Origin of the sequence: Natrinema salaciae (assembly GCF_900110865.1) — an archaeon.
GTDB lineage: Archaea > Halobacteriota > Halobacteria > Halobacteriales > Natrialbaceae > Natrinema > Natrinema salaciae.
Genome location: NZ_FOFD01000003.1, coordinates 737,433 through 794,376 on the forward strand (window position 1 = coordinate 737,433; position 56,944 = coordinate 794,376).

Consider the following 56,944-nt stretch of genomic DNA (forward strand, 5'->3'; position numbering starts at 1 on the left):
GTGAAATCGATTTCCGGTCGCCACGGAGGTACGCTTTCAGGTCGTGTTCGACCGCTCCTTGCCGGATGTCGAAGACGCCGCCGGTGCGCTCACTGTACTCGAGGCCGCGCCGAACTAGGCGAGCAACGTGTTCGTTCTCGACGCGTCCGGTTCGGTTGAGACACGCGACTGTGCTTTCCGGATCGAACGCGTTGAGTTCGGCCTCGAGCGACAGCGCGGTCTTCCGGGCGCGCTCAGCTGCGTCGTCGGCGTGATACCCCGTCATCCGAACCACGAAGTCGGTATCACAGCATCGAAACTCCAGACTAGTGTCACCGAGTCGCATGCGGGCGGCAGTGAGGGTGTTCGCCAAGCTCATCACTAGTCGTCCTCCTCTTCGTGTTCCTCGTATTCGTCCTCGTATTCCTCGTGTTCTTCATATTCGTCGTCCTCGTATTCACCTCCGCTTTGGACTGCCGGAGTAAAATCCTCGTTTGGCGTCGGTGCATCGCTCGCGACCGCTGGGTTCTCGTCATCGGTCAGCGAATCGACGCCGAACCCGATCCCAGGGGCTGCAAGCGCAAGTGCAACGATACCGGTCAACACCGCGCCAGCGAGCGTGAGCGAAACGAGTCTGTTCGTTGGGAGTGGGGATCTCATAGGACAGGTGCAGGTAGCCTACGGCCTTATCTATCGTTTCGCGTCCATCAATCGAATGTTCGTCCAACCGTCGAATCGTCCGGATCGATCGCCGACGATTCTTCCTTCCTCTCTTGAGTATCCTGGTCCCTGCTCACAGGGCTCTCTTAGTTGGCACACGAGTCAAATCGTTCGAGCCAGCGCGGGCGTTCTACGAGGAGTCGGTGGGACTTCCCATCCGTGAGCACGGGGACGACGAACTCGTTGCTGCGGGCGACGAGACCGATCTCGTGCTCCGTCAACTGAGCGGGCTCCCCCGGGGTGGCCTGCACACTATTCGTTCTCGATCCTCAAATCCGATTCCGATGACTGGAGGGATCGATCCTCGGAGTTGTACGCCCCCGAGGAGGCCCAAGAGGGACGCCTACGTACGATAGCGAAACAGTAGCTATCGCTACGAAACCAACTGTAGAGTGATCACCAACTTCGCAAATCGCGTCGAATCTGGTACTACATTTGCGCTCTGTATGCAGTAGCGTGAGAGCAGTTCTGCACCGCCGCTGCCATCTGTCGTCGTCTCCGCTCAAAATGTCCTTCGGCAAGCTAAACGGGTAGTTCCGGAACTCTCTCCTTGCACGTCTCGAATACGCGACGCTGGCCCGTCGAGTACCTAAAAAAGCGACGTCGGTTCGGGACCCAGTTAGTAGAAGGACTGGCCACCGCCTCGTGGCGACGGCGTTTGGCCCCTCATCTGCTGTGATTGGCCCTGCTGTGCGACCTGCTGGCTCGCCTGGGTGATCGTCTGGGAAATCTGCTGAGCCTGTTGGATCACCTGCTGGACACCCGGAACCCGCGACTGCTGGAGTTGCTGGGTGCTCTGCTGGATCGCTTGTTGGGTGCACTGGCCGAACGTCTGCGCCAAGTCGGATTGCCGCAGCAGGAGGGTCTTCTGGAGGTGGATGATCTGGGAGATGTCAGCCAGCTTCCCGGCGGTGAACCGGTCGCCGGCGTTCATCGCCTGTCCATGTGCCCACTCGGCGTCCGATTCGAGCTGCTCGAGCTTGTAGATGGCCTGCGAGACCTGCTGCGGGACGGCCTGGTCGAACGACTGGGGCTGCTGTTCAGTCTGTTGCTGAGGCTGCTGTCCAGTCTGTTGCTGAGGCTGCTGCTGCCCGACTTGCTGTTGCGTTGGCTGTCCCACTTGCTGTTGCGGTGGCTGTTGGTGTGACATGGTTCTCTGAACCGTCTCCTACGAGGTCGGGAATCGGCAGTGCGTTGCCTCGTAGGGCATGCGACCAATCCAGTCGGTCCAGTAAATACATGGACTACTGTTTCTCCCACTTACACTACTGCTTCTCCCACCCGACCTCCCGATGTGGCTGTACACGTCCATTCGGGCTTCCCGCCCGTGCCTCCCGACCATCCAAGAGATCGTTACTGGACTGTTCACGCGGTATATTACTGTCACGCTGTATATCACGCTGCTAACTCGAGTCGCGTGCGTCGTCGTTCGGGGCGCCAGCGGGATTTCCCGGACAGTGGACGGAATGCGATTCCCCGACGTCGACGGCCGTACCTCCGACTCCCGCGCTCGGCCGGTCAAACCTATCGAGAACGCACGTCCAAACGCCCAGATTCGACGCGTAAACGCCCCGTGCTCGAGACGAAACCTGTAAGAAATTGAAACAAAACACCCATTACCGTCCTCACTCTTACACGGGTGATGGGTTCCGGGAAACGCGCGTTCGCGACTATCGGTCCGAGACGCTTCACCGGCGGTCTGGGGGTGCTCTACATCGCCTTCGCCGCCGTCCGAGCGGTCGTCCGGTTTACGTCCGGAACGCCGATCGGTAACGTTCTCATCGTCACACTGCTAATCGCCGCCCCCGGTTTTGTTCTCGCATCTGGGTCGCGGTGGCTGTCGAAAGCCGATATTCACCCCGAGTTCTTCCCGGACATCGCCGCGTGGTGTCTCGCCGGGTTTGCCGCCATGGTCGGTATCCTCCTCCTCTATCACGTCCAGCCCGATGGCGGGATTTCCAGCCCAGCGACGGCGCCGCCGATCCTGACCGCCCTGGGGAGTCTTGCAGGCTTTGCCGTGGGGATGTACGACGGGCGAGCAAAGACGCACGCGCGGCAACTCGAACGCCGGAACCGAGAACTGCAGCAGACCCAGGAGGAGTTAGAAGCGACCGTCGATCGGCTCGAAAACACCGAGCGACGGTACCGGATCCTCACGGAAAACCTGCCGAACGGAGCTGTCGCGCTTCTGGACGACGAGTTACGGCATACGCTGGTCGCCGGTCAGGGGTTCGAGCAATTCGACTTCACGGCCGGCGAGCTTCGGGGCGAGCGAATACAGGATACGTACTCGCAGGAACTCTTGGACGCAGTCGAGCCGCACTACCGTGCGACGCTCGATGGTGAATCGACCGTGTTCGACGTAGCGGTACAGGATCGGATATTCGAATTCCGGACGCATCCGTTGACCGGCGACGCTGACGACGTGTACGCCATGTTAGTGATGTCTCAAGACATCACGGACCGGAAGGTCCGTGAACGGGACCTCGCAAAGCAGGCTCGCCAGCAACGGACCGTGGCCGACCTCGGACAACTCGCGCTCGAAACCGACGAGCTCGACGAACTCATGTACGACGCAGCCCGGCAGGTGGCGGATGTCCTCGACACCGACTACTGCAAAGTACTCGACCTCGATGCGGAACGGGAAGAGCTGCTCCTCCGACAGGGAGTCGGGTGGAAACCGGGTATCGCCGGCGAGGCGACCGTGTCGGCGCACGAATCCGATTCACAGGCGGCATACACGCTATCGAACAATCATCCGATCGTCGTCGAAGACTTCGAGACGGAAACACGATTCAGTGGTCCGGAGTTACTGCGGAGTCACGATGTCCGTAGCGGTATCAGTACCATCATCGGTCCGTTCGACGAGCCGTGGGGTATCTTGGGGACTCACGATACTGCTCCTCGTACTTTCACCGAGGAGGACATCAGTTTCGTCCAGAGCGTCGCTAACATCGTCGCAGAGGCGATCGAACGGCATCAATACCAGCACGAACTCGAACAGTTGGTCGCCAATTTGGAGCGATCGAATGCGCAATTAGCGGAGTCCAACAAGCGGCTGGAGCAATTCGCGTACGCCGCGTCGCACGACATGCAAGAGCCGCTACGGATGGTGTCGTCGTATCTCCAACTCATCGAACGACGCTATGCGAGCGAGTTCGACGAGGATGGACGCGAGTTCCTCGGATTCGCTATCGACGGCGCGAACCGGATGCGATCGATGATCGACGGCCTGCTCGAGTACTCCCGCGTGGAAACGCAGGGGGAACCGCTGGGGCCGGTAGATCTGGAGCGCGTTCTCGAAGACGCTCAGAAGGACCTCCACGGTACGATCGAGGGCCACGACGCGACGATTACAGCCGATCCGCTCCCTCGCGTCGACGGTGACGAGAACCAATTACGGCAGGTATTCCGGAACCTCCTGGAGAACGCGATCGAGTACAGTGGGGACGAGCCACCGGCGGTTCACGTCTCCGCGACGCGGGACGGGTCGCGGTGGATCGTTTCAGTCGAGGACGAGGGTATTGGGATCGAGCCCGACTATCACGACCGCGTTTTTGAAGTGTTCGAACGAGTGCACGGCCGCGCCGATGGCGCTGGTACCGGAATCGGGCTCGCGCTCTGTGAGCGGATCGTCGAACGTCACGGCGGCGACATCTGGGTCGACTCCGAACCAGGGGAGGGTACAGCGGTTTCGTTTACGCTGTCTGCTGTCAGTGACCAAGACGAGAGTCCAGTCAGAGCCCGATCGAGTTGAGTCTCTGGTGGTCGACGATCGCTGCTACTGGCCGCTGGTTGCAGCTCGTACTGTCGACTGCTGCGACACTCATTGCTCGCCGTCCGGTATCCGGACGATCGAAAACCAGAGGTCCTCGAAGGTCCTGATCGTTTCGATGAACTCGACGGGATCGACCGGCTTCGTGAGATACGCGTTCGCGCACGGACCGTCCGATTTCAACGCGTCCTGGTGGCGCTTCGAATTCGTTACCACGATCACTGGGATCGTCCGAACGACGGGATCACCCGTGATTTCTGCGAGCACCTCGTCGCCGTTCTTCCGGGAGGAATCGAGGTCGAGCAGAACGACCGCTGGCCGGGGCGCATCGGCAAACTCCCCGCGCTGATGCAAGAACTCGAGCGCCTCGTCGCCATCCTCGACGACGTGGATCGGATTCTCTATACAGTCACCTTCGAACGGTTCCCGAGTGAGGCTGCTATCACCGCGGCTGTTCTCGACGAGGAGGATGTCGACCGACTCGTAGCCAGTCATCTCGTCTCTCTCGGAATCATGGTTGGTTCGCATCGGTCGACGAAGATGGCCCCCTGTATCGGACGCTGGTCGCCCGGTAGTCGTAGTCGATGAGTCCGTCGTCCGCGAGTTCTGGCAGGTGTATATGGTGAAGACGGAGTCGGAGCTCGTCGGCTGGTCGATCGTGGGACTCGTCCAGGCTCGTCGCCGCGTATCTGGCGAGGTCGGCGAGTGTCGCCGTCTCGGCGACTGATTCGTCGAAGTACTCTAACACGCTACGGCGGAGACCGGCGGCGAGGGACGGCTCCCGGACGGATCCTGCACGCTCGTCGCGCAACTCGGTACCGGCGGACTGGGAGGGCACGTCTGCGAGTGAGACCAGCTGCGACCCGGGGTCGTACTCAACGACGCCGGTTTCTTCCAGTTTCGGAAGGTGGATGTGGTGAAGTTCGGCTTCTACGCGGCGTCTCGTTCCGTCACTGGTGGCGTCACGATCCGTTTCTCGAGCAACGATCTCTGCTGCGACGGTCGAGCGATCGACTGGGGAGGTCCGTTCCGAGAGGACGTCGAGTACTCGCTGGTGTCGCTCGTCCGCGAGCGGTTCTCGCCGTTCGCTTGTAGTCGGTTCCGGTTCTCTCACGCGTTCCACCTCGGTTTCGTTTTCATCGAACGACATTGGGGGTATTCCAGGGCGACCGCAGCCTTTCGATACGACATGGAAAGAGCCCCGTTTTCCTAAGGGTGGTCTAGAACTGATTAGCCCCTTTGCCGACGCTAGCTGCGGTCAGTCCGTGAAACACGGGATAAATAGATCTTATTTTTCATAACGCTGATCCGCTCCGAAGCGCGGACCGAACGACACTCCATCGACGGAAAGTACATACGGCGGAAACGGATACCAGGGACAATGAGTTCGGGAGCACTCACGGACGCCCTGCGAGAAACGCTCACCCTTTTCGAAGAATCGGGAGAACCCCGGACCACGACGGAGGTTGCCGAGGAACTCGACCTCGGCAGACGGAGCACGTACGCCCGCCTGGAACGACTCGTCGAGCGGGATCGGCTCGAAACGAAGAAGGTCGGCGCGAACGCGCGCGTCTGGTGGCGGTCCCCGGCGCGGCCCCCGGCGATGGCCGAGACGGCGATTCCGGACTGGTCGGCCGCAGCGGAGTCCCTCGTAGACGACGTCCTCAACGACGTCGAGGCTGGCATCTTCGTCCTCGACGAGAACTTCGACGTGGTCTGGATCAACGAACCGATCGAACGGTACTTCGGGCTCGAGCGAGAGCACGCCGTCGGCCGTGACAAGCGCACGCTCGTCGACGAACGGATCGCAGCCGCCGTCGAGGAGTCCACGGCGTTCGCGGAGACGGTGCTAGCGACCTACGACGACAACACCTACACCGAGCAGTTCGAGTGTCGAGTGACCGCCGGGGACGGCCGCGATGGCCGGTGGCTCGAACATCGAAGCAAGCCCATCGAGACTGGGGCGTACGCAGGGGGCCGAGTCGAACTCTACTACGACGTCACCGATCGAAAGCAATCGGAGCGGAGCCACCGGAAAGAACGGCGGGAATTCGAGTCCATCGTCCAGGCCGTCGAGGGGTACGCGATCTTCACGCTCGATCCGGACGGGCGCGTCCAGACCTGGAATCCCGGCGGCGAGCGCATCGGGGGGTACGAGGCCGACGAAATTCTCGGTGAACACGTTTCGGTGTTTTACACCGAAGACGACCGCGACGCCGGCGTTCCCGAGGAGAATCTGGCAGCGGCCGCCGAACGCGGTTCGATACGAGACGACGGCTGGCGTGTCAAAGCGGACGGATCGTGGTTCTGGGCGACCGTCACTATGACGGCGATTCACGATATCGATGGCGAGCTGCAGGGCTACGTGAAAGTCGTCCGCGACATGACCGAGCGGAGGCGCGCGGAAACCGAGCGCGAACTGGTATACGAAGCGACACGGTCCATCGCGGAAGCCGAGACGTTCGAAGCCGGGCTACAGGCAGCACTCCGAGACGTCTGCGAGATGACCGACTGGGAGTACGCCGAGGCGTGGATTCCGACCGACGACGGGGTGCTCCGGCGCGCAGAGGCGGACTACTACGCGGACGACCTGACCGAGTTCGCCGCATTTTCGGAATCGTTCACGTTCGCCCGTGGCGAGGGGCTTCCCGGTCGCGTGTGGGCATCCGGGGAGTTCGAGTGGGCGGCCGATCTCTCGAACGGATCGCGCGACGAATTCCCGCGACTGGACGAGGCGTTGGACGTCGGTCTGCAATCCTCGGTTGGGGTACCAGTCGTCAGTGACGACACGGTCGTTGCCGTGCTCACGTTCATCGTACGAACGCCTCGAGAGACCGACGAACGACTCGTCAAGTTGGTATCGTCGATCGCCGGGGACCTCGGAGAACTGATCGCGCGCAGGCGCGCCGAAGAGCGACTGGAGCGCGAACGAGAGCTCATCGAACAGGTCTTCGAGACGGCCCCCGTCGGGATCGCGGTCTTCGGGCCGGACCGTCAAATAGTGCGTGCAAACGAAGGGATGGCGGACCTCATCGGTTCCGCGGGTGGCGACGAAGACGGGTACACGGCCGGTGACCTGACGCTCGTCGGTGAAGACGGCGAACCGTTGCCGTTCGAGGAGCGTCCGGTCGGCCGCGTCTTCGAAACCGGTGAATCCGTCTTCGGGCAGGAGGTCAAGCTAGTCCATCCGGACGGATCGTCCCACTGGGTATCGGTCAACGCGGCCCCGTTCACCGACGTGGACAGTCAGGTGGGCCACGTTATCGCCACCACTACGGACGTCACACGGCTCAAAGAGCAGACCAAGCGCCTCGAACGCAGACGTGAAGACCTGAAAATGGAACTGGAGGAAATCTTCGCGCGCGTCGACGACGCGTTTTACGCGCTCGACGACGAGATGCGGTTCGAGTACGTCAACGATCGTGCCGAGGAATTGCTCGGGTATCCCGAATCCGAGTTGCTCGGACGGAACGTCTGGGAAGCACTCTCCACGGCCGACGACGATCCGATCCGCGATCGATTTCAAACGGCGATGGCCACCCAGGAGCCCGTTACGTTCGAGCGGTTCTCGGAGCCACTCGACATCTGGGAGATCGTTCGGATTTACCCGTCGGAATCCGGTCTGTCGGTGTACTTCACGGACATCACTGAACGGAAAGAGCGCGAGTTACAACTCGAACTGTACGAGACGATCGTCGAGACCGTCGAGGACGGCGTCTACGCGGTCGATTCGGACGCGCGATTCGTCATGGTAAACGACGCGTTCTGCGAGATGACCGGCCGGAACCGAGCGGAACTCCTCGGGCGACACGCCACGACGATCCACGACGACCATCTCACGCCCCGCGCCGAACGATTGACTGCGGCGGTCGAACACGGGGAGCGCGAGACCGCAAGCATCGAATTCGACGTACGTACGAAAGACGGAGAACGGTTACCGGCCGAGAGTCGGGTAACCCAGTTTCAGTTCGACGACACCTCCGGCCGCTGTGGCGTCGTCCGAGACGTCTCGGAACGCAACGAGCGTGAACGGAAACTCGGAAAGCGAATCCGCCAGCAGGAAGTCGTTACCGAGCTCGGTGAGCGCGCCCTCAAAGACCGTGACCTCGACACGCTGATGGCCGAAGCGGCCGAACTGGTCGCAGAGACGCTCGGCAACGACTACGCCGGTGTGCTCGACCTGAGCGCTGCGGCCGACGAACTCCTGCTCCGGCAGGGCGCTGGCTGGGACGACGACAGCGTCGGCTCGGCGACGGTTTCGGCCGCCGAGGGCGATTCGCAAGCGGCCTACACGCTGGCCACCGAGAATCCGGTCGTCCTCGAGGACGTGAGCGTCGAATCCCGATACAGCAGTTCTTCTCTTCTCAGGGATCACGACGTACGCAGTGGCATCAGTACGATCGTTGGGTCCGCTGACGACCCGTGGGGAGTCCTCGGAACGTACGATACCGAACCGACGGAATTCTCCGAACAAGACACCGCTTTCGTCCAAGCGGTCGCCAACATTCTTGCAAACGCGGTCGACCGTCACCGGCACGAACAGGAATTGATCCGTCAGCGGGAGCAACTCGCCGCGCTCGACAACATCAACAGCGTCGTCCGCGAGATTGCCAGTGCGGTCATCGACCAGTCCACGCGCGAGGAGATCGAACGGACCGTCTGTGAACATCTCGCTAACACGGATTCGTACCGCTTCGCCTGGGTTGGAGATGTGGACGCGCCGTCTCAGACGGTGAATCTGCGGACCGAAGCAGGCGTCGACGGCTACCTCGACGGAATCACGATCTCGATCGATCCGGACGACAAACGTAGCAAAGGGCCCACGGGGAGGGCGCTCCGGACGGGGGAGATTCAGGTTTCCCAGGACGTTCTCACGGATATCAGACACGACCCGTGGCGCGAAGATATCGAACCGTACGGTTTCCGATCGTCCGCAGCCGTCCCGATCGTTCACGAGGGGATGGTCTACGGCGTACTGAACGTCTACGCGGAGCGACCGTACGCGTTCGAGAGCCAAGAACGCGAGGTGATCGCCCAGCTCGGGGAACTGGTCGGCCACGCTATCGCCGCCACCGACCGCAAGCAAGCGTTGATGAGCGACGAACTCGTGGAACTGGAGTTCCAGATCGAGAACATCCTCGAGACCCTCGACGCGTCAGTAGAGACGGACGGGAGAATTACGCTCGACGACACGGTTCCAGTCGGCGACGGCGAGTTCCTCGTCTACGGGACGGCGACGGCGGATGCCATCGATACCGTGCACCACCTCACGTCGCTACTTCCGCACTGGGAGTCCGTTACCGTCCGCTCGGAGGGCGATCCCGCTCGATTCGAACTCAGACTGACCGACCCACCAGTGCTGTCGGCCGTAGCGGCACGCGGAGGGTACGTCGATCGCGCTGTCATCGAGGACGGCGACTACCGGATGACCATCCACCTCGCGCCGAGCGTGGAGGCCCGAACGATCATCGAGACCGTCACGGGAACCTACTCGGCGGCCGAGATGGTTCGACGCCGCCAGATTAGCCGTAAACACGACGACCTCCGACACGTCCAGCGACACGTGATGGCCGAGTTGACCGATCGCCAGCGTACCGCGCTGGAGGCCGCGTACCACGTGGGCTATTTCGAGTGGCCACGCGACGCCACCGGCGAAGCAGTCGCCGAATCGATGGACGTGGCTCCGCCGACCTTCCACCACCACCTTCGGAAGGCCGAGCGAAAGGTGTTCAATGTACTGTTTTCGTCGTGAACGGAAATCGTAGTTGTCCCCTCCGAGTACGGGACGGGAGCTGGATACACGAGTGATCGGAGGCAACGTCTCGCAGCGAGGCACAGACCGTCTCGGTGGCTGCGACCGTGTCTCCGTAACCGAACACGAAACACGAAAAACGAGGTCACTCGCGTGGACCGCCGAGACGTGTGCCGTCTTCACCGCCACGGCCGACGGCCCGATGCCGTCTCGTCCGAGTCCCAGCGACTGAACTGCGGCGTGGCATGATCGCCGAAATATTAACGTATAGATAGTTCGTACACAACAATGGGGTGACGCCCGCCCCTGGCGGAATAATAGGGCAGTCCGTAGCGACCGTTCGCCGAAGGCTCCCGGCGGAAGGCGCACGACGATCCCGGCGCGGCCGATGGACCCGGCTGTGCGGGGCACCGTCCGAGCCCAAAGCCCTCGCCGACAGGTACCGGTCGCCGGCTGCCACCCGAAGAAGCCCCCCGGGGCCACGCGGGACGCCGAGACGTGGTGACAGGCACCGCGCCGAAACCGCGTCGAAGAACTCTCGCGGATCCGTCCTCAACGATCTCGAGCCGCCGGCTCGAGCTTGCTGGCGTCCAGTTCCTCGTTGAGAAACGCTCGACCGTCGTCGGTGAGCCGATAGAGCCCCTGAGCGATCCGCTCGACCAGTCCGTAGTCCGCGAGCTTCGAAAGCCGCACACTGGCGTGGCTTCGGGAACAGACACTGAAGTTTTCCACAGCCTGTGGTGTCAGATTTCCCTCATCCCGCATCGTCTCCATGATGTGCTCGTCGACCGGACGCATCCAGTCGGCCCGTTGTCGTGCCACACCTACGGTGGATCGGTTCGTACCCATAGTTTTACCGATATGTATGGAAATGGATAGAAAACGTTCGAATTCAATGGCTAAGTGTTCTATTACGATTGTAAAACGTTAGGAAGACAGTTGTAAGTGGAGGGCAACGGACTACTTGACCCGACCCTTCCGGGCCAGAACGTCCGGCGTGTCCCAGCACGCCGGGGTCGGGTCGACCTCGCCACGAGGTCTCCGACCATGCGAAACGAACGCTCGGGGGCAAATGGATATTCCCCCACTGACAGTGGTATCGCCGGCCGTCCCCGCGGCCGAGACGTCGCTGCGGACGACCGACCGTCGCGAAGACCACCGTCTCGCGACGCGATCACCGACGGCGGTCACGACCCCGGCTCGATCGAGCGCCGCCTCGCGGAAATCGACAAACAGGCCGGTATCGTCCTCAAGGACCTCGAGACCGCCGACGGACGCGATCTCGAGCCGGCCGCGCGCTGCGCTCTCGAGGACTATCTCGGAACGATCCGCTTCTACACCGAGGCCGCGACGTGGCTCCTCGAGCACGGCCCGCCTCCGGCCGACGACGGCCTATCGCGGACCGCCGACGGAGAGTAGCCGACACCCGGACACGCTCCCCGAGCTGGCCGCCGATTTCGATGACTGAGCGCCTGAGTCGGAAATTGACGGGCCGGTTGACGTCCGCGCGAGACGGCTGCAATTGCAGGCTGGCAGTTATTCCTCATGGAGGGGGTGCGTTGCGATGGTGTCTTTCGTGCCGCGCTGTACATCTTGTGACAATACGGTTTCGTACGATTTCGCACGCGCTCACGGTGAGGACGGTACCGTCGACTGGTGTCCGCGGTGTCGGAACGGCCGGTAAAACGCCGCTCGAAAACGGGTTATCGGTCGGTCAGCAGGCGTCGCAGGATGTCCCCGTAGGCGGGCCGGGTGATGAGCACCCCGATGAGCACGCCGAGGATGGTGATGATGGCGAACCCCTGGAGGTCACCCAGACTCAGCACCGCGAGCGGCGAGAGCGCGACGATGGTCGTCGCCGCGGCGGCACCGATGACCCAGAAGGCCTTGCGGAACCGCGACTGGAAGACCCGCTCCGAACTGACGTCGCCTTCGTCCATCACCTCGTCGGCGATGATCACGAGGTCGTCGACCCCGGTCCCGACCACGGCGATGAACCCGGCGACGTGCGAGAGGTCGAGCGGCATGCGTATCAGCGCCGCGAACCCGAGCAGGACCACGACCTCCGCGACCGCCGTGACGATCATCGGGAGGGCGACGCGCGTGTCCGTGTAGCGGGAGTAGACCACGACGCTGACGGCGACCACCGAGAGCAGTCCGATCAGCAGCGAGTACTGCTTGAACTGGTCGGCCTGTGCCGGTTCGATCGAGTAGACCTGCTCCTCACCGAAGTCCAGCGGCGCGCGCAGACTGCCGGCGCGGAGGTTGACCGAGAGCGACTGGGCGTCCCGCCGGTTCTGAGCGCCCATCTGGAAGACGGGGTTGTTCACCCACGACCCTTCCCGCATGTTGGTCGCGAGCCCGTTGCCACCATGATCGCCCATACTGTGAGCGTCGACGACTTCGCCGTCGACGACCGTCAGGAGACAGTACTGCTGGTCGTCGTGGTCGAAGCTGATTTCCTCGCCGTCGCCCCGGAGGTTACACATGCCGACGCCCTCGCTGGTGAACCCGAGGTCGTTCATCTGCTGCTGGAAGCCGGGTGCGGCGTCCTCGTGGACCTGCACCGGAACCACGTAGTCCGACCCGCGTTCGCTCTGTTCCGGCGGGTCGACGTCGGCGATGTCGTCGTTCGTCAACACCGTCTGATTCGTCTGATTGCCGTTTTCGGGATAGTACGCCCTGACCTCGACCTGCCCCCGTTCGGCGAGGATGTCGCGGAGTTCGCCGGCGCCCATGTTGGGCACCTCGACGACGATGTAGTGGTCCCCGCTCACCGTCGTCGACTCGTAGGCCGTCCCGCCCGAGAGCCCCGCGGCGTTGATCTTCGTCTGGATCGTCTCGATCATGCTATTGCGGGTCCCCTGCGTGACGCCGTCGCGGATGTCGTCCTCGGAGGCGTCGACGTCCGCCGACTGCAACGCCGCGGCGAACTCCGCTTCGGTCACGTTGTCGGAGAACACCTCCGCGGTGACGGTCCCGTCGTCCTGCACGTCGACGCTGGCGTCCGCCGGTGCGAGGCCGAGCTCCGACTCGAGCGTCGACTCGACCTCGGTGAGCCGGTCCTGATCGATCTGCCCGTCGTCGCTGACCGCGCCTGCGTCGATGTCTTCGGCGGTCATGCCGGCGACGGGCACCCTGAGCCGCGTGCCGCCCTCGAGTCCGAGGCCGAACTCGAGGTTGGTGGGACTCTCCTGGAGGCTGTCGTCGGCGAGGCTGTCGTCGGCGACGATGCCGCCCGGGATGAACAGCGCGACGACGGCGAAGCCGATGAACAGGACGAGCAGAAGCACTCGCCAGTTGGCCTTGACGGCGCCGATCGGGTTCATGAGCGGACCCCCTCGAACTTGTACCACCGGAGTAAGCTCAGGTTCAACATGTAGGTGTTCATGAGGTCGGCCGCGAGGCCGACGAAGAGGATGATACCGATCGAGGCGAGCAGTCCGATGCCGAAGATGTACGCCGAGACGGCCATCACGAGCATCGCGGCCATCGAGGTGACGGTCATCGTGACGCCGGTCCGCATCGCGCGGGCCGTGCTCTCGTAGAAGTCACCGCTCCGGCGCAGGACGTGGTTGTTCAGCAGGATGTCGGAGTCGACGGAGTACCCGATCAGCATCAGGAGCCCGGCGACGGTCCCCAGCGAGAGCGGGATGCCGGCGAGCCGCATGAACGCGAGCGGGATCATGAGGTCCGAAAACGCCGAGATGACGATCGCGATCGACGGGACGAAGGTCCGAAAGAGGAGGAACGCGATCGCACTCATGCCGACGAACGCGACGACGAGGCCGATCATGGCCGTCCGCTGGCTCTCCTGGCCGAAGCTCGCCGACGTCGAGGAGACCGATTGGACGATCGCGCTGTCGCCGTTTTGCTCGAGGTTGGATTCGGCCTGTTCGTTCAGGGCCTGCGAGTCGGTCGAGGAGAACTGGATGATGTACTCGTTCGAACTCCCCGTTCCCGTCACGGACTCGGGCGGTTCCTCGAACGCCGACCCGATCTCGCCTTCCGGCGTCGTCGTCTGCACGGTCAGCTCCGTCCCGCCGGCAAAGTCCATCCCGAGCGGAACCGGCGTGCCGTACACGAGAAACGATCCGCTGAGGACGATCAATGCTACCGCGAGGACCGCGAGCGGAACCGCCGCGAGTTGGCGGTTACTGTACCGGGTGTACTCGATCTCCGGTACGTCGAAATACGCCATATAACGGAACCTCGAAGGCCCCCGAAGTAAGCCTTCTCAATTCTAGCAGCGCAGATCCCGTCACACGCCCACACGCCCGCCGACGCGTTCGACGCAGTTTCGTCTCGGCCGACGCCGATCAGTCCGGCAGGTAGCGCACGCTCAACACGCCCTCGTCGGCCGATCGGCGAACCTCCACCCGCACCGCCTCGAGCCGGGCCGCTCGCGCGATCGTCTCCTCGTCGCCGAGGACGTCTTCGGCGGCGGCCTCGACTTCGCCGTCGGGGACGCGGAAGACGTGGAGTTCGCCCGTTCCGGCACGCTCCTCTTGAACGAAATCGCCGACCTCGGTCTCGGACGCCAGCGTTTTCTCGTGTTGGGTCGGCTCGAGGTCGCTGTCGACCAGTTCGATCGAGCGCCTGTCCGCGACGTCGATCACTTCCCAGGTGACCTCCAGCGGCGGCTCCGGCGCGACGGTCGCCTCGAGGACGTCGGAGACCTCGAGGTCGGGGTTGGATGCGAGCGTGTGGACCTGTGCGGTCTCGACGTCGCGAACGACCGCCGAATCGGACTCGGCGTGCGTGACGACGAACGTTCCCGTCTTTTCGGTCATGGGCGGTCGTAGGCGGGGGATCGGTTTCGGGGTTTCGGCTTCCGATCGGTATCGTGGTGTGTGTTCGGTCGGGATCGCTGGGCGGTCGCTCGCGCGGCTGGCGGTCCGTTACTCGCGATCGGACGAGACCACGGACGGAGCCGCGTAGCGATCACGTCACGGAACGCCTTTATCGCAGGCGGTTGCGTGCTGAGATATGAACGTCGATATCGGTAACGCGCTCGCGTCCGTCGCGTCGCCGGGCGTCTCGAGGGCGTCCCTCGAGCGGCTGGACGAGCAGGTCGCGGACGCTCACGAGCGTATCGAGGCGGGAATGGCGAACGCGGAACACGGCTACGAGGCGCTGAACGTGCCGGACCGGACCGATCCCGACGAGATCCGGGCGGCGGTCGAGCCGGTCGCCGACGCCGACGCGCTGATCACCGTCGGCATCGGCGGCAGTTCGCTCGGTGCGGCGACGATCACGAACGCCCTGGATTCGGACACCGAGACGGTCTTCCTCGACAACGTCGATCCCGAGTGGGTCTCGCGCCACCTCGAGCGACTTCCGCTCGCGGACACGGCGATCAACGTGGTCTCGCGGTCGGGGACGACGGCGGAGACGCTGGCGAACTTTCTGGTCGTTCGCGAGGCCGTCGAGTCGGCGGGCGTCGACTGGACCGAGCGGACGATCGTCACGACCGGCGAGGCTGGCCCGCTGCGCGACCTCGCGAACCGCCACGATCTCCCCTCGCTGCCCGTTCCCGACGGCGTCCCCGGTCGCTTCTCGGCGCTCTCGGCGGTCGGGCTCGTCGCCGCGGCCGTCTGCGGGCACGACCTCGAGGCGCTGCTCGAGGGTGCCGCCGCCGAGGCCGAGACGCTGTCGGGCTCGCTGTTCGACTGTCCCGCCTACGCCTACGGTGCGACGAGCTACGCGCTGGATCAGCGGGGCGCGGGCGTCAACGCAATGATGCCCTACGCGGAGTCCCTCGAGACCGCCGCGGAGTGGTTCGCCCAGCTGTGGGCCGAGAGCCTCGGAAAGGACGACCTCGGCCAGACGCCGGTGCGAGCGCTCGGCGTCACCGATCAGCACTCGCAACTGCAGCTCTACCGCGCCGGCCCGCGGGACAAGCTCGTCACCTTCGTTACCGCGCGCGAGGGCGAGGACCGTCCGATCCCGGGGACGGACGTCGACGACCTCGCCTATCTGGGCGACGCGACGCTCGGCGACCTGCTCGAGGCGGAGTTCGAGGCCACGGAGGCGAGCCTCGCGGCGGCCGGTCGGCCGAACGTGCGCGTCGAACTCGAGCGGGTCGACGAGTACGAACTCGGCGGCCTTCTGTACGGGATGGAGGCAGCCTGCGTGCTCGCGGGCGAACTCTACGGAGTGAACACGTTCGAACAGCCGGCCGTCGAGTGGGCCAAGAAGGCCACTCGCGGCCTGCTCGGCGGCGGCGAGTTCGAGGAAGCCGCGGCCGTCGCGGAGAAGACCGAGCTGCGGATCGAACGATAGCTCGCCCAGGGACCGCCCGTCGCCCTCGTCCGCTTGCGGTGCGCATATGAGTTCTCACACGAATACTCGTATATGACCGAAACTACCCGGGCCGACGACGTCGACCAGCTCGCGTCCGACGCAGTCCCTGGAATCGGAACCGTCCTCTCCGGAGTGACGATGGCCGCGATGGCCGTCGCCGTTCGCCGCGGCGTCGACGACCCCGTCGTCTGGGCGGGAACCGGGTTCGCACTCGTCGCGGTGCTCGCCTTTCTGGTCCGCCGTCACGGCCCCCTCGAGCGGCGGATCGGTGGTCCGATCGCCGCCGTCTCGAGCGTCGCCGTCGTGTTGCTCGCCGGCTACGCGTTGAATCAGGGGATTACCGTGCCCGCCGCCCTACCGACGGGGTCGGCATCGGTGTCGATCCCGATCGTCTTCGTCGCGTTCGTCACGGCGGGGCTCACCGCCGGTCTCGGCGTCGCGGACTACTTCGGGATCAGCAGCGGCGGGCTCAAGCGCCGGAGTCTCCAGACGGCGACGCTGTCTATCGTCGGCGTCGCGGGACTCCTCGCGACGCCCATCGTCGCGGCGATCCTCGCGGTCCCGCTCTTGCCGCTCCTCGAGCCGCTCTCGGAGATCGAAAACGCGGTCTTCGGGCAGGTCAGTATGGCCATCGGAACGATGCTCGTCGCCGGCGGCTACATCGTGTCGACGGACCGCGATCTGTCCTTTATCGACTTCGAGCGGCCGACGCTCCGGGATCTCGGCTGGATCGTCGGCGGGCTGATCGTCCTTTTCGGCGCGCTCTTCGCGATCTCCGCACTCATGCAGTCGACCGGCGTGGAGAGCGCCGACCATTCGACGACGCAGCGGGCCCAAGAGAGCCCGGAACTGATGCTGGTGCTGGTCCCGCTCGCGATCCTGGTCATCGGGCCGTTCGAGGAACTGCTCTACCGGAACGTGATCCAGAAGTCGCTGTACGACACGTTCTCGCGGTTCGGTGCCGTCGCCGTGGCCAGTGTCATCTTCGCGTCGGTGCACGTGCTCGCGTACGCCACCGCCGGGATCGGCGCGGTGATCGCCAGCCTCGGCACCATCTTCGGTCTCTCGATCGTCCTCGGAACGATCTACGAGCGGACCGACAACCTCCTGGTGCCGGCGCTGGTTCACGGGGTCTACAACGCGCTCCTCTTCGCGAACCTCTACTTCCTCTACGGCTGAGCGGTCGAGCGATCGACGGCGACCGAAAACGAGTTCGAGGACGGGCTACGACGGGTTCTTCCGGGCCAGCTCCGACCCGCAGATCGGACACCGGTCTTTCTCCTCGTCGAACTCGCGGCCACAGCCCTGACACTGGAAGTGCCAGTGGCGCTGTTCGTCGATCCCCTCTCGAGCGATCACTTCGACCGCGACGTTGAGTTTCTCGGCGACGTTCTGCATCGCGTAGTCGTCGGTCACTAACGTGGCGTCGAGTTCGAAACTCGCCGCGACGAGCCGAACGTCGGTTTCCGAGAGCACCTCGAGATCCCCCGACTCGCGGGCCGCCCGCTGGACCTTCTCGGTGGTGTCGTCGTTGGGAATGTGGATGTGCATCCCGGAGCCCTCCATCGCGTCGTAGCGATAGGCGCTCTCGTCTTCGAGTTCTTCGCGGACGAGCGGGATGGTTGCAGTCTGTTCTGTCGTGTGGAAGTCGTGGATAAAAGCGGAGGAGTCGAGAACGTACATACCGTTAGCGCTGGACGACGATGTAGTCTTTCACCGCTTGGACGCGGTTGACGGGAACGAGAAAGCGGCCGGCGTCGTCGAGGTCGAAGTCGACGGCACGCCGGGACAGTTCCTCGTCGGGCTCGATAACGAGATCGTGGAGCTTGCCGGATTTCAGATCCATCGTGATGTTGTAGAGCAGTCCGAGCTCGGTGCCGTCCGACCCCATGACGGACTTCCCCGAGAGGTTTTCAGCGAGTATATCGCTCATGCATACCCGTACTTACTAATCGGTATTAAAAACCACGGGGTCCTCGAACGACGACGCCGAAACCCGGGCGATGGAGACGAGACGGCCCCGATCCGCGACGGACCGGCCGCGGCGCGATCGCGGACCGACGGGCGCGGTGGCTCCCGCTCGAGTCGGCGATCCGTGCTCCTCGTGACCGAGGCTCTCGCCGCGGATCTGGAACACGGATGACGATGGGTTTAACTACGGCGCTACGGACGATTTAGGTAAGACCTTCTCGGGTGGTTCATCATGTCGGACACGGATACACGCGACCCCACATCTCTCAGAACGCCGATCGTCGCCGTCCTCGGACACGTCGATCACGGCAAGACAAGTCTCCTCGACAAGATCCGCGGCTCCGCGGTCATCGAGGGTGAAGCAGGCGCGATCACCCAGCACATCGGTGCGACCGCCGTCCCGCTGGATATCATCTCCTCGATCGCGGGCGAACTCGTCGATCCGGACGACTTCGACCTCCCCGGCCTTCTCTTTATCGACACGCCGGGGCACCACTCCTTTACGACGCTCCGATCCCGCGGTGGCGCGCTGGCCGACATCGCCATCCTCGTCGTCGACGTCAACGACGGGTTCCAGCCCCAGACCCTCGAGGCGCTGGACATCCTCCGTCGGTCACAGACGCCGTTTATCGTCGCGGCGAACAAGATCGACACCGTTCCCGGCTGGAACGCCACCGAGGACTCGCCGATCAACGACACCTACGAGTCCCAGTCGGACCGCGTCCGCCAGCGACTCGACGAGAGCCTCTACGAGATCATCGGCAACCTCTCCGACGAGGGGTTCTCCGCGGACCTCTACTGGCGGGTCCAGAACTTCCAGCGGAACGTCGGCGTCGTCCCCGTCTCGGCGATGACCGGCGAAGGCGTTCCGGACCTCCTGACCGTCATGATGGGCCTCTCCCAGCGCTACATGAAAGAGGAGATGGAGATCGACGTCGCCGGCCCCGGCGTCGGTACCGTCCTCGAGGTCAAAGAGGAGAAAGGGTTCGGGACGACGATCGACACCGTCCTCTACGACGGGACGATCCGATCGGACGACACGATCGTCGTCGGCGGGCAGAACGAGCCCATCGTCACCGACGTCCGCGCGCTGCTCCAGCCCCGGCCGCTCGCCGAGATTCGGACCGAGAGCCGCTTCGAGAAAGTCGACGAGGTCTCGGCCGCGGCCGGGATCAAGGTCGCCGCGCCCGAACTCGCGGACGCCATGGCCGGCGCGCCGGTTCGCGTCGTCCGCGACCGCGCCCTCGAGGACGTCATCGACGAAGTCCGGGCCGAACTCGCGGACATCGCCGTCGACACCGCCGAAGCGGGCGTCGTCGTCAAGGCGGACACCCTCGGCAGCCTCGAGGCGATGGCCGACGCCTTAGGCGACGCGGAGGTACCGATCGTCCGCGCGGAGGTCGGCGACGTCGCGCCGCGCGACGTCTCGGTCGCCTCGACGGCCGACGACGGGAAACAGAAGGCGATCCTCGGATTCAACGTCGATACCCTCGACGACGCCGAACAGCGCGCGGAGATCGAGGACGTCGAGATCTTCACCGACGAGGTCATCTACCAGCTCATCGAGGAGTACGAGGCGTACGTCGAGGGGATCGAGAAGGCCCAGCAGGACACCATCCTCGAGAACATCACGCGGCCCGCCCGGTTCCGCATCCTGCCCGATCACACGTTCCGCCAGAACGATCCCGCGGTCGTCGGCGTCGAGGTGAACGCCGGGACCATCCAGAACAACGCGAACGTCGTCAAATTCGAGGGCAACGAACCCGATCGCGTCGGACAGGTCAAGGGGATTCAAGAGCAGGGCGAGGACGTCGACGAGGCCCGCGCGGGCAATCGCGTCTCGGTCGCCATCGACGGCCCGACCGTCGGCCGCCAGATCGAGGAGGACGACGAACTCTGGATCGAGATTCCCGAGAAACACGCGAAGATCCTCGAGCAGGAACTCGCCAGCGAAATTCCGGGCGACGAACTCGAGGCGCTGAACATGTACCTCGACAAACAGCGCAGTCGGGACCCGTTCTGGGGGAAGTAGCGGTCGCCCCCGCGTTTCGGGCGTCGACGTCTCCGCGAGACCGTCGCTCCGAACTGGCATTTTAATTCCGAAAATCGTATCGGTGATGGCCGTTCACCACCCTCGTAACGGTTATCGGCCCGAACTTACTCGGTTCCGGACGCGAAGGGGACGGTATTCAACGTGATTCTATGTCGATCTATCTCTCTTCCTATCACGTTCTCGTCGCTCTGTCGGCCGCTGTATCGTGCGGAATCGCGCTCACCGCCTGGCGAAATCGGGATATTCCGGGTGCTCGCTGGCTCGCAGTGCTCATGGTTGCGGTGACGATCTGGGGCCTCGCGAAACTCCTCGAGATGTACAGTTCCGGGCTCTCGACGACGCTATTCTGGGTGAACGTCCAGTACGCCGGAATCGTCGTCGTTCCCGTGGGGTGGCTGGCGTTCGCGTTCGAGTACACGGGCCGAGACGGCCGGGTGAACGGGCGGACGCTGGCATCGTTGCTGGTCGTGCCAGTACTCGTCACCGTCTTGCTCTGGACGAACGAGACCCACGGCCTCTTCAGGACGGTAGACGGCATTCGGCGCTACGGCACGTTCTCCGTGCTTCACGCGACGGCCGGGCCGGCGTTCTGGGTTCACATCGGGTATTCCTACCTGTTGCTGGTGATCGGTTCGTGGGTGATCGTACAGCTCACCCTCCTGTCCAACCGCCAGTATTACGGACAGGCGATCGGACTGCTCGTCGCTGTGCTCGTGCCCTGGATCGGGAACGCGATCTACGTTACCGAACTCGCGCCCGCCGGCTTCGACCCGACGATCATGGCGTTTACCCTCACTGGGCTGATGCTGCTGGTGATCGTCGCCCGCCACCGGTTTCTGGCGCTCGTCCCGGCCGCGAAAGAGGTCGCGCGGGACGAACTCATCGAGACGATGAGCGATGCAGTCCTCGTCGTCGACGGTCGCGGGCAAATCGTCGATACGAATCCGGCCGCACGGGCCATTCTCGGTGCCGGAAGCTCGGCCGTGACCGGCCGACAGCTCGGCGACGTCTGCCCCTCGCTGGCCGATGTCGTCGAGACGCCGATCGCCGACGAGAACGAGACGGTCCGGACCGAACTCTCGCTCGTGGACGACGACATGCGCCGCTACTACGACGTTCGCGTCTCGGTTCTGACGCGGGGGTACGGACTGGTAACCGGGAAGCTGATCAGTCTCCGGGACATTTCCGAGCAGCGACAGCACGAACAGCGGCTGAACGTCCTCAATCGACTCCTTCGTCACGATATCCGGACCGAACTGAACGTCATCAAGGGACACACGTCGTTGCTGGCGGACGAACTGGCGGAGTCTCCCCTTCGCGAGCACACTGCCCGTGTCGATACTGCCGTCACGACCATTATCGAGCGAAGCGAGAAATTCGCTCGCGTCGTCAAGCAGTTGGACGTCGACCGGTCGGAGCCAGTGGACCTCGCAGCCGATGTTGCCACGCTCGTCGAAACCACACGTCGGACCCACCCCGACGTCCGAATCGCGTTCACCAGCGACGAGGAGGCCTGGACCACCGCCGGTCCGTTCATCACGACCGCCCTCGAGGAACTCGTCACGAACGCGATCGAACACGCCGACCGTCCCGACCTCGAGATCTCGATCGGCGTCACGGTCGAGCAGGAGGACGACCGTGACGTGGTCCGAGTTCGAGTAGCGGACAACGGACCCGGTATCCCCGAGGCCGAACTCGAACCGATCGTGCAGGGCACGGAAACACAACTGACCCACAGCACCGGGGTCGGTCTCTGGCTCGTGACGTGGATCGTCCAGGAAACCGGGGGCTCCATCGAGATCACCGGCGGCGACGACGGGTCGAGAGTGGTGATCACGCTCCCTCGCGCCAGCGACCGGGAGCGCGACGCGGCGATGGTCGACTGACGAAGCTACCGTTGGGGTGGCGGGACGGCGGTCGGGAGGCTGTTTCCGATGCCGTTCCCGCGTCGTCGCGACGGCTCGTTCAGCGCGCGACCTGCAGTCGTCAGTCGGGTCTCGCGGTCAAATCGTCCGTCTCTCGTCGTGTGCGAGTCGCTCGAGTTCCGCGAACACGTCCTCGGGGTCCTCGATTCCGGACCGGTCACAGCGGATGTCGAACCACCGGGTGCGTCGGCGCTCGAGGATCAGTTCGTCGTCGGTCAGCCGAACGGCCGCGATCGCATCCCACGGGACGAACGTTTTCCCGACCGACTTGTCGACGACGACCCCCGCTTCGTGTGCGTGCAGTTCCGGCGGATTCCACCGGTCCTCCGGCTCGAAACTGTTCCAGTCGTCGCCCCAGTCGAACCACTGTGAGGCGACCACGATAGCGGCGTATAACACCCAAAACAGGCCGGCTATGCCTCCCGACGTCCACGCAGTCACGAGTCCGACAGCACCGATCATCAGGACCAGCATCACGTTCCAGACGCGCTCGTCGGCGCGGAAGTCGGATCTGTGCCACGTCCAGCTCGCGGCCGGCTCGTCGACGGTGATCGCGTCGATGTACCGGTTTTTCGCCATCCGCTCGACGCCGAATCCGGACACGCCCGTCAGGGCGACCAGCGCGACCGTAACGACGACGAGTCGGCCGGTGGCCTCGATAGGTGCGAACCGAGGGGCGACGAGCATCGCCCCGAACGCCGCCGCTGGCGCGTAACAGGCGAGGCGTCGCCACCTGTTCCGTCCGATTCGCTCGGGGAGGCCGTGTGCGCGTTTCGTGTAAATGTGACCGACGATCGCGACGGCCGTCACCGTACTCGGGAGGACCCCGAGCAGCGTCGCGGTCGACGTGCCGGCGAGCAACCCCGCGAGTGCGATGATGCCGGTGACGACGATCCCGAGATAGAAGCCGAACCCGGCCTGAAAGCCGATGTCGGGTTCACCGACCCGAACGATCGCGCGTCGCTCGTGAGATGCCACGGTGTTCCAGACTTCGATCGCGGAGTATAAAATAAATGCGGTGCTATCGCTCCGCAAACACTCGCCGCCGGCTCGAGACGGCGGCCATCGGCAGCGTCTCCTGTAAGCATTAACACACTGCTCGTGGTCGATGCGGTATGCTCGTCCAGTTCCGCCAGTACAAACACGAGGAGGTACAGTTCGACGACAACAGGACGACCGGCGAGTCCCAGACCGAAGACGCGGTGAACCCCGAGGGGGAGGAGTACTTCGGCAAAGACGTGGCCGAACTCGACGTCGAGACCTGGGAGACCGTCGAGTACGAGGGCGACCCGATTCAGCGGCGCTCCCTCACGGTCGACGGCGTCACGGCCGTCTCCGTCCCGCAGGACGCGACCGACGGGGACGAGGACGAGTCGGGCCTCCCCGGGACGACGGTTCAGTTGCGGATGGAGGGCGGTATCGAGTCCTTCGAGCGGGCGGCGATCGTCGAAGTGCAGGACGAGAACCCGCAGGAGACGGAGCGCGAGTGAACGGCGGCCACAGCGGGCGATCCCCGCGATAGCTCTCGGACCGGCGGCAGCCGTGGGTCTCGGCCGGGGCGTCGACTCTCGTAGGCGCACGCGGGTCCGCAGTGGGAGCGACCGAGCGACCGTCACACCGCTGCGGGACGAGAGGGGTGACAACCTCTGTCGGTGGCGGTGTGGTCCCGAAATCGTTTTCAAGCGGTCGCGCGCACACTCGGTATGCCGACGGAATCGGACACTCATTATGACCCCTCGCTGGGGAACAAGTTCATCTTCGTCACCGGCGGTGTCATGTCGGGGCTTGGAAAGGGGATCACGGCCGCGAGCACCGGCCGCCTCCTGAAAAACGCCGGGTTCGACGTCACCGCAGTGAAGATCGACCCGTACCTGAACGTCGACGCGGGGACGATGAACCCCTACCAGCACGGGGAAGTCTACGTCCTCGAGGACGGCGGCGAGGTCGACCTCGATCTGGGGAACTACGAGCGGTTCCTCGACATCGACATGACCTCGGACCACAACATCACCACGGGGAAGACGTATCAGCACGTTATCGAGAAGGAGCGGGCCGGCGACTATCTGGGGAAGACGGTCCAGATCATTCCGCACATTACCGACGACATCAAGCGCCGCATTCGCGAGGCCGCGGCGGGGACAGACGTCTGTATCATCGAAGTCGGTGGCACCGTCGGTGACATCGAGGGGATGCCCTACCTCGAGGCGCTGCGCCAGTTTGCCCACGAGGAACCGGAAGAGAACGTTCTCTTTACCCACGTCACGCTGGTGCCCTACTCGAAGAACGGGGAACAGAAGACGAAGCCGACGCAGCACTCGGTCAAGGAGGTGCGTTCGATCGGCCTGCAGCCCGACATTATCGTCGGCCGCTGCGAGGATCGCCTCGATCCGGAAACCAAAGAGAAGATCGCGCTGTTCTGTGATATCCCGACCGAGGCGGTGTTCTCCAATCCCGACGTCGAGGACGTCTACCACGTCCCGCTGATGGTCGAGGACGAGGGGCTCGACCAGTACGTCCTCGAGCACTTCGGACTGGCCGACGAGGCCCTGCCAGCGGGCGAACGGGCCAACGGCTGGCGGGAGACCGCCACCACCGAGAAAGACGGCGAGATAGACATCGCGCTGGTCGGCAAGTATGACTTGGAGGACGCGTACATGTCGATCCACGAGTCGCTGAAACACGCCGGCTTCGAACTCGGCCTTGACGTGAACGTCCACTGGGTCCACGCCGACGGGATGGCCGACGGGTACGACGACCAACTCGAGGACGCCGACGGGATCATCGTCCCCGGCGGCTTCGGGATGCGCGGCACCGAGGGGAAGATCCGGGCGGTCCAGTACGCCCGCGAGAACGACGTGCCCTTCCTCGGGCTCTGTCTGGGCTTCCAGATGGCGGTCGTCGAATACGCCCGGAACGTGCTCGGCCTCGAGGACGCTCACTCCGCCGAGATGGAAGCGGACACGCCTCATCCGGTCATCGACATCCTGCCCGAACAGTACGAGGTCGAGGACATGGGCGGCACGATGCGGCTCGGCGAGCACACGACCGTGATCGAACCCGAAACGCTGGCCTACGACCTCTACGAAGATACGTCCTGTAGCGAGCGCCACCGCCACCGCTACGAGGTCAACCCCGAGTACTTCGACCAGTTCGACGACGAGCCGCTGGTCTTCTCGGGCACCGCGGGCAACCGGATGGAGATCCTCGAACTCGAGGACCACCCGTTCTTCCTCGGGACGCAGTTCCACCCCGAGTACACGTCCCGGCCCGGGCAGCCGAGCCCGCCGTTCCTCGGACTGCTCGAGGCGGTTCTGGAGAACGAATCCGAAGCCACGACCGCCGACGCCAAGGCCTGAGTCGGGCCGGTTCGTCGGACAACCCGGAACGGGCACCGCTGTCCGCAGGTAGCGACCGCACGTTTGTGACCAGCCATCGGTCGGCGCTGTACGACGATGGTCGACGAAATCCAGTCGCGATACTCCAGTCCACCCGAATCGTCGGCGGACATCGGGGTGCTGAAACCCAACCGACGGTACTGGACCGGATTCGACGCCTCGTGGACGACGGACGACACGCGACGGTCGACGGAGCGGTCGTCGAGGTCCGCCAGGGTATCATCGAACCCTACGAACAGTCCTTCCTCGGCGAGCGGACGCTCGTGTTCGAGACCGACCTCGAGGAACACCTCGACCCCGTGGTCGAGTGGTGTCGCCAGAACGGCGGCTACTGCCTCGGAGACTTTCCCCGTCACTGGTCCGGGAAGCAGTACTGGGCGGTTCCGGATACGGGCAAGCCGAACGCGAAGCTGTCCGAGGAAGTCGAGTCGTTCTGGGAAACGGTCGCACCGCGATACGCCGGCCAGTCGCGCGTCCTCTACGAGGTGTGCAACGAGCCGACAACCCGAGTATGTGGGACGACCCGCTCGAGGCCGAATTCGGAACCGAGTCCCGATTATCCGAGCGCGATAGGCACGAGATCATATTAAAAAACACATTGTTGTAAAAATTGATATGCTGGAAGCAACATCACTGCGTAGACCCAGCGCAGCGAGCTGGCTATTACCATGACGAACCACGATAAGATGCAAGGAACGGAAGGCGCGTCGAAACGGAACGATCGCGGGACGGCCACCCGTCGAGACTACCTGCGGACGGTCGGTGTCGCGGGAGCCATCGGCGTACTCTCCACCGCGGGTGCGGGCGCAGCGACCGCACAGAGCGACGACTGGGAGAGCGAGGCCGACCGGCGGATCGCCGAGCACCGGCAGGGACGCCTCGAGGTACAAGTCGTCGACGGGAACGGCCAACCGATCCCGAACGCCGACGTCGACGTCGAGATGCAAGAACACGACTTCGGGTTCGGTACCGCCGTCGGTGCGACGATCGTCACGGGCACGGACTCGGATGTGTCCCAGGAAGACGCCGAGGAGTACCGTTCGGTCGTCCCCGAGCTGTTCAACACGGCGGTCCTCGGAAACCACCACAAGTGGCGGTTCTTCGAGGAGAATCAGGACATCGCCGACGAGGCGACCGCGTGGCTCCTCGATCAGGGGCTGCGCATGCGCGGCCACGTCTGCATCTGGGGAAGCGTCGACGCGTGGTCCGTCCCGGGGGACGTCGTCGACGCGATGGGCGTCGACCACGAGAGCGGAAACACGGGGCCGGACCTGGATCCGGCGCACGTTGAACAGCGCTCGCTCGACCACATCGAACGGATCATCTCCCACTACGACGACTTCGAGTACGACGGCACGTACTACGGATCGGTGATCGATCAGTGGGACGTGGTCAACGAGGTGGTCCACCAGCAGGGACTGATCGAGGCAGTCGACGGCGAGAACGTCGACGGTGTGGAGGCACCGATCCTGGCGGAGTGGTACCGCCAGGCGACCGAGGTCGCCCCCGACGACGTCGCGCTGGACGTCAACGACTACAACACGCTCGAGGGTCCGTACCAGTACGCCCGCGACGCGTATCACCGCCAGATCGAGTTCCTCAACGATTCTTCCGGAGCCAGGCTCGATGGCGTGGGCCTCCAGTCGCACTTCAGCGAGGACGAGGCGCTCACGCCCGACGAGACCCTGTCCACGCTAGACGAGTACGCCGCCCACGGCGTCGACGTGCGGATCACGGAGTTCGACGCGGCCGACGAAAATTGGGCGGACGAGGCTCAGGGCGAGTTCCTCTACCAGTTCATGAAGACCACCTTCAGTCACGAGGCGGTGACGGACTTCGTTATCTGGGGTCCCTGGGACGGATCCCACTGGCGGGACGATGCGCCGTTGTTCTACGAGGATTGGACGCCCAAGCCCGGATACGACGCGTATACCGATCTCGTGTTCGATCAGTGGTGGACGTCGGACGCGGGCACGACCGACGACAGCGGCACCTACGCCACGGACGCGTTCCTCGGCGTCCACGAGGTGACGATCACCGCCGGCGGCGAGTCGACGACCGAGCAGGTGTCGGTAACCGACGCGAGCGGGACGACCGACCTCGTCGTCACCCTCGGGACGAGCACCAACGACTGCGAGGACCAAGGCGGCGTCCAGGTGGGCGACCACTGCGCTCGAGATCCCGACGACGATGGTCTGTACGAGGACGTCAATGGCGACGGCCAGACCACGCACGGCGACGTGAACGCGTTCTTCGAGAATCTCGACAGCGACGACATCCAGGGGAACGCCGACGCGTTCGACTTCGACGGGAACGGCCGCATCGGCTTCAGCGACGTGATTTCCCTTCTGAGGGATATCTAGCCACGGCTGAACGGAGCTGGATCGTCGACTGATCCGGACGGGAACGGTCGCGTCGATCGGCGTCGACGGGTGCTGAAAGCGATCGGCACCGGGACGATCGACTTCGACGAGCGAACCATCGAACACGACAACTATGACAACGAATGACGAAGCTAGGGGTGAGCACGACGCGCCGTCGTCACGCGACCCCCAGGACACCGACGCGGATGAGTATCGCACGACCGACCAGCACGAGGCGACTTCACCGATAGACCGTCGCGACTACCTACGGACCGTCGGGGCCGTCGGGGTGCTCGGCGTCATGGGCGGGCTCGCGGGATCGGCGACCGGGAGCGCCGCCGCCCAGGCCGACTGGGAGACCGAGGCCGACCGACGGATCGCCGAGCACCGGCAGGGAAGCCTCGAGGTAGAAGTCGTCGACGAGACCGGCCAACCGGTCCCGAACGCCGACGTCGACGTCGAGATGGCCGAACACGACTACGGGTTCGGATACGTGCTGTCCGCCAACCTCCTCCTGAACGAGACGGAGCCCGGCCACCCGTACCGCGAGACCCTGAAGGAGGACTTCAACATCGTGTGGTTCGGGAACTACCACAAGTGGCGCTTCTTCGAGGAGAACCAGGAGATCGCAGATCAGGCCACCGCGTGGGCGAAGGACAACGGCCTGGATATCCGCGGCCACGTCTGCCTGTGGGCCAACGTCGACGCCTGGGCAGTGCCCGGTGACGTCGTCGACGCGATGGGCGTCGACCACCAGAGCGGTGAGAGCGGGGCGGACCTCGACCCCCAGCACGTCAGGGACAGAAGCTTCGAGCACGTCCGGGAGATCATCGAGCACTACGCCGACTTCGAGTACGAGGGCACCGAGTACGGGTCCGTCATCGAGGAGTGGGAGGTGATGAACGAGGTCGTCCACGTACCCGGCATGATTCGCGCCGTCAACGGCGTGCCCGGCGAGCAAGAATCCGACGACCTCGACCCAGTCACGGCGCCCGTCCTCGCGGAGTGGTACGATCACGCCCGCGACGTTGCGCCCGAGGACGTGGGCCTGGCGACCAACGACTACAACACGATGGAGGGCTCGCTGGAGTACGCCCGGAGCGCCTACGAGCGCCAGATCGAGTTCCTCGCCGAGAACGGATCGCTCGATTACGCCGGAATCCAGAGTCACTTCGGCGACCGGGACTCGGCGGTCTCGCCCGAAGAGACCCTGGACGTCCTCGACAGGTACGCCCAGCACGGCGTCCGCCTGCGCGTGACGGAGTACGACGCGACCGGCGACGACTGGTCCGACGAGGAGAAGGCCGACTTCTTCCACGACTACCTCAAGACCGTCTTCAGCCACGACGCGACCGACGCCTTCCTGGTCGCGGGCGGGAGCGACGCGCACCACTGGCGGGACGACGCGCCGTTCTTCTACGAGGACTGGACGCCCAAGCCCGCCTACCACGTGTATCAGGACCTCGTCTTCGACGAGTGGTGGACGGAAGCGTCGGGCACGACCGACGACAGCGGCACCTACGCCACGGACGCGTTCCTCGGCGTCCACGAGGTGACGATCACCGTCGGCGGCGAGTCGACGACCGAGCAGGTGTCGGTGACCGACGCGAGCGGGACGACCGACCTCGTCGTCACCCCCGGGACGAGCACCAGCGACTGCGAGGAGCAGGGCGGCGTCCAGGTGGGCGAGCACTGCGCTCGAGATCCCGACGACGATAGCCTGTACGAGGACGTCAACGGCGACGGCCAGACCACGCACGGCGACGTGAACGCGTTGTTCGAGAATCTCGACAGCGACGACATCCAGGGGAACGCCGACGCGTTCGACTTCGACGGGAACGGCCGCATCGGCTTCAGCGACGTGATTTCCCTTCTGAGGGATATCTAGAGGCTGCACGGAGCTGGGCCGACGCGCTCGAGCGGTGACAGGTGCTGAAAGCGATCAGCGACGGAGCGATCGGTACGATCGGCGCGACCGCCTCGAGTGGCGGCGTTTCGGCGACGAGTTACGCCGACACGTACGACGAGAATCCACTGTCCGGTCCGACTTCGCGGACCCGACGATCTACCGCACCGACGACGGGACCCGGTGGACGTCCGCCTCGAACGTGGCCTCCGATCAGTCGGACGGCGAACGACTGGTTCCGATCCTCTCCTCGTCGGACCTCGTCGACTGGACGTTCCAGGGCGAGGCCTTCGACACCCGTCCCGGCTGGGTACCGCCACGACATCTCCTTCATAAAAATTACGGGTGAATGAAAGGGAAACTCGATACCGAACTGAGACACCACGGGACGAGCGGAACTACTGCCGACATCGTCGTCGAGACGTCACGAATCGCTCGATTCCCCAATCGGAAGGCGAATGTATGTCCTTCAAATAGAAAATTTTAACAGTTACTTTCCCGGTTTTTCTAACGGCTCCAACTGGACGGTCTCGTCACTGGTTCGGACGGAAACGATCGCGTCGACCGGCGTCGACGAGGTGACGAATCAGTGGCGATTCGGGTGCGTGGGAACGGGCATTGGGACACAGAATGACAGATCCACTTCGACGGGAACTGGAACGGCTGGGATTTTCCGACGCCGAGATAGAGGTGTACCTCGGCGTCGTCGACGTCGGAGAGGCTTACGCGTCGGAACTCGCGGAACTGACGGACGTCTCGAAGCGCCACGTCTACCGGAGCTGTGAACGCCTCGAGACGTGGGGACTGGTCGACGTGCAGGAGCAACTGCAACCGACGATGATACGAGCGAGCCCGCCGGAGGAAGTGGCGGCCATCATCGAGGACAGTTACGACACGATACTTGATCAGGTCGAAACGAGGTACGAACGTTCACCGGACGGCTTCGATCAGGTCGAGGTTCTCAAACGCGAGATAACGACCGTCGCTCGCTGTCGGGATTTGATCGCGAACGCGGAGGAGTGGGTGATCGTCGTGGCCCCAGTGGATCTGGTGGCGGAACTGGCCGAGGAGCTGGCAGCCGCCAGGCAACGCGGCGTTTTTTCGCTCGTGCTCACCGACACGACGAGCGACGTCGAGGGACGATCGATCGAGGAGATAACGGACGTGTTGCGATACCGAGAACGGCTCGACGTGTTCGCGGAGTTTGCGGTCGCCGCCGACTACACCCTGTCACTCATGATCCGAAACGGGGACGGTCCGATCGACACCGAACAGTACGGCCCCGGCCTCTTCTTCGATCAGGAGGGGCTGTCGGGCCGGATTATCGGGTCGATATTCGCCAACGAGTGGCGCCTCGGAACCGAAGAGTGGGCCCCCGATCCGGTCGAGCTCCCGCACACCTTCGAGCTGTATCCGAGAACCGTCGCCCACGCTGCGCTGCATCGTCGGGAGGGAACGTCCCTCCGTGCGACCGTGCAATGCCGGCGCGTCCAGGACGGAGAGCGCACGGAACTCACGGGTGAGGTCGTCGGCGTCCACCAGGGGATCGTGGATCCGTACGAGAAATCGTTCATGTCCGAACAGGCACTCATTCTCCGAACGGACGACGGTCGCGTGACCGTCGGTGGGCCACCTGCCACCATCGAGGACTACGCTGCACAGCGTGTCACGCTCGAACGAGGTGGCTCGGACGACGATTAATCCGCACCACAACTGCTGCTTGCTCATCACCCGGGCGAAGATCTGCTGACTGGGGGGCCGCTCACTGCCCGGCCGGGTCTCCACTCTGTGACGACATATGACACTCAAATTTTCCGGAATGTTAATGCATCTATATGTCGTGTTGCTATTTCGAATGGTAAGTGAACGTGCTTCGGCGGGGCGTGGTGAGGACGCCCAGACCGACTACGGGACGCCCGGGGGCACCGACCGAGGAACGATCTCGCGACGACAGATGCTGAAGACCGCCGGTGTGGGATTAGGGGCGATGGCGATTGGAACGTCGGGGGTGACCGCCCAATCCGCACCGGAGGGGTATCACGTACCGACGGGCGAGGACGCCGTCGGGCCACGCGTGATCTACCTGAACGACTTCGGTGGCGAGGGCGACAATCCCCAGGGGCTGATTCACTTCCTGCAGTACGTGGACTACCTGCGCGTCGAGGGAATCGCTTCTACCCAGCCCCTTCCGAGTTCGGACGAGGTCCACAAGCAAATCGACATGTACGAAGAGCACTGGGAGAACTACCGCACTCACTCGGACTTCCCCTCGCCAGACGAGCTTCGTGGCCTCGTCACGTCGGCTGCGAGTAGTACCCAGTCCGGGTACGAGCCGTCGGGCGTCAGTGAGACTGCACAGCACATCATCGACCGGGCGCACGCCGACAGCGACGATCCACTGTACCTGGCCGTCGGCGGCTCGATGACCGAGGTCGCCCAGGCGGTCCACGAGGACCCCTCGATCACGGATTCGATCCGTGTGACTTCGGTCGGCTCCTGGAACACCGACCAGGATCCCAACGCACGGGACTACCTCTACAACGAACACCCGGACCTCTGGTGGGTCGAAAGCGACAGCGCGTACACCGGAACGTGGACCCACACGAATGCGGACACCTGCGGGTACATGCAGGAGCACATCCACGGTGTCGGGGCGCTGGGCGAGTACTGGGCGACCATCGAGCCCTGCTGTAACGGTCGGGGCTGCTGGCAGACCGGCGACTTCTTCACCTACGCATTGTTGCTCCACGGCGATCCGGACGATCCGACGAGTCCGTCCTGGGGCGGTCGCTGGAACCCGACGGATCACGGCTCCAACTACTGGACCGACATCGGTGGAGAGACCATCGGCAGGTGGGCCGACGACTACTTCGCGGACTTCGCGCGGCGCCTCTCCTGGGGCGTCGAGCCGGCGGAAGATCCGGAGTCCCAGCCCCCGACGACGCCGGGGAATCTGTCCTCATCGAACGCGACGCTGACGTCCGTCGACCTGTCGTGGGACGCCTCGACCGACAGCGGTGGCAGTGGACTGGCCCACTACGCGGTGTCGATCGACGGGGCGCACTTCGTGGACGTGCCGGCAGGCACGACGAGCACGACACTGTCGGGTCTCGCGCCGGGGACGAGCTACGAGGTGGGCGTCACGGCCGTCGACGGCGTGGGCAACGAGTCCGGCGCTGCGACGACGTCGGTGTCGACGACGGAGGGGTCGGTGGTGACGGCGATCAACGCGGGCGGCGACAGCTACACGTCGGGCGACATCACCTACGAGGCGGACCCGCTGACGACGGGCTCGACGAACTCGACGACCGACGACATCGGGGGAACGAGCGACGACGCGCTGTACCAGACCGAGCGCTACGGCGAGCAGTTTACGTACGACCTCTCGGTGCCGGACGGGACGTACGCGGTGCAGTTGCTGTTCGCGGAAATCTACCACAGCAGCGCGGGCCAACGGGTCTTCGACGTCTCCGTCGAGGGGACCGAACAGCTCTCCGAATACGACCTGTACGCGGCGGCCGGCCACGACCGTGCGACGGTCGAGACCGTCCAGGGCGTGAGCGTCTCGGACGGTTCGCTGACGATCGAGTTCACCGCGAGTGTGGACAACGCGAAGGTGAGTGCGATCCGGGTGCTCAGCACCGACTCCGATGGCGGCGACGAACTTCCCGCCGTGGGTGACAACGCGAATCGGCCGACGGACCCGGACGGGGACGGCCGCTACGAGGACGTCGACGGCGACGGCCAGCCGACCCACAGGGACGTCAACGCCCTCTTCGAGAACATCGACGCCGAGGAGGTTCAGAACAACCCCGACGCGTTCGACTTCGACGGGAACGGTCGAATCGGCTTCTCGGACGTTCTCGAACTACTGCGACAGGTGTAGTCGCCTCGAGTCGGATACGTATCGTTCCGCTCGGCGGTTGACCTCCTCCCACGTTCACAAGTGCTTCGCTCCTGTGTGGCCCATCAGAACGCTTCGCGTTCTGCGGACGGCTGAAGCCGTGGGATTCCACTGCGTGGGTGAGTCAGGCGGTGCCTGTGCCACCGGTGGCAAGATTCCCCTCGCAGGGACACCGTTCGAGTCGCTTCCAGCCACTCGAGCCGTCGGTTCGAACCCGTCCGGGGACGCGGCCGACTGACGATTCAAAATCGTTTTGTCCGTGCCGATCCGAAACTCGCCATGGCGATTACGCTCGGTAGAACTATTCTGTGCGCAGCTGCGATGGGACGACAGAAGGGTGACCGCGAATGGTAGCGACAGACACGTTCGTCCCCGACGCAGTTGCAGAGATCGACGAGGAAATCGGCGACGCGAACGCCGTCATCGCCCTCTCGGGCGGCGTCGACTCCTCGGTCGCCGCCGCGCTGGCCTACGAGGCCATCGGCGACCGACTCACGCCGGTGTACGTCGATACCGGCCTGATGCGAAAAGGCGAGACCGACCAGATCCGCGAGACGTTCGACTACATGGAGTCGCTCCGGGTCGTCGACGCGAAGGATCGCTTCCTCGAGGCCCTGTCGGGCGTCACCGACCCCGAGGAGAAGCGATCGGTCATCGGCGAGCAGTTCATCCGGGAGTTCGAGCGCGAAGCGAAAGACGCGGATGCGGACTACCTCGTCCAGGGGACGATCTACCCCGACCGCATCGAGAGCGAGGGTGGGATCAAGTCCCACCACAACGTCGGCGGACTCCCCGACGTCGTCGACTTCGACGGCATCGTCGAACCCGTCCGCGACCTCTACAAGGACGAGGTCCGCGAAGTCGCGCGTCACCTGGGCCTCGACGAGCTCGTCGCCGAACGGATGCCGTTCCCCGGTCCGGGTCTCGCCGTCCGCGTGATCGGCGAGGTCACCGAGGAGAAACTCGAGGTCGCGCGCCACGCCTGTCACGTCGTCGAGGAGGAACTCGAGGAGTACGAGCCGTGGCAAGCGCTCGCGGCCGTCATCGGCAAGGCGACGGGCGTCAAGGGCGACAACCGGGTCCACGGCTGGGTCGTCTCCGTGCGGTCCGTCGACTCCCGTGACGGGATGACCGCTCGCGCCCAGGAGATCGACTGGGACACGCTCCAGCGCATTCAGTCCCGAATCACCGGGTCCCACGAGAACGTCGCCCGCGTCGTGTACGACGTGACCCACAAACCGCCCGCGACCATCGAGTACGAATGAGCACCGGGACGACCGCAGTCGTCGCCGGCCCCGACGAGGACGGCATCGGCGCGGCGCTCGAGACCGAAGGCGTCGACGTGACCCGACTCACCGGCGTTATCTCCCGTCCGCAACTCGAGGAGGCGGGCATCGTCGTTGCCGACCTGTACGTCCTGACCGACGTCGGACAGGCGACGACGATCCCGATCGTGTGTGACCTGAACGACGACGTGCGAACCGTCGTCTACGCGCGACGGACCGTCCCCGAGTTCGTCAAGGGACAGCTCGACATCGCGATCGACCCGCAGCTGATGGACGCGAGCGTCGTCGCCGACGAGCTCGTCGACTGACGCCGACGGCCCCCGACCGGTCCCCGACGACTCCGGAAACGACGATCGAGCGACCGTTTTGTCCGTTGCGTACTGTAGGGAATGCCGAATCGCTATTGTAGCAGTGTAAACTGTCTCGATCCCGAATTCGGGCGAATAAATTCGCATTGAATTCGGCGGAATTCGGCGTAAGATCCCTATACCATCACCCCCGTTCAAGTGAGATCGGCCAGTAGGATGCGACGGAGGTCGACGGGCAGACCCCACCGAAGGCACCCACCACCTGCTCCCGCGACTTCCAGCAACCCCACCACAGCACCCTTCCCCCACCACTGCCAACCGATCCTTGCCGACGCGGGCCCACCCCCACCCCGGCTCGCGTGGCACCCTGCGATTCTGGCATTCGGTGCGCGGCGGTCTCCGCCGCGCTCCGGGGATGGACCCCCCTTTCCGTGCACCGATCGACACCGATCGGGCGACCGTCCGTCGAACGGAACTCCCGAGAACACAGCCCGCTCAGCTATCGGTCTCTCGGTCTCGAAGCCGCTTCAGAACGGGAATTTCCTCGAGTCGCTCGTCGTCGAGCAGGTCCCAGTCGATCCCGGCTGGCTGGTCGCTCTCGTCGAGTCGAATCGTCCGGTCCGGCGTGACCACGAGCGTCATCGAGACGTCGTGGGCTCCGGTCGCGACGGGGTCGTCGATCAACTGCCGTTCGTGGACCGTCGTCGCGACCGGCGTCCCGTCGTCGACCAGTCCGAGGTCCCGGAGCACGGCGTACTCGAGGTCGCTGTAGCCCTCGCCTTTGCCGATCCGACCGCCGCGCTCGGTGACCGCGACGCTCCCGGAGACGATCAGATCGACGCGGTCGACCGCGTCCGGGCCGACCTGCTCGCCGTGTTTCGACGACCCCGAGACGGTCGTCGCCGCGTCGTAGTCCTCGAGATCGGCGGGATCGAGTTTCAGGAAACACCGCTCGTCGCGAAGCCGCGGGACCGCCATGTAGACCGTCTTCCCCTCGCGCAGCGCGCGCCGCCGAACGGGCAGCTGCGGGGCGTCCGGATTCGTTTTGATCGTCGTCGCCGCCTCCCACTCGGGTTGCTCGGCCAGCCGATCGGCGGCTTCGCTCGCGCCCGCGAAGTTCGGGATCCGACCGTGGGGCGGGAAGGGGAACCGCGCTTGGCCGCTCTCTTCCAGGTCGTCCCAGACGCGTTCGCGGATCGATTCCTTGTCGAGACCGTCGGACACGGCACCGTCGCCGTCGGCGGTCACGTCACGCACCCCCGTCGGCTCCGTCGCCTTCAGCCTCGCCGTCGTCGGCGTCCGACTCGGCCACCCCTGCGCGCTCGACGATCGCGAGCGCTTCCGGGACGACGATCTCCTCGAGCGCGAGCCGAACGGCATCGGCATCTCCCGGCAGGGAGAACACCACCGAGCCCTCGGCGATGCCGGCGATCGTCCGCGCGGTGATGGCTTCCGTGCCGATCCGTTCGTAGGCCAGCACGGTGAACAGTTCGCTGAAGGTGGCCAGCTCTTTCTCCAGCAGCGGTTCGACCGCCTCGATCGTGACGTCGGTCGGTTCGACGCCCGTCGCGCCGGCGGTGATCACGACGTCGACGTCGTCGCGGTCGATCAGTCGCGAGACGATCGACTGCACTCTGTCGTGATCCGCACCGACGTGTTCGCGTACCGTAACCTCGTTGCCGCTGTCCTCGAGCGCCGTGACGATCGCCTCTCCGGAGTCGTCGCTCTCGAGCGACCGGTTCGACGCGATCGTGACGACGCCGGTACAGAGCGTTCCGTCGCCGGGTTCGGCGTCGGCCGTCTCCGTGTCGGTCATACGTCGTCTTCGAAAGCCGGCCGGTAAAAACTACGTACACGCGCTATGCACTGGGATCCGGTCCCATGCCGAGATCCGAATCGGTGTCGCGGCTCTGGCCCGATTCGGGATCGTGCGCCGGTTCCAGGTCCGACTCCGACGACGCGCCGGTATCGAGGCCGTCGATGAGCGACTCGAGCGTCTCGATGTGATCTTCGAACAGTTCCTCGCCGTGTTCGGTGAGTCGATACGTCGTCCGGGGCGTTCCGTCGACGAACGCCTTGTCGACGGCGACGCAGTCCGCGTCTTTCATGCGGTCGATGTGGCTGGCGAGGTTCCCTTCGGTGACCTCGAGCGTCGACGTGAGTTCGGTAAACCCCGTCTCGCCGTTGGCGTAAAGGTGCGCGAAGATGCGGAGTCGCGTGGGCTGGTGGACGAGTTTATCGAATTCCATCTTCGTAGCGTGAGAGGACGGTGTAGGTTCCAACGTGGTGCAGTGCGATTCCGGCTCCGAGGGCGGCGTACTCCCATCCCCTGAGGAAGGGGACGTGGGGGATCACCGCTGCGAGAGCCATGATCCACGCGCCGCCGACGACGAAGGCGTACTGATCGACGGCCCGGATACCGGACGCGGCGAGCAACTGGCCCATGAGGACGTAGCCGACGCCGACGACGGCCCCCGCAGAGACGAGCGCCAGACGGACCGCGTTCGTCGCGTCGAGGCTCTCGAAGACGGGCCGGAGCCCGACGAGTAAGACGCTGATTCCGGCGAAGACGGCGAGGCCCCAGCGGCGCTGATCCGGCACCCCCGTCGGCGGTCGGTAGTTCGACCTGAGCCGTCGCTTCGCGAGTTCGCAGCCGGCGATCACGCCGCCGAAGGCGACGACGATCCACGGCCGGAACCCCTCGCGGAGCCAGAACTGGACGACGGCGAAGAGGAGCCCGACGCAGATCCCCTCGACGATCCAGAACCGCCACCAGTAGGGGTGGTCCGACGCGAGCCCCATCGCCCCCTTGATCTCCTCGAGGTCGGTCCGGAGCGCGTCCGCGTCGACGTCCTCGGAGACGTCCCCCGTCATCGTCGATCGGAAGTCATCGGCGTCGACACACCGTTCGTGTAGTACGTGAAGAGGTCGGTATAGGTCGGTTCGACGATCTCGAGGGCCGTCCGATCGATCCCCGCAGCGTCCGAGATCGCGTCGCGTACCGACCTCCCGTCGTCAGTACCTGCGTCGTACCGCCGTGGGACGAAGCCGCGGACGTTCCCGGCCACCGCGAACGGGGCTCCGTCGACGACGTCCGCGAGGGCGCTCGCGTTCGATGCACCCGTCTCGAGGACGGGCGGGACCGACGCGAGCAGTTCGTCGGGCGGTCCGGTCGCGACGATCCGGCCGTCCGCGAGGAAAGCGATCCGGTCCGCGATATCGGCGTTCATCGGTCGGTGGCTGGCAACGACGATCGTCTTCCCCGCCGCCCGTTTTTCGCGAAACAGCTCGTGGACCGTCGGGATCGTTCCGAGATCCAGCGCCGCGGTCGGCTCGTCGAACAGGTACAGCGGGGCATCGATGCTGGCGGCGATGGCGAGTTCGAGTTTCCGAACCATACCGCCGGAGTAGTCCGCGACGGGTCTCTCGAGGTCGTCGGCGATCCCCAGCCGCTCGACGTGGTCGCGCCACTCGTCGGTGAACTGCGGGTGAAGCCGGCGGTAGAAGTCGACGTTCTCACGGCCGGTGAGGGACTCGAGTGCGAGCGCGTCCTGCAAGAGGAAACTCGTCGTGTCGGCGCGGGCCGTCGTCGGCTCGCCGAAGACGTCGACGCTGCCCGCGGACGGCGTTTGGCTGCCGGCGAGACAGGAGAGCAAAACCGACTTGCCGACGCCGTTCGGTCCCATCAGGACGAGGAGTTCCCCGTCCTCGACCGCGAGATCGACGTCCTCGAGGACGCCCGCTTCGCCGAAGGACTTGCTGACACCGCTGACGGTCGCGACCGGATCGCTCACGGCAGCCACCCCTGATCGTAGAGCGTTCGGTTCACGAGCATCGTTCCGGCAACGGTCGAGAGAACGGCGTACGCGGCGAGCAGTGCGAGGAACGCCGGCCCGGTCGGCATCCCGGGCGGCGCGACGCCGAGTTCGGTCCAGTTCTCGGCTGGGACGAGGTGATACACGAGCAGCCGCGTCGGGAGCGTGTTCGGGAGGTAGTTCAGTGCCGGCCCGTCGATCACCGACTGTGACGGGACGGCCCCGTTGAGTCCGGTGAGAATGAACGCCGTGACGGCGACGAGTGTGGTTGCCATCGACGCGATCCGTTTGTTCCCCGCGGCGACCACGAACGGTATCGCCACGACCATCCAGAAGAGACAGGTCAGCACGCCGGCGGCCAGAACGATCGGCACCGATTCGGGACCGCGGAGGCCGTAGGACGCGCCGGTTGCGAGGCCGGCGACGATCGTCACGGTGAACGCGCTCGCCGCGAGGACCAGTCCGGCGGCCATTCTGCCGGTCAGATCGGCCAACGGCGAGATTGGCATCGAACGATAGACCACGTAGCGTCTGTCCTCGAGATCGGTCGCGAGCTGATTCCCGAAGACGAAGAGACAGACGAACATCGACCCCAGAATCCCGATTCCGATGGAGACGATTGCGTCGGACACGGCTGACCCACTGGCCTCCTGTGTCGTCTGGAGCAGGTACATGATCGCCGGGAACGCGATCACCCATGCCAGCATGAGCCGACTGTTTCGGACCTCCTGTAGACTCCGTCGAGTGAACGCCTCGGCCTGCTCGAGCCAGACCCGCAGCCCGTCACTCGACTCGCGTTCCGCCCCGTACCCTTCCTGTATCTCGGCTGACATCGTCTTACGTCGTCCCGACGAGGTGCTGACACATAGTAGTTTGTGTTACAAAGTTACTTTCCGTCACAAACCGCTCGCTGCTCGAACGTCGAATGCTGGTAGGCCAACTGTTATGGACGGCGTTTCCGTTGGGCTGCGTATATGCAGGCAGTCCAATTCGCGGAACACGGCGACACGGACGTTATCGAGTACGGCGAGTACCCCGATCCCGAGATCGACCGGGACGAGGTGCTGGTCGACATCAAGGCTGCCGCGCTCAACCACCTGGACATCTGGACGCGGCGCGGAATGCCGGGGATCGACCTCGAGATGCCCCACATTCCGGGCAGCGACGGGGCCGGCGTCGTCGAGGACGTCGGCGAGGACGTCACCCGTTTCGAGGAGGGCGACCACGTCGCGCTCTCGGCCGGCGTCGGCGATCTCCGGATGGACGACCCGACGCTCGACCCCCGCTTTCACATCATCGGCGAACACGTCACCGGCGTCCACTCCGAGTACGCCGCGATCCCCGAGGACAACCTGATTCCCGTCCCCGATCACGTCGACTGGGCGGTCGCCGGCTCGAGTTCGCTGGTCTTCCAGACCGCCTGGCGAATGCTCATCGAGCGCGCCGACCTCGAGGCCGGCGAGGACGTGCTCGTCCTCGGAGCCAGCGGCGGGGTCGGTCACGCCGCCCTCCAGATCGCCGACTACGCGGGTGCGGAGGTCTACGCGACCGGCAGCACCGAGGAAAAACTCGACTACGCCGAGGAACACGGCGCGGACCACGTCTGTAACTACGAGGAGGAGGACTTCGCGGACTGGGTTCTCTCGGAGACCGGCGGTCGCGGCGTCGACGTCGTCGTCGAACACGTCGGCGCGCCGACGTGGCAGAATTCGCTGAAGAGCCTGACCAAGGGCGGACGGCTCGTCACCTGCGGCGGCACCGGCGGCGGCAACCCCGAGACGGACATTCCGCGTATCTTCTGGAATCAGCTCCAGATCATCGGTTCGACGATGGCCACGCCCGATCAGGTCGACGACGTGATGGAACTCGTCTGGGACGGCACGTTCGAGCCCGCGATCCGCGAGGAGCTGCCGATGAGCGAGACCGCGCGCGCCCACGAGATCATCGAGAACCGGGAGGGGTTCGGCAAAGTCGTCGTTCGGCCGGATAGCGAACGCTGATCGGCGCGACACGCGACCCCCGATCACGGTGGCTCCCGCTCGTGCAACCGTGAGGGCTTTCACTGCGCGCTCGAAACGAACTCCTAGTGACCTCGAGCGACGACGACGGCTACGTCCACGATCCGGCGGCGTTCGACGCCGGCGGAGACGACGAACGGGGGGCCGACGAGCCGAGCGACGGCGCGGGCGACGATCCGGCCCACCCTGCGACGGCCGACCGCGAGTTCGACTGGCGCGGCTGGACCCTCGTCGGCGTCCTGTGTTTCGCGTTTCTCGTCGCGCCGGCTTCCATCTATCTCGTTCCGCCGGGCGCGGAGGGCTACCGCTTCGCGCTACTGATTCTACCGTTAGCGCCCGCAATCGTGCTCGCGGTGACGGCCGTCTGGGCGACGACCCGACCCTGAACCCGGTCGGTCGCGGGGCTGACCGATGCCGTGAGCGCGAAAAACCGAACGGGAAGCGATGCGGCGACCGCAGCTACGCCGGTGCTTCGCGGACGTCCTCGAGCAGTTCGAGGACGGTCGATCCGTGATCGACGTCCCGGTCGGGCGTCTCCTCCCGGTCAACGTACGCGGCAAGCTCGTCGTAGATACGGTCGGCCTGTGGGTCGGTGAATCGTTCCGTCTCGTCGCCGGTCTCGAGCGTCTCGATTCCCTCGAGTACCCACTCTGGTGGTGTTTCGTCCGCGCCGAGTGCCTCGTCGAGGCGGCTCGACAGGACGTGGTGGACGACCCATTGCTCGTCTCTGGAGAGCGTGACTTCGTACGTCTCGGTTTCCGGTTGTGAGGAGCTCATTTCGTCAGACGGGACCGGGTTTGTCGGTCCTCACGCAACGCTACGAACAGCTTCGTAATAAGCCTTGTTACCGTGTGGCATAGTTGCGGCGTTCGATCGACGGGATCGCCCACCGTCGCGCCCGACCAGCAGCGATCGCGCTCGTAGCCGCGTTTCGGTGGCCGAGATGCCAGTCGCGTGTCACGGACCCCGACCTTCCGGGTGGCGATCAAAAGCTACTAACAGAATCGCGTCCAGGTGACAGACAGGAGCGACGGTAATGGACTTGGCGACGCTATCCGGGAAGATCGCGACCGGACGCATCGGATACGCGCTCTCGCGACTCGTTCCCGCCACCCCGATCTGGGAGCGCGAGTGGGACGTCTGTTGTGTCCTCGACGGCTGTCGGCTGGACCTCATGAACGAGGTCGCCGCGGCCGGCCACCCCGCGTTGCCCGACGACGACGCCGTCGACTCGCTGTGGTCGGTCGGGTCACAGTCCGCCGAGTGGATGGATCGAACCTTCGCCCCCGAGCACCGCGAGGAGATGGCGCGAACCGCCTACGTGACCGGCAACCCCTTCTCGTCGCAGTCCTGCGAGCACATTCTCGTCACCTCCGACGAGGTCCTCCCGCTCTCGGTCGACGACTTCGCCGTCTTTCACGAGGCCTGGCGGGACGACTGGGTCGACGACGACATCTCGACGATCCCGCCCGAACCGCTGACCGACGCCGCGATCGCGATCTGGCGGGCGCGCGAGGAACTGGGCGTCGACCGCGTGCTGGTCCACTACATGCAGCCCCACGCACCCTTCCGGTCGCGGCCGGGGTGGTTCTTCGGCTCGGCCGACATCGAGCACTGGGGGCAGTTCACCGACGACGCGTCCGCGGGGGACGAGGCCGACTTCGATCCCGAGGCGCTCTCGGCCGAGGAACGCGAGGCGCTCGAGGCGCTGGCCGCCGCCGAGGAGGAGGACGACGGCGGAGACGCGATGAACGACCCCTGGATCAAACTTCGGAACGGCGACCTGTCGTTCGACGCGGTCTGGGCGGCCTACCGGGACAACCTCGAGTGGGTCCTCGACGACCTCGCGCGGCTGCTCGCGAACTGCGACGGGACGGTCGCGATGACCAGCGACCACGGCAACGCGATCGGCGAGTTCGGCGTCTGGTCGCACCCGCCCGGCACGCCGGTTCCCTCCCTGCGACGCGTCCCCTGGGTCGTCCGCGAGGGACGGGACCGGGGGACCTGCGATGCCGCGCTTCCCGACGGCGTCCGAACGGACGGCGATCCCGACGCCGACGGCGACGACATCGAATCGCGCCTCGAGGCGCTGGGGTATCGGTGACCGGTCGAGTTCGAGACGCGATCTACGCGCTTCGAAAGGCCCGGCTGGGGCTCGAGCGACGCCGACTCGATTACGGCGCGGAGAGCCGCGAGCGAGCCGATCGACTGGCCGACGTGCTGCCCGCGTCGGCGGCCGACCTGCGCGAGTACGAGCGGGAGTACGCCGCCCTCGAGTGGTTCCACGACGAGTACGCCGACCGCGTCGCCGAGATCCACGAGGCCGGCGTCGCCACCGACACGACCCACTGGCGCGACGGGATCACGCTCTACGTCGTCTGCCGCGCGCTGGGGGTCGAGACCGCCGTCGAGACCGGCGTGCTGTTCGGGTCGTTCGACGCGCACGTGCTGGCGGCGATGGCGGAGAACGGCGGCGGGACGCTACACGCGGTCGATCTTCCCGGCGGGCCGCCCGGGCCGTTCGAGTACGGCCACCTGATCCCGGATCGGTGTCGCGACCGGTGGGTGCTCCACCAGGGCGATGCGCGGGCGGTGCTGCCGGAACTGCTCGAGCGCGTCGGGCCCGTCGACCTCTTCCTCCACGACTCGGACCACCGGCTGCCTCACATGCGTTTCGAGTACGAGACGGCGGTATCCCACCTCGAGCCGGGCGGTGTGCTCTCGAGTCACGACGTGCGGCTCTCGCGGCTGTTCGACCGGTTTACCGACGCGAACGGGCTTCGATCCTGCGTGGTCTGTGACACGGGGATCGCGCGGGTCCCGCCCTCGAGTCGGCGGGACTGAGTCGAGCGGGACCGCGCCGCACGCTACGGGTAGTCCGAATTGGGCGTCAGCGACTCGAGCACGTCCCGTGCGATCGTCGCGACCTCGTCGAAACACGGGGAGTCGTCCCTGTCGTCCTGGAACTGCACGTGCACCCCGCGGACGCCGTCGGTCTCGTGGGCCGGCAACAGGAAGCGCCACGCGGCCGACGCCGGGTCGTCGAAGGCGGTGAGCTCGTAGCCCTCGATCGTCTCGCCCTCGTAGGCGAGCGTCCAGTCGAGCCGGTCGCTGGACCCGAAACTCGTCACCCAGTTGTTCGCCGCCGCGTCGTCGTCGGTCGCGCCCTTGTGCTGGCGGATGACCACGTTGACGGGATAGGACGCGGATTCCGCCGATTCGGCGTGGCCGAACTGGGCACCGATCGAACTGCTCGATTCGTTGATCTCGCTGTTGTACTCCTCGAACGTGTCGGGGTACTCGAACAGGTAGGGGAACGCTCGGTCGGGGGGATCGAACGCCGTCGGCGATCCGCGGAGGTCGTCACAGGACGCGGCGGCCTCGGTTCCGTCGGGATCGGTCCCGCCACCGTTGCCTCCGTCGTCGTCGGTGGTGCCCTCGCTATCCGGCTCGTTCGCGTCCCCGGTGCAGCCGGCGGTCGCCGCGATGGCACCCGCGCCGACCAAGGCGAGAAATCGTCGTCTCCCGTTCGGCCCGTCGGATCTGCGTGTCGTGGTCATGATCGTGGGTGTGGCGACCACGTTCGAACCGGCTCCGAAGAACTCGAGTCGAGCGCGTTCGTCCGGTGCAGGTCGACATGCTGGCGAGATATAATTTCCGGTCGCGCGGACGGTGGCGACCGCCGGCCGGTCCGCGGCGTTGGCGAGCGCCCCCGGTCAGCCGTCCCGCTCGCGGTCGTCTCGAGCGGCCCCTTCCTCCCCGTCGTCGTCCCGGCGATCGCAGAGGGCGGCGAGGCGGTCGGCGCGCCCCTCGAGCAGCGTCCGCCCGGCGTCCGTGAGACGGTAGGCGGGGACGCGGCCGGCGCGTCCGTCGCGCGTCGCGACGAGACCGCGGCCGACGAGCGCGCGCAGGTTCGGCTCGAGGCGCGCGCGGCTGACCGTCGGATACCGCTGCTCGAGGGTCCACTTGATCCCGGAGGGGTAGCCGGCGTAGCCGTCGCGCTCGCGTCGGGCGACGGCCTCGAGACAGTCGCGCTGGAAGGCGGTGAGTTCGATCCACGCGCGGCGGCCGTCTGCCGTCTGTTCGTCTCGGGGTGATGCGTCCGCTCGAGCGGGGGGTTCACGGTCCCGCGAATCGTCGTCGGGCATGGCTTTCGCTGGGTGATTACGGGAGCCACGCGGGCCGGTGTTCAGGCACCGGTCCGCGTTTTCGGGACTGGTTCGGGTAGCCGTGGGTCCGTCTGGCCTCCGTTGTATACTCTCAGGTCCGGATAGCACTTAATTCTGATTACGGTACCGTAATCGAAAGTTACGATATAGTATTTGGTTAATGACAATAATGGTCCCAGCACGAGTATTCGCGCCTAATCGTGTCGATTCGAGAACGACCAAGTTGGATGTCGCGTGAAGATTTCCGTATCCTCGAAGCGGTAGGTGACCCCGAGATTCTCGTAGTGCAATCTCCTGCGATAATCGCTTACAATCTGGATATGACTCGCCCGCACGTCTCAAATCGTCTTTCCGAGTTCACAGCGCACGGTCTTGTGGAAAAAATCGCGGATGGACGGTACCAGATGACGGACCGAGGTCGTGCGTATCTCGAGGGCGAACTGCCTGCAGAAGAACTCGAATCCGACGAGCAGTTCTCATAACCCGCCGTCAATTCCCCGCTTGTGAATTCGCTCGAGTTGGCTCAAGACCTCTTGCTCATCAGCCAAATCTATCGACTGGTGGACGAGGGTGCTCATAACGAGGACGTAACCGACGGTAAAGGCGTAGATGGTCCCCGCCGAGGTAGCCGCTCGTGATCTTCGTCGGCGCCGTCACGATCACCGCGGCGACGATCATCCCGAGAACCGAGGGCGTGAACAGCCCGGGATCGGAACGCTCGCGCTCACGGGCCGATACACGGTGACAACAGGCAGTCCGGGCAAACCGGCCACTTAATCAATCAGAGATACTATCCACGGTGACTGGAGGCTATCGAATGCGCGAACTTCGGGATATCGAGGGACTGCACCCGCGCGATCTCACACAGCGTCAACGGCTGTTAGTGCTATTCGTGATCAGTCTCGTCGTGGTCGTCCTCTTCTACACGGTCGTCTACAACTGGGGAATGCGGACGCTCGAGAACGACCCCCAGTCTATCTTCCGGTCGCTCAACACGGTAGTCGAGACGATGACGACGACCGGGTACGGTGCGGATTCGCCCTGGGCGACGCCAGTGATGAACGTTCTCATGGTGACGATCCAGTTTACCGGCGTCATCATCGGGTTCGTCACGCTGCGCGTCCTGGTCATTCCGCTCTTCGAGCGGACGCCACTGAACCTCGCCGACCGCCTCACGAGCAAGAACGACCACGTCGTCATCGCGGAGTACCAGCACGACACCGAGTTGCTCCTCGACGAACTCGAGGAACTGGATATCGACTACGTCCTCATCGAATCCGACGTGGAGGAAGCGAAGCGTCTCTCGGACGAGGGCTATCAGGCTATCACGGGTGATCCCGAGGAACGGTCGGACCTCGACCGCGCGACGATCGAACGAGCGTCGCTGTTCATCACCGACGCCGGCGATAGAACCGCGAGCATCGTCCTGACGGCGCTCGAAGCCAACGAGGACCTGCGGGTGATCAGTTTCACGGAGTCGACGCGACGCAAGGCGGCACTCGCGGAAGTCGGCGTCGACCGCAGCGTCGCTCCGCACGCGCTGATCGGCCGGCGACTGGCGGAGAAAGCGACGACACCGGTCACGGGACCCGACCGAGACGACGAGGACGAGGTCGACGTCCGCGAGATTCTCGTCCGTCGAGATAGCCCGCTCCACGGCGTCAGGGTCAGCGACTCGCCGATCGTGAACCACCCGAACCTGACGCTGGTCGCCGGTTGGTTCGACGGCGAGTTGCACCTGCCGCCGTCACCGAACGACGAACTCACGCCCAATACCGTGCTGGTCGTCGCCGGAACGAGGAGCGAGCTCGACGAAATTACGGACGAGATCGCGGGCGTCCGGTCGCGGCGCATCGAGACTCCCTCGAAGCTCGTCGTCGCCGGCTTCGGCGAGGGCGGAACCGCAGCCGTCGACGCACTCCCGGCGGACGTCTCGGTGACGACGATCGACGAATCGGAGGGGCGGAACCCCGACGTCGTCGGCGACGTCACCGAACCGGAAACGCTCCGCGACGCCGGCATCGACGACGCATCGGCCCTGGTCGTCACCGTCGGGACCGATTCGACCGCACTGATGACCGTCGCCATCGCCCGCTCGCTCTCGAGCGACGTCGAGATCCTCGCGCGTGTGACCGATAGCGACAAGACGAGAGCAGCGTTCAGAGCGGGTGCCGACTACGTTCTCTCCATCCAGCAAGTGTCCGCTCGGCTGGTCGCGGCGGAGGTCCACGGCGAACAGGTCATGTCGCCGACGAACCAGATTCGCCTGATTCGGGCCGACGCGGCGCCGTTCGCCGGCGAGTCACTGGCGAACGCCCGTCGCAACATCGAACGCGGATGGACCGTGGTCGGCGTCTCACGCGGCGGCACCGTTCGTACCGACGAACGCATCACCATCGAAGCCGACGACGACGTGATCGTCGCGGGGAGCGATGACGCGATCCAGGAGTTCGAGCGAACGGTCACGAGCTCGTGACCGCGGGGGCGCTGCCGCGCGAATCCGAGACGACGGACGAGGGGTTCCTCGCGGAGCGGGTCGCCGAAACCGAGCGCGCGAAAGCCGCGTCAGCTCGGCGAACGCGGAACTCTTCGTCCTCGAGCCGGGACCCGTCCGGAAGCCGCCGTCGTCGGTCTCCCGGAAGCGCCGCTCGAGGATCGCCCGGACGCGTTCCGCGCGATCGACCGCGCTAGCGTTCGTTTCGAGTCCCGAGCGGCCGGTCCGCTCGCTCCGCTCGAGCGGCCCCTTCGTCTCCATCGTCGTCGGTGTCCCGGCGATCGCAGAGGGCGGCGAGGCGGTCGGCGCGCCCCTCGAGCAGCGCGCGCCCGGCCCCAGTGAGGCGGTAGGCGGGGACGTGGCCGGCCAGTCCCTCACGCATGGCGACGAGGCTGCGGTCGACGAGTGCGCGCAGGCTCGACTCGAGGCGACCGGAGCTAACCGCCGGATACCGCTGCTCGAGGGTTTGCGCGATTCCGGAGGGGTAGCAGGGGTAGCCGTCGCGTTCGCGCCGGGCGACGGCCTCGAGACAGTCGCGCTGGAAGCCGGTGAGTTCGACCCACGCGCGCCGGTCGTCCGCGGTGTCGGCTGGGGGCGATGCGTCTGCTCGAGCGGGAGGTTCAAGGTCCCGCGAATCGTCGTCAGGCATGGCTTTCGCTGGTTGGTTACGGAAGCCACGCGGGCCGGTGGTTGGGCACCGGGTCCGCGTTTTCGGGGACCAATTCGGGTAGCTGTGGGTCCGTCTGGCTTCCGTTAGTTCAGTCAAGGAGCGGACATCACTTAGTACTAGTGCATCGAATACAGCACTAGAAGGGGCTAAACAACGCACAAATACTATCGAATCGAGCGTTCTAACACGGTGTTTCGTGTGTTCACGGTCGAATGCGACGGCCACGGGTGGACTGGATGACGCGGGCCGACGACGCGATCCTCGAGTTCCTTCTCAACGAGGGGAACCGGCCCCTCATTGCGAATCCGTCCACCGTCGAGGCCAACATCGATTACAAGATTTCGCACGTGCGGCGCAGACTGCGGGCGCTGCAAGACGGTGGACTCGTGGAGTATTACGACGCGGATCGGGGACTGTATCGGATTAGCAAGCGGGGTCGGGCATATCTCGAGGGCGAACTCGACGCCGAGGAGTTGGAATTGAACGAGGAATGACGCTCGACCCGAACGAGAACTGAATGCGCCCGCTGATATCGTGGATGACGAAATCCGATCCCGTACTGCTCGAGTTCTTCGAGGAAACAGGGATAGCGATGCCACCAGCGGTGGTCTCGTACAACATCGACGGCGTCTCCCATCCGACAGTGAAACGCCGTTTGCCGGTCTTGGAAGACCACGGGCTCCTTCGGAAAGTCGACGACAGTCGGGGTTATTACCGTATTACGGATCGGGGTCGCGCGTATCTCGAGGGCGAACTTGACGCCGCAGACCTAGAACTGAGCGACGACTAATCAGCGCCGATCCGGTGGATGCAGAATGCGACGGCCACGAGTGGACTGGCTGACGCGAGCCGACGACGCGATCCTCGAGTTCCGTCTCAACGAGGGGAACCGTCCCCTCGTCGCGACCCCGTCCACCGTCGAGGCCAACATCGATTACAGAATGATCACGCTTATTGAAGCTGTAACAGAATTTCTGGCCATGGAGGCAATCGTGAGAGGGCTGATTTCGGTCGCGCTTGCGTTGCTTCTCGGGTTTTCAGTTTCGTTTGTCGTCAGTCCAGATCCGACGGGAATCACTCCGGTAATCGTCGGTCTGGTTCTGACGGGTGTACTGATCCCAGCCTTCTATTTCGGACTCCGCAGAACCAGTTCGAACCAGCAGCTCGCTTCTTGAGCAGTCCTTCTCCATACTACCCTGAACTGGGAAGCACGTTCGACATTCCGCACAGCCGTTTTCGGGAAGACTCCCGCGAATCACGGCGTAACTCCATCTGCTTCTTGCCCAGCGAACTATTTGTCAGGGGTGTGTGAGTCTCGGCGCGCCACGCTGCAGACACTGCCTCTCGCATGCGAACCCGGTCAGCAGAGGCGGGTCAGCCGTGTCGAAGCGTCGTCCTCAGGTGCGTGACCCACGACGAGCGACGACGAGTTCGACCGGGACGACGAGCACCCGCTCCATTTGGGTTCGGACGATCTCGAAACTGGCATCAGCGAGGACGGCACTGACATCGAGCGGGCGACTATCGACCAGCGTCGGCAACACCTCGTTGAGTCGCGTGTAGAGTGGCGAAACAATCGTGCCTGCTGCTTTTGAGGGACTAATGACACAGATGCGACCCTGTGGGTTGAGCACACGACGAATTTCCTCGAGTATCGTTGTCCGGTGATCGTCTTCGAACAGTTCGAGCGTGAAGCTCACGAGAACACCATCGAAACTGTCGGTATCGAACGGCAACGCCAGTGCATCGCCACAGACAACCGTGGACGGACCCCCGTCGTCGAGGCGATCCTGTGTGAGTCGGCACATCTGCTCCGCAACGTCGATCCCGACGACTTGCCCGTCGAATCCAACAGCGGTTTGCAATCTGGCGACCCCACGGCCGGTCCCACAGCCCACGTCGAGAACGGAGTCGTCGGAAGACGTGCTGAGGTGCTCGATTCCGCGTCGCCGAAGACGACCCTGAAACGGATCGATGAAGACGTCGTAGTACCGACTGAGCGCGTTATACCACGCTTTGCTATGGCGCGTCCGTTCCCGTGTCACTGTCCTGTACGCGCTTCCGATCCGCGAGTGAACCTGTAGATGAGATAGGCGAGCCCGAAGAGTAGCCCCCCACTGATCAGTCCACCCACGAGTAGAATGAGCAGGATGAGGGCGGTGGGGATGGCAACGTTGGCAATCGGGAGCATCGTGACCGAGCGGAGATCCACGATAATTGACATCGATTAAATGTTAATCTTTCCAATATTTATATTTGTTTGCTATTTATCGACTGCTGGTTCGCGCCCCTCGAGCGTTCTCCCACGGTGTTTCGTGTGCTCCCGTCGAATGCGACGACCACTGGTGAACTGGCTGACGCGTCCTTTCTGCGAACGGTGACACACGCACGGAAGTCGAAAGCGAATTTTTCTTCTTCGAATATAGTCGATAGAGAGACCGTGAGCGAGATCTATGATCGTCTCGATAGGTGGGCAGAAACCCTCTCCCGTGGCGAAGCAGCCGTTTTTGTCGGCGCTTCGTCTGCTCTCGGTTATTTTGTACTTGCCACGGTATTACGGATAGATTCACCGTCACCGATTGCTGCAAGCATTTCTTTGGGTATCATGCAGGCGATCGCCGCTTATTTTCTCACGTTTGCGCACAAGGAGTAGCGATGGGCGGGTACGACCGTTTCGCCCGACCGACCGCGCTCGAGCCCGTCTCGAGTCCCCACCGATCCGTTCGGCGGCCCGCTACCGCGCTGGGTCGTTCCGGATCGGAGCGAGGCGGGCGTCTCACTCGAGCGGCTTGTCCATCTTGTGTCGTCGAACCGCGTACCCGCTGGACTCGTACAGTGCGGCGGCGCTGTCGTTGCTCGCGTTCACCGACAGGGTGATGTAGTCACAGCCGCGGTCCGCGGCCCACCCCTCTGCCCGGTCCATGAGCGCCGTCGCGATCCCCTCCCCTCGGTGCGCGGGGACGACGTACAGTTCTTCGAGCGTCGCTTCCGGCCCGCGCGCGAACACCGGCGGCGAGTCGCCGGACACGACGACGGCGTACCCGGCGATCGGTCCGTCGGCATCCGCGACGAAGGTCGCCACGTCGTCGTCCGCGAGGTGATCCCGTCGATACGTCAGCGCGCTCTCTCGCACCTCGTCGGCCACCTCGTTGTACGAATCGAGGTCCGCCATCTCCGCCGCGAAGGGGACCCAGAGGTCGTCGACCAGAGTTTCGATCTCGTCCTCGCGAATGTTTCGAACGTTCATGATCGTGGCAACTCGCTGACGCTGAAAGACGTTTCCGTTCGTCGTAGTTGTACCTTCGTCGAGACGACCTCCTCGAGCAGTTGTGACGGCACACCGTGCAGCGGGCGACCCGCTATCATCCCCATCCACTATCTGAAACTCCGCCATAGTCGGCACGCACGAACCGAGTCAGGCGTGCGAGGATACATCGCGCGAAAGGAGTGGGTTGGCGGTCCGGACTATCTCTGCATCCGGTCGGCGTGACGAGACGCGGACCGCTTTCCGACACCGGTTCGATGTCGTGGCTCCTCCCGACGAACGTGCTCCGAGCGATAGCTTGCCGACGCAGCCCTCGGGATGAATACCGCTCGCGCTGCACCTTCGGACGGAGATCGTTATGGCATCCCCTCAAGCACGACCAGACTCGTCGAGTCTCGCCGAGGTCCTCGATCGCGTGCTCGACAAGGGCGTCGTCATCGACGTCTGGGCACGCATCTCGGTCGTCGGGATCGAACTGATCACCGTCGAGGCCCGCGTCGTCGTCGCTTCGGTCGACACCTTCCTGCATTACGCAGAAGAGATCGCGAAGATCGAGCAAGCGACGGCCGAGGGCGAACTGGACGAACTCGAGGTTGAGACGCGACCGGAGTCGTCGCCACAGGCAGCGACCGAGTAACACTCCGGATTCGCTGCGCCGTCACGAACGCTCCAATCGATCGTCTTTTTCGCGGACCAGCGCGACGGGCAATCCGACGATAGCGGGATGGTACCCGAGGGGACCGTCCGTCCCCGTCGAACGCCGGGTTCGGAGCCGGTGCCGGTTCATCCGGTCGCGATCGTATCGAACTCGCTGTTCGCACAGCTGCGGACGATCGGCCCACGGCCCACCAAACGGGCCGACGAATCCGACAGCATCGGGCAGGAGAGCGCGGACGACAAGCACCGTCCCCTCGAGATTGTCGACGAGAACGACGACGCATCAGCGCGGGTTTTCCTGGTATCGCGCTGGTAGAGCGTACGACTGCTGCCGAATAGATGGCGTGTATCGGCCGGACCTGGGTTTTCACTCGGACCCGATGCAGAGGGAGCGCGTCTCTCGCCCCGCTGCTCCGTTGATTAGTTAGCAACGATCCGGGCGATCCAGACGATCGGGATCACCGGGATGGCCAATCCGGTGACCAGAAGCGCGATGGCGATCACGATTTTCTCGGCGCGACTCGATCTATGCCATATCGACTGCCACGTATCATCGACCGCCTGTGCCGTTCGCTGGATCAATCCAGCCATAGATGATGCTGAGGGTATAGAGACAGAAAATCTCACGGCATGCAACGGATTGGGTGCCCCCGTTTCACAGCGTCTGAGACAGTCGTCCTCACGGGCTCTGCTTCCACTTCTCCCCGGGTAATACGAGTCGAATCAGTGCGCTCTATCGTGCTGGATACACCCGCTGTATTCAGCACGCCGTTTTGACGGCCGGCAGGTGAGCCGTTCGGTCGATGCTGCATACGGGGCGCGTATTCGGGACGGAAGCCCCCCGTAGCAAGGTCGATCGATAGCTGGTTCAGATACCGGGACGTCTCGACCCGTTCGGGGAGAAGCAGACGCTTCGTCGTCCCTCTCATCTCGAGAGCGTATGCGATCGGTTCCCGGGTTCGGATTGGGAGGAAGAAGAGGGACCTGAGCCGAGTGGGTAGACTCTTTCGCGATTCCCTGCCGTCGTTGCGTTCCTGACGTTTCCGTCCTCTGTGGGCGTCTCCGGCGGGATGCGTCAGTCGTATAGCCGTTCGGTAAACAGCTCTCCAGCCGGCGACAGGCCCGAAAGCGCATCCGCGGCCAGCACCGCCGCCCCGCCGGTCCACGTCGGCCGGTCGCCCGGCCAGAACTCCTCGTCCTCGAATTGGTAGCCGGTCCAGAAGACGCCCTCGTCGTCGGTCCACTGGAAGAGCCACTCGTAGATCTCACGCGCGCGCTCCGCCTCGCCGACCGCGGCCAGTGAAATCACCAGTTCGCAGGACTCGGCGACGGTCACCCAGGGCTCGTCCGCCACGCAGCGACAGCCCAGCCCCGCCTCGAGATACCGATCGAACCCCGCCTCGAGCCGCTGGCGCGCCGGCTCGCCGGTCAGCACGCCACAGAGGACGGGATAGAACCAGTCCATCGCGTAGCGGGACTTGCTCTCCCAGGTGCGGTCGAACCGGTCGGGCCGCGAACGGATCGCCTCGCCGAGGTCGGCGCGGGTCTCGAGCCAGCGGTCGCGGGCGTCCCCGTAGCCGAGCACGTCCGCGATCGCCGCGCCGGCGGCCAGGCTCTTGTAGATCGAGGCGCAGCCGGCGATCAGGGCGTCCTCGTAGACCGCGCCGTCAGCGCCGACGGCCCAGTGGACCTCCCCGGTGGGGGCCTGCCGGGCGCACGCGAACGCGAGGGCGTCGCGAACCGTCGGCCACAGGGCCTCGAGGAACGCCCGGTCGCCGGTACACTGGTAGTGGTGCCAGACGCCGACGGCGACGTAGGCGCTGCGGTGGGTCTCCTTGCGCGGCTCGTCGCCGGCGTGGGCCCCCTCGTCGCCGTCGGTCTCGCCGTAGGTGGCCCACAGCCCCCCGTCGTCGTGCTGTACGTCGGCGATCCAGTCGTACGCGCGGCGGGCGGCCTCGTCGCGGCCGGCGACCGAGAGCCCCATCGCGCTCTCGACGTGATCCCAGGGATCGGCCGGCCCGTCGGGGTACCACGGCACGAGCCCGTCCGATCGCTGGACGCGCTCGATGTAGTCGACCGCCGGCTCGAGCCCCCAGTCGGAAAGCGACACGCGCGACGAGACGTTGCTCACGCTCGCCCCTCCAGTTCGAAGTAGTAGACGACGCTCTTGCCGACGACCGGATCGAGCGCCTGCTCGAGCAGCCGGACCGGCCGCGGCGATTCCAGCACGTCCCACTCCAAAAAGCGGTCGTAGGCCCGCAGCGGGAGCGGCGCGTCGCCGCGCTGGTCGCGGTCCCACCAGAGACACTTCAGCCACCAGTAGGGAGCGTGCAGGGCGTGGGCGAAGTGGCCGTCGACCCGCCGGAACCCGCGGCGCTCGATGGCGGCCCGCAGCTCCTCGCGGTCGAAGATGCGGACGTGGCCGCCCTCGACCTCGTGGTAGTCGTCCGACAGCGCCCAGCAGACCCGTTCGGGACCGGCTCTGGGGACGCTCACCGCGAGCGTGCCGCCCGGCGCACAGACCCGCCGTAGCTCGTCGATGGCCGACTCGTAGTCGGGCAGGTGCTCTAGGACCTCGGTACAGCAGACCACGTCGAACGCGCCGTCCGCGAAGGGCAGCCTGAGCGCGTCCCCCGAGAGGAACGTGACCGGGACGTCCGTCTCGCCGGCGATGTACGTCTCGTAGTCCTCACGGGCCGCCGTCAGGTTCGACCGCTCGAGGTCGAGGCCGACGACCTCGGCGACGTTCTCGAGGGCAGCGGCGTGGACGTGCCGTCCCTCGCCGCAGCCGACGTCGAGGACGCGCATCCCCGGCGTCAGCGTCAGTCGGTCGAAATCGATCGTCTCCACGGTCAGACCACCTGCGACCGCGCGTCGATCGCGTTGCGGTACGTTCGAACCGTCTCGCGGGCGGCCCGCTCCCAGTCGAACTCCTCGACGATGCGCTCGCGGCCCCGCTCGCCGAGTCGGCGACGGCGCTCGTCGTCGGCGAGCAGGTCGCGGATCGCGTCGGCCAGCGCGTCGGCGTCGCCCGGCTCCACGAGGACGCCGGCGTCGCCGACCACCTCCGGCAGTCCGCCGCCGGTGGTGGCGACGACCGGAACGCCGCAGGCCAGCGCCTCGCCCGCGGGGAGCCCGAACCCCTCGTACAGCGAGGGGACGACCGCGATATCGGCGGTGCCGTACAGTTCGACCATCCGCTCGTAGCTGATCTCGCTGTGGGTCTCGATCGCGTCGCCGATGCCCAGTTCGGTTATCAGCCGGTCGCACTCGCCGCCCGCGTCGAACTCGCCGACGACGACGAGTTCGGCGTCGACGTCCTCGCGGACGGCTGCGACGGCTTCGAGCAGGTGTCGGGCACCCTTCAGCGGAACGTCCGCGCTGACGGTCGTCATTACGCGCGGGCGGTCGCGGGTGCGTGTGCGGTCGACGGGTTCGAACAGCTCCGTGTCGATGCCGTTGTGGACGACCTGGATCGACTCCGGATCGGCTCCGAAGTCGGTGACGGTGCGGTGCTTTGCGGATTCGGAAACGGTCAGCACGTGTGGCAGGTCCTGGACGACGTCGCGTTGCATCCGGAGGAACCGATACCACCGGCGGATCAACAGCCGTTCCCCCCAGCCGTCGGCCGCGGCGAGCGCGGCCTCGCGGTCGACGGTGATCGGATGGTGGACGGTTGCCACGACCGGGTAGCCCCGCTCGCGGAGCGCGTGGAGGCCGTGACAGAGCGACTGGTTGTCGTGGATCACGTCGTACTCGGGGCGGTGGTCCTCGAAGTAGTCGACGACTTGCCGGCCGAAGACGTAGGGGTCAGGAAAGCCGCCGGTGAGCGCGCTCAGCCACTCGTAGAGCGCGAGCGGCTCGCGGAGGTACGACGGCTCGAACTGCCCCAGCCGGTCGAGTTCGTCGACGATGTTCTCGCCGGGGAGTTTCACCAGCCGGACGTCGTCGTCCAGTTCGGGGTACGGCTTGCCCGATATTACGTCGACGGAGTGGCCGAGGTCGGTCAACGCCCGGCTCAGGTATTTCACGTAGACGCCTTGCCCCCCGGAGTACGGATTCGAGCGGTAGCTCAACAGACAGATATCGAGCGGTTCGTCGGAGTGTCGCCCCGAACCGGGCGACGGGTCCGACTCCGTCGTCCCCGGGGCGGTCGACCCCCTCGCCGATGCGGACGACCCGATCACACTCCCCCGGAGAAGACGTCTGAGCG

At 64.8% G+C, this 56,944-nt stretch carries 55 protein-coding genes and 2 pseudogenes (2 of these 57 only partly in view); 27 read left to right on the forward strand and 30 right to left on the reverse strand.

What is annotated here, in order from left to right; genetic code table 11:
* The 4 genes from BMX07_RS12880 to BMX07_RS12890 all read right to left on the reverse strand — a co-directional run.
* Positions 1-358, reverse strand: partial view of an FAD:protein FMN transferase gene (locus tag BMX07_RS12880; protein WP_090618285.1) — the beginning only. 512 nt of this gene lie to the left of the window's left edge; the window shows 358 of its 870 coding nt (coding positions 1-358); it begins with the start codon at positions 356-358; the stop codon falls past the left edge of the window.
* Positions 359-360: 2 nt separating this feature from the next.
* Positions 361-582: a hypothetical protein gene (locus tag BMX07_RS12885; RefSeq protein ID WP_245742109.1), complete on the reverse strand. Its 222-nt coding sequence runs from the start codon at positions 580-582 to the stop codon at positions 361-363.
* A gap of 203 nt (positions 583-785) precedes the next feature.
* On the reverse strand, positions 786-950 hold the full coding sequence (locus BMX07_RS24480) for a hypothetical protein (protein ID WP_175480138.1): 165 nt from the start codon (positions 948-950) through the stop codon (positions 786-788).
* A 368-nt stretch (positions 951-1,318) separates the two neighbouring features.
* Positions 1,319-1,819 (reverse strand): hypothetical protein, encoded by a 501-nt coding sequence (locus BMX07_RS12890; protein ID WP_139210878.1) that lies wholly within the window; start codon positions 1,817-1,819, stop codon positions 1,319-1,321.
* A 522-nt stretch (positions 1,820-2,341) separates the two neighbouring features.
* Between BMX07_RS12890 and BMX07_RS12895 the strand changes: the two genes are divergently transcribed.
* Positions 2,342-4,456 carry an ATP-binding protein gene (locus tag BMX07_RS12895; RefSeq protein WP_090618288.1) on the forward strand — a complete coding sequence of 705 codons (2,115 nt, stop codon included), beginning with the start codon at positions 2,342-2,344 and terminating at the stop codon, positions 4,454-4,456.
* A gap of 69 nt (positions 4,457-4,525) precedes the next feature.
* On the opposite strand, the gene BMX07_RS12900 is transcribed toward BMX07_RS12895, so the two are convergent.
* Positions 4,526-4,969, reverse strand: coding sequence for a response regulator (locus BMX07_RS12900; RefSeq protein WP_090618289.1), 444 nt, complete (start codon positions 4,967-4,969; stop codon positions 4,526-4,528).
* A 16-nt stretch (positions 4,970-4,985) separates the two neighbouring features.
* Entirely contained in the window at positions 4,986-5,624 is a 639-nt protein-coding gene (locus BMX07_RS12905) for a DUF7344 domain-containing protein (protein WP_090618290.1), read from the reverse strand.
* A gap of 231 nt (positions 5,625-5,855) precedes the next feature.
* Between BMX07_RS12905 and BMX07_RS24835 the strand changes: the two genes are divergently transcribed.
* Positions 5,856-10,226 carry a PAS domain S-box protein gene (locus BMX07_RS24835; protein ID WP_090618291.1) on the forward strand — a complete coding sequence of 1,457 codons (4,371 nt, stop codon included), beginning with the start codon at positions 5,856-5,858 and terminating at the stop codon, positions 10,224-10,226.
* Between the two features lie 552 nt (positions 10,227-10,778).
* On the opposite strand, the gene BMX07_RS12915 is transcribed toward BMX07_RS24835, so the two are convergent.
* Positions 10,779-11,024: a helix-turn-helix domain-containing protein gene (locus BMX07_RS12915; protein ID WP_090618292.1), complete on the reverse strand. Its 246-nt coding sequence runs from the start codon at positions 11,022-11,024 to the stop codon at positions 10,779-10,781.
* A gap of 249 nt (positions 11,025-11,273) precedes the next feature.
* On the opposite strand from BMX07_RS12915, the gene BMX07_RS12920 reads away from it, so the two are divergent.
* The gene (locus BMX07_RS12920; protein ID WP_090618293.1) at positions 11,274-11,645 is read left to right on the forward strand and encodes a hypothetical protein; all 372 of its coding nucleotides are present in this window, start codon (positions 11,274-11,276) and stop codon (positions 11,643-11,645) included.
* Between the two features lie 284 nt (positions 11,646-11,929).
* On the opposite strand, the gene BMX07_RS12925 is transcribed toward BMX07_RS12920, so the two are convergent.
* From BMX07_RS12925 to BMX07_RS12935, 3 genes are all read right to left on the reverse strand, one after another.
* A complete protein-coding gene (locus BMX07_RS12925) occupies positions 11,930-13,555 on the reverse strand; it encodes a preprotein translocase subunit SecD (RefSeq protein WP_090618294.1) in 1,626 nt (541 codons plus the stop codon).
* Positions 13,552-14,427 carry a protein translocase subunit SecF gene (secF, locus tag BMX07_RS12930; protein ID WP_090618295.1) on the reverse strand — a complete coding sequence of 292 codons (876 nt, stop codon included), beginning with the start codon at positions 14,425-14,427 and terminating at the stop codon, positions 13,552-13,554. Before secF ends, BMX07_RS12925 begins: the two co-directional genes overlap by 4 nt.
* Before the next feature lie 118 nt (positions 14,428-14,545).
* Positions 14,546-15,019, reverse strand: coding sequence for a DUF5812 family protein (locus BMX07_RS12935; RefSeq protein WP_090618296.1), 474 nt, complete (start codon positions 15,017-15,019; stop codon positions 14,546-14,548).
* A 196-nt stretch (positions 15,020-15,215) separates the two neighbouring features.
* Here BMX07_RS12935 and BMX07_RS12940 point away from each other — a divergent pair, with 196 nt between their 5' ends.
* A complete protein-coding gene (locus BMX07_RS12940; RefSeq protein WP_090618297.1) occupies positions 15,216-16,511 on the forward strand; it encodes a hypothetical protein in 1,296 nt (431 codons plus the stop codon).
* A 72-nt stretch (positions 16,512-16,583) separates the two neighbouring features.
* Positions 16,584-17,711 (forward strand): CPBP family intramembrane glutamic endopeptidase, encoded by a 1,128-nt coding sequence (locus tag BMX07_RS12945; RefSeq protein WP_090618298.1) that lies wholly within the window; start codon positions 16,584-16,586, stop codon positions 17,709-17,711.
* Positions 17,712-17,756: 45 nt separating this feature from the next.
* Here BMX07_RS12945 and BMX07_RS12950 read toward each other — a convergent pair whose 3' ends face one another.
* Both BMX07_RS12950 and BMX07_RS12955 read right to left on the reverse strand, forming a co-directional pair.
* Positions 17,757-18,215, reverse strand: a complete 459-nt coding sequence (locus BMX07_RS12950) for an NOB1 family endonuclease (protein ID WP_090618299.1) — start codon at positions 18,213-18,215, stop codon at positions 17,757-17,759.
* 4 nt (positions 18,216-18,219) lie between these two features.
* Positions 18,220-18,465 (reverse strand): PRC-barrel domain-containing protein, encoded by a 246-nt coding sequence (locus BMX07_RS12955; RefSeq protein WP_090618300.1) that lies wholly within the window; start codon positions 18,463-18,465, stop codon positions 18,220-18,222.
* A gap of 270 nt (positions 18,466-18,735) precedes the next feature.
* Here BMX07_RS12955 and infB point away from each other — a divergent pair, with 270 nt between their 5' ends.
* Entirely contained in the window at positions 18,736-20,535 is a 1,800-nt protein-coding gene (gene infB / locus BMX07_RS12965; RefSeq protein WP_090618302.1) for a translation initiation factor IF-2, read from the forward strand.
* A 170-nt stretch (positions 20,536-20,705) separates the two neighbouring features.
* Complete coding sequence (locus BMX07_RS12970) at positions 20,706-22,442, forward strand: histidine kinase N-terminal 7TM domain-containing protein (protein WP_090618303.1); 1,737 nt, start codon at positions 20,706-20,708, stop codon at positions 22,440-22,442.
* A gap of 117 nt (positions 22,443-22,559) precedes the next feature.
* Here BMX07_RS12970 and BMX07_RS12975 read toward each other — a convergent pair whose 3' ends face one another.
* Positions 22,560-23,459 carry a PH domain-containing protein gene (locus BMX07_RS12975; RefSeq protein WP_139210880.1) on the reverse strand — a complete coding sequence of 300 codons (900 nt, stop codon included), beginning with the start codon at positions 23,457-23,459 and terminating at the stop codon, positions 22,560-22,562.
* A gap of 137 nt (positions 23,460-23,596) precedes the next feature.
* On the opposite strand from BMX07_RS12975, the gene BMX07_RS12980 reads away from it, so the two are divergent.
* The 10 genes from BMX07_RS12980 to BMX07_RS13025 all read left to right on the forward strand — a co-directional run bounded on the left by BMX07_RS12980 (position 23,597) and on the right by BMX07_RS13025 (position 35,643).
* Complete coding sequence (locus BMX07_RS12980) at positions 23,597-23,971, forward strand: hypothetical protein (protein ID WP_090618304.1); 375 nt, start codon at positions 23,597-23,599, stop codon at positions 23,969-23,971.
* 213 nt (positions 23,972-24,184) lie between these two features.
* Entirely contained in the window at positions 24,185-25,837 is a 1,653-nt protein-coding gene (gene pyrG, locus BMX07_RS12985; protein ID WP_090618305.1) for a glutamine hydrolyzing CTP synthase, read from the forward strand.
* A 200-nt stretch (positions 25,838-26,037) separates the two neighbouring features.
* On the forward strand, positions 26,038-26,466 hold the full coding sequence (locus BMX07_RS24505) for a cellulase family glycosylhydrolase (protein WP_175480139.1): 429 nt from the start codon (positions 26,038-26,040) through the stop codon (positions 26,464-26,466).
* A 78-nt stretch (positions 26,467-26,544) separates the two neighbouring features.
* Entirely contained in the window at positions 26,545-28,239 is a 1,695-nt protein-coding gene (locus tag BMX07_RS12995) for an endo-1,4-beta-xylanase (RefSeq protein WP_090618307.1), read from the forward strand.
* 133 nt (positions 28,240-28,372) lie between these two features.
* Entirely contained in the window at positions 28,373-30,127 is a 1,755-nt protein-coding gene (locus BMX07_RS13000; protein WP_090618308.1) for an endo-1,4-beta-xylanase, read from the forward strand.
* 34 nt (positions 30,128-30,161) lie between these two features.
* On the forward strand, positions 30,162-30,494 hold the full coding sequence (locus BMX07_RS13005) for a glycoside hydrolase family protein (protein ID WP_090618309.1): 333 nt from the start codon (positions 30,162-30,164) through the stop codon (positions 30,492-30,494).
* A 281-nt stretch (positions 30,495-30,775) separates the two neighbouring features.
* Positions 30,776-31,846: a TrmB family transcriptional regulator gene (locus BMX07_RS13010; protein WP_090618310.1), complete on the forward strand. Its 1,071-nt coding sequence runs from the start codon at positions 30,776-30,778 to the stop codon at positions 31,844-31,846.
* A 154-nt stretch (positions 31,847-32,000) separates the two neighbouring features.
* Positions 32,001-34,031, forward strand: coding sequence for a malectin domain-containing carbohydrate-binding protein (locus tag BMX07_RS13015; protein WP_175480140.1), 2,031 nt, complete (start codon positions 32,001-32,003; stop codon positions 34,029-34,031).
* Positions 34,032-34,396: 365 nt separating this feature from the next.
* Positions 34,397-35,314 (forward strand): glutamine-hydrolyzing GMP synthase, encoded by a 918-nt coding sequence (guaA, locus tag BMX07_RS13020; protein ID WP_090618312.1) that lies wholly within the window; start codon positions 34,397-34,399, stop codon positions 35,312-35,314.
* Positions 35,311-35,643: a DUF7126 family protein gene (locus tag BMX07_RS13025; protein WP_090618313.1), complete on the forward strand. Its 333-nt coding sequence runs from the start codon at positions 35,311-35,313 to the stop codon at positions 35,641-35,643. Before guaA ends, BMX07_RS13025 begins: the two co-directional genes overlap by 4 nt.
* Before the next feature lie 495 nt (positions 35,644-36,138).
* Here BMX07_RS13025 and BMX07_RS13030 read toward each other — a convergent pair whose 3' ends face one another.
* The 6 genes and pseudogenes from BMX07_RS13030 to BMX07_RS13055 all read right to left on the reverse strand — a co-directional run bounded on the left by BMX07_RS13030 (position 36,139) and on the right by BMX07_RS13055 (position 40,291).
* Entirely contained in the window at positions 36,139-36,900 is a 762-nt protein-coding gene (locus BMX07_RS13030; protein WP_245742110.1) for a 5-formyltetrahydrofolate cyclo-ligase, read from the reverse strand.
* Positions 36,893-37,459 (reverse strand): MogA/MoaB family molybdenum cofactor biosynthesis protein, encoded by a 567-nt coding sequence (locus tag BMX07_RS13035; protein WP_245742111.1) that lies wholly within the window; start codon positions 37,457-37,459, stop codon positions 36,893-36,895. Before BMX07_RS13035 ends, BMX07_RS13030 begins: the two co-directional genes overlap by 8 nt.
* 148 nt (positions 37,460-37,607) lie before the next feature.
* Positions 37,608-37,892: pseudogene (locus tag BMX07_RS13040) on the reverse strand (transcriptional regulator); the annotation flags it as partial.
* A complete protein-coding gene (locus BMX07_RS13045; protein ID WP_090618316.1) occupies positions 37,879-38,517 on the reverse strand; it encodes a hypothetical protein in 639 nt (212 codons plus the stop codon). The gene BMX07_RS13045 and the pseudogene BMX07_RS13040, both read right to left, overlap by 14 nt.
* Positions 38,514-39,437: an ABC transporter ATP-binding protein gene (locus tag BMX07_RS13050; RefSeq protein WP_394328391.1), complete on the reverse strand. Its 924-nt coding sequence runs from the start codon at positions 39,435-39,437 to the stop codon at positions 38,514-38,516. Before BMX07_RS13050 ends, BMX07_RS13045 begins: the two co-directional genes overlap by 4 nt.
* Complete coding sequence (locus BMX07_RS13055; RefSeq protein WP_090618318.1) at positions 39,434-40,291, reverse strand: ABC transporter permease; 858 nt, start codon at positions 40,289-40,291, stop codon at positions 39,434-39,436. Before BMX07_RS13055 ends, BMX07_RS13050 begins: the two co-directional genes overlap by 4 nt.
* A 141-nt stretch (positions 40,292-40,432) precedes the next feature.
* Between BMX07_RS13055 and BMX07_RS13060 the strand changes: the two genes are divergently transcribed.
* Positions 40,433-41,458 carry a zinc-binding dehydrogenase gene (locus BMX07_RS13060; RefSeq protein ID WP_090618319.1) on the forward strand — a complete coding sequence of 342 codons (1,026 nt, stop codon included), beginning with the start codon at positions 40,433-40,435 and terminating at the stop codon, positions 41,456-41,458.
* A gap of 86 nt (positions 41,459-41,544) precedes the next feature.
* Entirely contained in the window at positions 41,545-41,862 is a 318-nt protein-coding gene (locus tag BMX07_RS13065; protein ID WP_090618320.1) for a DUF7977 family protein, read from the forward strand.
* Positions 41,863-41,935: 73 nt separating this feature from the next.
* Here the strand turns inward: BMX07_RS13065 and BMX07_RS13070 are convergent, their stop codons facing one another.
* Positions 41,936-42,253 carry a DUF7853 family protein gene (locus tag BMX07_RS13070; RefSeq protein WP_090618321.1) on the reverse strand — a complete coding sequence of 106 codons (318 nt, stop codon included), beginning with the start codon at positions 42,251-42,253 and terminating at the stop codon, positions 41,936-41,938.
* Positions 42,254-42,512: 259 nt separating this feature from the next.
* Here BMX07_RS13070 and BMX07_RS13075 point away from each other — a divergent pair, with 259 nt between their 5' ends.
* Positions 42,513-43,580 (forward strand): alkaline phosphatase family protein, encoded by a 1,068-nt coding sequence (locus BMX07_RS13075; protein WP_090618322.1) that lies wholly within the window; start codon positions 42,513-42,515, stop codon positions 43,578-43,580.
* Positions 43,577-44,320 carry a class I SAM-dependent methyltransferase gene (locus BMX07_RS13080; protein ID WP_090618323.1) on the forward strand — a complete coding sequence of 248 codons (744 nt, stop codon included), beginning with the start codon at positions 43,577-43,579 and terminating at the stop codon, positions 44,318-44,320. The genes BMX07_RS13075 and BMX07_RS13080 overlap by 4 nt, the downstream gene beginning before the upstream one ends.
* A gap of 23 nt (positions 44,321-44,343) precedes the next feature.
* Here BMX07_RS13080 and BMX07_RS13085 read toward each other — a convergent pair whose 3' ends face one another.
* Both BMX07_RS13085 and BMX07_RS13090 read right to left on the reverse strand, forming a co-directional pair.
* A complete protein-coding gene (locus BMX07_RS13085; protein WP_090618324.1) occupies positions 44,344-45,036 on the reverse strand; it encodes a hypothetical protein in 693 nt (230 codons plus the stop codon).
* 156 nt (positions 45,037-45,192) lie between these two features.
* Entirely contained in the window at positions 45,193-45,624 is a 432-nt protein-coding gene (locus BMX07_RS13090; RefSeq protein WP_090618325.1) for a helix-turn-helix domain-containing protein, read from the reverse strand.
* Between the two features lie 838 nt (positions 45,625-46,462).
* On the opposite strand from BMX07_RS13090, the gene BMX07_RS13100 reads away from it, so the two are divergent.
* On the forward strand, positions 46,463-48,121 hold the full coding sequence (locus tag BMX07_RS13100) for a potassium channel family protein (protein ID WP_090618327.1): 1,659 nt from the start codon (positions 46,463-46,465) through the stop codon (positions 48,119-48,121).
* A gap of 211 nt (positions 48,122-48,332) precedes the next feature.
* On the opposite strand, the gene BMX07_RS13110 is transcribed toward BMX07_RS13100, so the two are convergent.
* The gene (locus BMX07_RS13110; protein ID WP_090618329.1) at positions 48,333-48,788 is read right to left on the reverse strand and encodes a PadR family transcriptional regulator; all 456 of its coding nucleotides are present in this window, start codon (positions 48,786-48,788) and stop codon (positions 48,333-48,335) included.
* Between the two features lie 233 nt (positions 48,789-49,021).
* Here BMX07_RS13110 and BMX07_RS13115 point away from each other — a divergent pair, with 233 nt between their 5' ends.
* The 3 genes and pseudogenes from BMX07_RS13115 to BMX07_RS23790 all read left to right on the forward strand — a co-directional run.
* On the forward strand, positions 49,022-49,303 hold the full coding sequence (locus BMX07_RS13115) for a hypothetical protein (RefSeq protein ID WP_090618330.1): 282 nt from the start codon (positions 49,022-49,024) through the stop codon (positions 49,301-49,303).
* Between the two features lie 23 nt (positions 49,304-49,326).
* Entirely contained in the window at positions 49,327-49,599 is a 273-nt protein-coding gene (locus BMX07_RS25150) for a helix-turn-helix domain-containing protein (RefSeq protein ID WP_090618331.1), read from the forward strand.
* 25 nt (positions 49,600-49,624) lie between these two features.
* Positions 49,625-49,753, forward strand: a pseudogene (locus tag BMX07_RS23790) (ArsR family transcriptional regulator); the annotation flags it as partial.
* Between the two features lie 453 nt (positions 49,754-50,206).
* Here the strand turns inward: BMX07_RS23790 and BMX07_RS13130 are convergent.
* Together BMX07_RS13130 and BMX07_RS13135 are read right to left on the reverse strand one after the other, a co-directional pair.
* On the reverse strand, positions 50,207-50,854 hold the full coding sequence (locus BMX07_RS13130) for a class I SAM-dependent methyltransferase (protein WP_090618332.1): 648 nt from the start codon (positions 50,852-50,854) through the stop codon (positions 50,207-50,209).
* Entirely contained in the window at positions 50,851-51,033 is a 183-nt protein-coding gene (locus BMX07_RS13135) for a hypothetical protein (protein ID WP_090618333.1), read from the reverse strand. Before BMX07_RS13135 ends, BMX07_RS13130 begins: the two co-directional genes overlap by 4 nt.
* Before the next feature lie 216 nt (positions 51,034-51,249).
* On the opposite strand from BMX07_RS13135, the gene BMX07_RS13140 reads away from it, so the two are divergent.
* Positions 51,250-51,462, forward strand: a complete 213-nt coding sequence (locus tag BMX07_RS13140; RefSeq protein WP_090618334.1) for a hypothetical protein — start codon at positions 51,250-51,252, stop codon at positions 51,460-51,462.
* 123 nt (positions 51,463-51,585) lie between these two features.
* Here the strand turns inward: BMX07_RS13140 and BMX07_RS13145 are convergent, their stop codons facing one another.
* Positions 51,586-52,056: a GNAT family N-acetyltransferase gene (locus BMX07_RS13145; RefSeq protein ID WP_090618335.1), complete on the reverse strand. Its 471-nt coding sequence runs from the start codon at positions 52,054-52,056 to the stop codon at positions 51,586-51,588.
* Between the two features lie 376 nt (positions 52,057-52,432).
* On the opposite strand from BMX07_RS13145, the gene gvpA reads away from it, so the two are divergent.
* Positions 52,433-52,711 (forward strand): gas vesicle protein GvpA, encoded by a 279-nt coding sequence (gvpA, locus tag BMX07_RS13150; protein ID WP_090618336.1) that lies wholly within the window; start codon positions 52,433-52,435, stop codon positions 52,709-52,711.
* A 440-nt stretch (positions 52,712-53,151) separates the two neighbouring features.
* On the opposite strand, the gene BMX07_RS24510 is transcribed toward gvpA, so the two are convergent.
* The 4 genes from BMX07_RS24510 to BMX07_RS13170 form a co-directional block, all read right to left on the reverse strand.
* Positions 53,152-53,322 (reverse strand): hypothetical protein, encoded by a 171-nt coding sequence (locus tag BMX07_RS24510; protein ID WP_175480141.1) that lies wholly within the window; start codon positions 53,320-53,322, stop codon positions 53,152-53,154.
* A 484-nt stretch (positions 53,323-53,806) separates the two neighbouring features.
* Positions 53,807-54,862: a prenyltransferase gene (locus BMX07_RS13160; protein ID WP_090618338.1), complete on the reverse strand. Its 1,056-nt coding sequence runs from the start codon at positions 54,860-54,862 to the stop codon at positions 53,807-53,809.
* Positions 54,859-55,581: a class I SAM-dependent methyltransferase gene (locus BMX07_RS13165; RefSeq protein ID WP_090618339.1), complete on the reverse strand. Its 723-nt coding sequence runs from the start codon at positions 55,579-55,581 to the stop codon at positions 54,859-54,861. The genes BMX07_RS13160 and BMX07_RS13165 overlap by 4 nt, the downstream gene beginning before the upstream one ends.
* Positions 55,582-55,583: 2 nt before the next feature.
* A protein-coding gene (locus BMX07_RS13170) for a glycosyltransferase family 4 protein (protein WP_090618340.1) crosses the window boundary here: on the reverse strand, positions 55,584-56,944 show its 3' portion. Its footprint extends 13 nt past the window's final position; the window shows 1,361 of its 1,374 coding nt (coding positions 14-1,374); its start codon lies beyond the right edge, outside the window; it ends in the stop codon at positions 55,584-55,586.

Excerpts from the sequence above, each read along its gene's own strand:
- BMX07_RS12895 (WP_090618288.1), top strand. The coding sequence starts at position 2,342 with ATGGGTTCCGGGAAACGCGCGTTCGCGACTATCGGTCCGAGACGCTTC.
- BMX07_RS12900 (WP_090618289.1), bottom strand. The coding sequence starts at position 4,969 with ATGACTGGCTACGAGTCGGTCGACATCCTCCTCGTCGAGAACAGCCGC.
- BMX07_RS12905 (WP_090618290.1), bottom strand. The coding sequence starts at position 5,624 with ATGTCGTTCGATGAAAACGAAACCGAGGTGGAACGCGTGAGAGAACCG.
- BMX07_RS24835 (WP_090618291.1), top strand. The coding sequence starts at position 5,856 with ATGAGTTCGGGAGCACTCACGGACGCCCTGCGAGAAACGCTCACCCTT.
- BMX07_RS12915 (WP_090618292.1), bottom strand. The coding sequence starts at position 11,024 with ATGCGTCCGGTCGACGAGCACATCATGGAGACGATGCGGGATGAGGGA.
- BMX07_RS12920 (WP_090618293.1), top strand. The coding sequence starts at position 11,274 with ATGCGAAACGAACGCTCGGGGGCAAATGGATATTCCCCCACTGACAGT.
- BMX07_RS12925 (WP_090618294.1), bottom strand. The coding sequence starts at position 13,555 with ATGAACCCGATCGGCGCCGTCAAGGCCAACTGGCGAGTGCTTCTGCTC.
- secF (WP_090618295.1), bottom strand. The coding sequence starts at position 14,427 with ATGGCGTATTTCGACGTACCGGAGATCGAGTACACCCGGTACAGTAAC.
- BMX07_RS12935 (WP_090618296.1), bottom strand. The coding sequence starts at position 15,019 with ATGACCGAAAAGACGGGAACGTTCGTCGTCACGCACGCCGAGTCCGAT.
- BMX07_RS12940 (WP_090618297.1), top strand. The coding sequence starts at position 15,216 with ATGAACGTCGATATCGGTAACGCGCTCGCGTCCGTCGCGTCGCCGGGC.
- BMX07_RS12945 (WP_090618298.1), top strand. The coding sequence starts at position 16,584 with ATGACCGAAACTACCCGGGCCGACGACGTCGACCAGCTCGCGTCCGAC.
- BMX07_RS12950 (WP_090618299.1), bottom strand. The coding sequence starts at position 18,215 with ATGTACGTTCTCGACTCCTCCGCTTTTATCCACGACTTCCACACGACA.
- BMX07_RS12955 (WP_090618300.1), bottom strand. The coding sequence starts at position 18,465 with ATGAGCGATATACTCGCTGAAAACCTCTCGGGGAAGTCCGTCATGGGG.
- infB (WP_090618302.1), top strand. The coding sequence starts at position 18,736 with ATGTCGGACACGGATACACGCGACCCCACATCTCTCAGAACGCCGATC.
- BMX07_RS12970 (WP_090618303.1), top strand. The coding sequence starts at position 20,706 with ATGTCGATCTATCTCTCTTCCTATCACGTTCTCGTCGCTCTGTCGGCC.
- BMX07_RS12980 (WP_090618304.1), top strand. The coding sequence starts at position 23,597 with ATGCTCGTCCAGTTCCGCCAGTACAAACACGAGGAGGTACAGTTCGAC.
- pyrG (WP_090618305.1), top strand. The coding sequence starts at position 24,185 with ATGCCGACGGAATCGGACACTCATTATGACCCCTCGCTGGGGAACAAG.
- BMX07_RS12995 (WP_090618307.1), top strand. The coding sequence starts at position 26,545 with ATGACGAACCACGATAAGATGCAAGGAACGGAAGGCGCGTCGAAACGG.
- BMX07_RS13000 (WP_090618308.1), top strand. The coding sequence starts at position 28,373 with ATGACAACGAATGACGAAGCTAGGGGTGAGCACGACGCGCCGTCGTCA.
- BMX07_RS13010 (WP_090618310.1), top strand. The coding sequence starts at position 30,776 with ATGACAGATCCACTTCGACGGGAACTGGAACGGCTGGGATTTTCCGAC.
- BMX07_RS13015 (WP_175480140.1), top strand. The coding sequence starts at position 32,001 with ATGGTAAGTGAACGTGCTTCGGCGGGGCGTGGTGAGGACGCCCAGACC.
- guaA (WP_090618312.1), top strand. The coding sequence starts at position 34,397 with ATGGTAGCGACAGACACGTTCGTCCCCGACGCAGTTGCAGAGATCGAC.
- BMX07_RS13025 (WP_090618313.1), top strand. The coding sequence starts at position 35,311 with ATGAGCACCGGGACGACCGCAGTCGTCGCCGGCCCCGACGAGGACGGC.
- BMX07_RS13035 (WP_245742111.1), bottom strand. The coding sequence starts at position 37,459 with ATGACCGACACGGAGACGGCCGACGCCGAACCCGGCGACGGAACGCTC.
- BMX07_RS13045 (WP_090618316.1), bottom strand. The coding sequence starts at position 38,517 with ATGACGGGGGACGTCTCCGAGGACGTCGACGCGGACGCGCTCCGGACC.
- BMX07_RS13055 (WP_090618318.1), bottom strand. The coding sequence starts at position 40,291 with ATGTCAGCCGAGATACAGGAAGGGTACGGGGCGGAACGCGAGTCGAGT.
- BMX07_RS13060 (WP_090618319.1), top strand. The coding sequence starts at position 40,433 with ATGCAGGCAGTCCAATTCGCGGAACACGGCGACACGGACGTTATCGAG.
- BMX07_RS13070 (WP_090618321.1), bottom strand. The coding sequence starts at position 42,253 with ATGAGCTCCTCACAACCGGAAACCGAGACGTACGAAGTCACGCTCTCC.
- BMX07_RS13075 (WP_090618322.1), top strand. The coding sequence starts at position 42,513 with ATGGACTTGGCGACGCTATCCGGGAAGATCGCGACCGGACGCATCGGA.
- BMX07_RS13085 (WP_090618324.1), bottom strand. The coding sequence starts at position 45,036 with ATGACCACGACACGCAGATCCGACGGGCCGAACGGGAGACGACGATTT.
- BMX07_RS13090 (WP_090618325.1), bottom strand. The coding sequence starts at position 45,624 with ATGCCCGACGACGATTCGCGGGACCGTGAACCCCCCGCTCGAGCGGAC.
- BMX07_RS13100 (WP_090618327.1), top strand. The coding sequence starts at position 46,463 with ATGCGCGAACTTCGGGATATCGAGGGACTGCACCCGCGCGATCTCACA.
- BMX07_RS13110 (WP_090618329.1), bottom strand. The coding sequence starts at position 48,788 with ATGCCTGACGACGATTCGCGGGACCTTGAACCTCCCGCTCGAGCAGAC.
- BMX07_RS13115 (WP_090618330.1), top strand. The coding sequence starts at position 49,022 with ATGCGACGGCCACGGGTGGACTGGATGACGCGGGCCGACGACGCGATC.
- BMX07_RS25150 (WP_090618331.1), top strand. The coding sequence starts at position 49,327 with ATGCGCCCGCTGATATCGTGGATGACGAAATCCGATCCCGTACTGCTC.
- BMX07_RS13135 (WP_090618333.1), bottom strand. The coding sequence starts at position 51,033 with ATGTCAATTATCGTGGATCTCCGCTCGGTCACGATGCTCCCGATTGCC.
- BMX07_RS13145 (WP_090618335.1), bottom strand. The coding sequence starts at position 52,056 with ATGAACGTTCGAAACATTCGCGAGGACGAGATCGAAACTCTGGTCGAC.
- gvpA (WP_090618336.1), top strand. The coding sequence starts at position 52,433 with ATGGCATCCCCTCAAGCACGACCAGACTCGTCGAGTCTCGCCGAGGTC.
- BMX07_RS24510 (WP_175480141.1), bottom strand. The coding sequence starts at position 53,322 with ATGGCTGGATTGATCCAGCGAACGGCACAGGCGGTCGATGATACGTGG.